Below are 57,671 nucleotides of genomic sequence, written 5' to 3'. Positions count from 1 at the left end.
ACCTATAAGTATAGCAACCTGAAGGTGGACAAGCCTCAATTCACCGCCGATGACGTGCTGACCTTCAGCGTAGACGTGACCAACACGGGAAGCATGGCGGGCAAGGAAAGCGTACTGCTCTACTCGAAAGACCTCGTGGCAAGCAGCACCCCCGACAACATCCGCCTGCGCAACTTCGAAAAGATTTCCCTCAATCCGGGCGAAACCAAGACCGTAACGATGACATTGAAAGGAAGCGACTTGGCTTTCGTCAACTATTACGGGCAATGGACCTTGGAGAAAGGCGATTTCAAAGTGAAGTGCGGAGACCAATGGATTGACCTGCAATGCACGCAAACCAAGGTGTGGGACACACCGAACCGGTAAATTTTCATTAACGCAGAGACGCAAAAGCGCAAAGTTTTTTATTTCAGAGAAGGCAAAGACACACGAAGTGCCAATAGAAAAAATAAAAACTCCGCGTTTTTGCGCCTCTGCGTTGATTTTTATCCTATCTTTGGCAAAACATTAAAAACAAACATTGCCATGATAACATTCCCTAACGCCAAGATAAACTTGGGACTCAACGTAGTAGAAAAACGTGCCGACGGATACCACAACATCGAAACCGTCTTTTATCCGATTAACCTGCAAGACGCGCTTGAAGTAAACCGGCTGGAGAACGGAACAGAACCTTACCGCCTGCACGTGAAAGGCACCCTCCTTGACGGAGCACCCGAAGACAACCTCGTAGTAAAAGCCTATCTCTTGCTTCGCGAGAAATACCAATTGCCCCCTATCGACATCCACCTGTACAAGCACATCCCTACCGGAGCCGGGCTGGGAGGAGGTTCAGCCGACGGGGCTTTCATGCTTAAGCTATTGAACGAGAAATTCCAAATCGGGCTGACCGTGCAGGAAATGGAAGAATACGCCGCACGCATCGGAGCCGATTGCGCTTTCTTCGTGCGCAACCAGCCCGTCTTCGCCACGGGCATCGGAAACATCTTCGAGCCAATCACCTGCTCGCTTTCCGATTACCGGCTGGTATTGGTGAAACCGCAAAACGCAATTTCGACCAACGAAGCCTATAGCCGCATCAAGCCGCACTATCCGGAAAAATCGGTAAAAGAAATCATCCGCCAGCCCGTAGAGACGTGGAAAGACGAACTGAAAAACGATTTCGAAGAATCGGTGTTCGCCCTTTATCCCGATATAGCCGCTATCAAGGACAAGATGTACGACTTGGGAGCCGTATATGCCTCAATGACGGGGTCAGGCTCAGCCGTCTACGGCATCTTCCGCGAACGGATAGAGAACATCGACGCTATCTTCAGCGGATATTTCTGCCGCCAACGGGAAATGATTTGATTACGATGCTTTATATTAAACGCAGAGACGCAAAGACGCAAAGAATATATTTTGAGAAAATACAAACTTTGCGCTTTTGCGTCTCTGCGTTCGATTCAAAAATAAATTCTATACTTATGTCCGACCCCAACATCCACCGTTTTGCTTCTTCTATCGAGGGCATTCCCTTGCCCCCGGCGTTCACTTTCCCTTTTCATTACACCCCTCACCCGTTGGTGCAGGAAGCGGCACACGAGGTGCAGGCACATCTCCGCACCCGCTCCAAATGGGAAGAAGAATTGCACAAAGGGAAGATGTTCGGCGTGCTCCTGATACGAGACACGGAAGGAAACGTGGGGTATCTGGCGGCTTTCTCGGGAAACCTTGCCGGAAGCAACCTGCACCGAGGGTTCGTGCCTCCGGTATATGACCTCTTGCGTCCCGACGGGTTCTTCAAGCAAGAAGAAAGCGAAATATCCGCCATTAACCGGCGCATCGAATCGCTGGAAAAAGACGAAGCCTACCTGCACCTGCAACACGCTTACCAAGCCGGCACACAAGCCCATCGGGAAGCATTGGCAAAGGCAAAGGAGGAAATGAAACAAGCCAAACGCTCGCGCGAAGAAAAGCGGAAGAAAGGAGTTTCGCCCGAAGAAGAAGCCGCGCTCATCAAAGAAAGCCAGTTCCAAAAAGCCGAATACAAACGCCTGGAGAAAAAGCTAAGGCAAGAAGAAGAGGAACGAAAGGCTTCCCTTTCCGCCTTCGAAACCCAGATACAAGCCCTGAAGCACGAACGGAAAACCCGCTCGGCGGCACTCCAGCAACGCTTGTTCCGCCAATTCCGGATGCTGAACGCACGAGGCGAAACGAAAGACCTGTGCCAAATCTTCCGCGACACCCCGCAGGGCATCCCTCCCGCTGGAGCGGGCGAATGCGCCTTGCCCAAGCTCCTGCAATACGCTTACCTGCACGGGCTTCATCCATTAGCAATGGGCGAGTTCTGGGTGGGAGAATCGCCGAAGGAAGAACTCCGGCGCGAAGGGCACTTCTATCCTTCATGCAAAAGCAAGTGCGAACCCATTTTGCGGCACATGTTAGCAGGACTGGAAGTGGAACCCAACCCGTTAGAGAAAGCCCATCGGGAAACCGGTGAGTTGGAAACCGTTTACGAAGACGAGTGGATCGTGGTGGTAAACAAGCCATGCGGAATGCTCTCCGCACCGGGCAAGCTCACATCCGATTCCGTTTACACCCGCCTGAAGGAAAAATATCCCGAAGCCGACGGTCCGCTCATCGTCCACCGCTTAGACATGGCTACATCGGGTTTGCTCTTAGCGGCAAAGACCAAGGAAACACATCAAGCGTTGCAGGCGATGTTCGCCACCCGCGAGATACGGAAACGCTACACCGCCCTGTTAGATGGCATGGTAGAGCAAGACGAAGGCATCATCGACCTGCCCCTTTGCCCGGACTACGCCAACCGTCCGCGCCAAATGGTGAACTTCGAACACGGAAAACCCGCCGTGACCCGTTACGAAGTGCTCGAACGGAAAGAGGGGAAGACCCGCGTCTCGTTCTATCCCCTCACCGGACGCACCCACCAGCTACGCGTCCATGCCGCCCACCCCGACGGGCTGGATTGTCCCATTGCGGGCGATGAACTTTATGGCAAGAAAGCCGGACGCCTCTACCTCCATGCCGCCCAGCTTACGTTCGTCCATCCCGTGACCGGCAAGCGGCTCACCCTCTGCAGAGAAGCTGAATTCTGACAAAGAAGACGTTTTTCTATCAATTCTTTCTTCTTCGCATGCCTCTACGCTAAAATATATTAAACCGATTAAACGGTAGCCTTCATCGCTTGTCTGAATAGTAAACGCGCGAAACAGCTCGTTCGTTTTCACCCGGTACCGGAAACGAAGGGAGCGGACTTAAAAGAATTAATAACTAAAAAACTCAAGGAACATGAAAACAATGTATGTATATCTCGCAATGGGTGCCCTGATGTGCACCACCACACTTTTCGCTCAAAAGCCTGAACAGAAAAGACAACAACCCACACCCGAACAACGCATCGAACGCCAAGCCGCACGAATGGACAAGGAACTGATGCTTGACGATGAAACCTCAGCCAAGTTCCTTCCGCTCTACAAGGAATACCTGCAAGCAATGGCAGAATGCCGTCCTGCTCCTGCCGAACGCCCGCGCAAAAGCGAGCTGAGCGATGAAGAACTGGACAAGCGGATGCAAACCCGTTTCGAATGCCAAAAGAAACGCATCGAGACGCAAGAAACCTATTACGCCAAGTTCAAGAAAATACTCACTATGCGCCAAGTAGAAAAGATTTTCGCCCCGCATCCCAAACGTTTCCACCACGCGCCGCACAAAGCTCATTGCGCTCCCGGCAACCGATGCTTCCAACATGCCCCTCTGCCCCCGCATTTGCTCGTGCGATGACAGAATCTGAAACCTTTGCTTTACGCCTACGAAGGTACGAAAAAGTTTTGAATTATGCAATACCATAAACAGATAGTTGCGCAGCACGGCGCAACTATTTTCTTTCACGCATCCAGTTAGGCAGAATAATTCATGCATATATATGCAGATTCTCCGTTACAGCATTACAATATTACAGATTACAGTTAGGTGAAATCGGTTTTCTTAGACACCTTCACTGATAGCATAGATATCGGCACTGAAAAAAGTTGTCGTTTGCACTTATCTATATTTTACACATATACAATAGATTGCGAACCAACAAGTAAATAAAACGCCTATTCGTTAACAGATTTTTACGCTCACCCGTTCCAAATCCATTGCCGTACGGAAAAGAAAACGTATCTTTGTGATGCGAAAAAAACGGGACAGAAATGCCCGGAATACAAAAGAAACGGTTATCTTTGCTTTACAATTAACTTTTAAAACAATAATGATTATGTATACCATACAAGCGAACCAGTCCGGCACACGGACTTTGGAAATATCGGAAGAGCACTTGCAGACCATCGAGAAATACGCGTTGTTCCAGCACCTGATAGACAGCAACGGAATCGTAGACGAATCGGTGCTCGACAAGCTGAGACTGAACGTACGCTCGCTTATCGCCTCGATGGAAGGGAACAGCAAAGACTTGCTCGACCTCTGCATCGACGTGATTTACCACAACAACATGAAGGCAATCGGGCTGTTCAACCTCATCCAGCTCTACATCAAGTGGGAGCGCGAGAAAGAAGGAAGCCTAAGCCCCAACGTGCTGAACGAACCGTTGAACTAATTTTAAATCTAACGCAGAGGCGCAAAAACGCAAAGATTCATTTAGAGAAAGTAAAAACATACAGAGCTTTGGCGGTTCGTCACGTATACCTCTGCATCTTTGCTTTTCTCTAAAAAATAAAAAAACTCTGCGCTTTCGCGTCTCTGCGTTTAATTATAAACCGACAAGCATAGTGAGAAACTATCAACTGACAGACTGGTTGCCCACGACCAAGAAAGAAATGGAACTGAGAGGCTGGAACCAGCCGGACGTTATTCTGTTCAGCGGCGATGCCTATATCGACCACCCCTCGTTCGGAGCTGCCGTAATCGGGCGCATCTTGGAAGCAGAAGGGCTGAAAGTAGCCATCGTCCCCCAGCCCAACTGGCGCGATGACCTGCGCGACTTCAAGAAATTAGGCACGCCCCGCCTGTTCTTCGGCGTGACGGCTGGAAGCATGGACAGCATGGTCAACAAATACACCGCCAACAAACGCTTGCGGAGCGAAGACGCCTATACGCCCGACGGACGGCACGACATGCGCCCGGAATATCCCAGCATCGTCTATACGCGCATCCTGAAAGAACTGTACCCCGATGTGCCCGTAGTGTTGGGAGGCATCGAAGCCTCGCTCCGCCGCCTGACGCATTACGATTATTGGCAAGACAAGGTGCGCCCGTCTATCCTGATAGACTCGAAAGCCGACCTGCTGATATATGGCATGGGCGAGAAACCCATCACGGAACTGTGCCGGCGCATGGAAGCGTCGCCCGAAGTGCCGACCGACATCCCGCAAACGGCATACCTCGTCCCCCGCAAGGATTTCCAGCCCGCGGAAACCGACCTGCGCCTCTTCTCGCACGAAGAATGCCTTGCTGACAAACGCAAGCAAGCGCAAAACTTCCGCCACATCGAAGAAGAATCGAACAAATACGAAGCCCGACGCATCTGGCAAGAGACGGACGGACAAACGGTGGTGGTCAACCCGCCTTACCCGCCCATGACGCAAGGCGAACTGGACCGCTCGTTCGACCTGCCCTACACGCGCCTGCCTCACCCGAAATACAAGGGAAAACGCATCCCGGCGTACGACATGATTAAGTTCTCGGTAAATATCCACCGCGGATGTTTCGGCGGATGCGCCTTCTGCACCATTTCAGCACACCAAGGCAAGTTCATCGTGAGCCGGAGCAAGGAAAGCATCCTGAAAGAAGTGAAAGCCATCACCGAGATGCCCGACTTCAAAGGCTATCTGAGCGACTTGGGAGGGCCTTCGGCAAACATGTATGCCATGCACGGCACAGACGAAAGCCTCTGCCGCAAATGCAAACGCCCCTCGTGCGTGCATCCGAAAATCTGCCCGAACCTGAACACCGACCACCGCCCTTTGCTGGACATCTACCGTAGCGTAGACGCCCTGCCGGGCATCAAGAAAAGCTTTATCGGAAGCGGCGTGCGCTACGACCTGCTTTTGCACGAAAGCAAAGACCCTGCCACGAACCGGAGCACCGCCGAATATACCCGCGAGCTTATCACGAAACACGTGAGCGGACGATTGAAAGTGGCTCCCGAACACACCAGCGCACGGGTATTAGAAGTGATGCGCAAGCCCTCGTTCGAACAGTTCTATGCCTTCAAGCGCATCTTCGACCGCCTGAACCGCGAACTGAACCTGCGCCAGCAACTCATCCCCTACTTCATCAGCAGCCATCCCGGATGCACCGAAGAGGACATGGCGGAATTAGCGGTCATCACCAAGCGGCTGGACTTCCACTTGGAACAGGTGCAAGACTTCACCCCCACCCCGATGACCGTAGCTACGGAAGCATGGTACACGGGCATACATCCCTACACGCTGAAACCCGTTTTCTCGGCAAAGACGCAAAAGGAGAAGCTTGCCCAGCGCATGTTCTTCTTCTGGTACAAGCCCGAAGAGCGTCAGAACATCATCCGCGAGCTAAGGCGCATCGGACGAAGCGACCTGATAGGGAAACTGTATTAATTAATCAAACGCAGAGACGCAAAAGCGCAGAGAATTATTTTTTCTATAAAGAAGGCAAAGGCCACAGAGGCTTATTTTTTCCGTGTTCTTTGCCCTCTCTAAATACAAGCTTTGCGTTTTTGCGCCTCTGCGTTTGATTATTGATTATCAATGGAACTGCTCGATAAGCGAAGTAATGTTCGCCGTAAACAAGCGGACCGATATCGCAAGCAGGATGATGCCGAAGAACTTGCGGATGATGTAAATGCCTCCTTTCCCCAACAAGTGTTCCACACGGTCGGTCATCTTCAATACCAGATACACCCACCCCATGTTGAGGAACAAAGCAATTAGAATGTTAATGGAAGCATACTCGGCACGCAGGGACAACAACGTGGTGAACGAACCGGCTCCAGCCAAGAGCGGGAAAACCAAAGGCACGAGAGTAGCCTCCTTAATCGGTCCCGTATTCTTAAAGATTTCGATATCCAATATCATTTCGAGCGACATCAGGAAAATCACGAACGCGCCCGCCACCGCAAACGAAGCGATATCCACCTGAAACAACTTCAGCATCATGTCGCCGGCGAAAAAGAACCCCACGAGCAACGCTGTAGCAATCAACGTCGCCTGCCAAGCATTCACCGCCCGCCCTTTCTGCTTCAAATCCAATATGATAGGCACAGCCCCGATAATATCAATCACCGCAAACAAAACGATAAACGCGCTGATTAATTCTTGAAAATTCAATCCTCCCATAGTCCGTCAATTTAATTTTTGTTCACAAATATAGTAGAAAGAAATGAAAAAGCGAAAGAAAGCGAGGGAAATCGAACGCAGAGACGCAAAAGTGCGGAGAATATATTTTAAAGAAGGCAAAGGATACGGAGAAATTAAAAGTTGAAAGTTTGTCATGAGGGCGTATCAAAATAAAAAAACACTTTCATTTTGTCATCCTGAACGCAATGAAGGATCTCGAATACATAAGCGGATATACACGAGATTCTTCACTTCGTTCCCTTAGACATTACTTTTTGATAAGCAATTCTCATTTTGACATAACCTCGTAACGAAATTTTTAATTTAAAGAACTTTGCGTTTCTGCGTCTCTGCGTTTATAAAACCACAAACTCCTGCCGCACGAAATATAAAAAAGGTGAAAGGCACATCACGTATCAGAATATTGTTTACCTTTGTCTGTTAAAATAATAACTTAATAAAGTTAAAGCAAGATGGAAGAAAACAGTATGTACGACAAACTTTTATTGCTTCCTTTGTTCCAAGGTCTCTGCAAAGAAGACTTTACCAACATATTGGAAAAAGTAAAATTGCATTTTCAGAAATACACATCGGGGCATTATATCGCAAAACAAGACGATCCTTGCAACGGTTTGACCTTTATTCTACAAGGGCAAATCATGTCTGAATCAACAGACAAAACGCACCATTATACACTTTATGAGACACTAGACGCTCCACACGTCATCGAACCCTATTCGTTATTCGGTATGCATCAGCAATATAACGCATCTTATTCTGCACTAGGAAACGTGCATACCATTACCATTGACAAATCGTATGTAGTATCGGAATTAAGCAAATACTCTATTTGCCAACTCAACTACGTAAACTTACTTTGCAACCGCAACCAAACATTCTACCGGCGTTTGTGGAACGCGCACATCGGAAATACACAAAACAAAATCATCAATTTCCTGCTTTTGAGATGCACTACAATCTCGGGATATAAAAAACTTCATGTCCGTATGGAAGACCTGGCAGAACTGCTCGATGACACACGCATCAACATCTCAAAGGTTTTGAATGACTGGAAACAACAAGGACTGGCATCCCTTAGCCGGAGGGAAATAGAAATCCCCGACATGAACGCCCTACTTGCATATAACCAACAGAACAATAACGATATATTATGATGAAGAATCCCTTTTTAACACCTTATACAACCCCGCACGGGACAGTTCCTTTCGACCAAATAACCTTGCCCGATTATGAGCCAGCCATCCGCGAAGGCATGCGCCGGGAAGACAAAGAAATAGAAGCCATTATCAACAACCCGGAAGAACCTACATTCGACAATACTATCGTGGCGTTGGAGCAATCGGGAGGCTTATTAGACCGGGTGACCACAGTGATGTTTAACCTGATGAGCACCGAAACCTGCGATGAACTGGACGCTCTTGCCGAAAAGCTCATGCCCGAACTCTCGGAACATAGCAACAACATCGGGCTGAACGAGAAACTTTTCCAACGCATCAAGCACGTTTATGACCGGCGCGAACAGCTAACTCTCTCGCCCGAAGAACACCGCCTGTTAGAAAAGACCTACGACGGATTCGTGCGGAACGGAGCCAACCTGGACGATGCCGGCAAAGCCACGTTCCGCAAACTGAGCATGGACCTGAGCACGCTGACCTTGCGCTTCTCGCAAAACCACCTGAAAGAAACGAACAATTATGAATTGAACCTCACACGAGAAGAAGACTTAGAGGGACTTCCGGAAAGTGTCCGTGAAGCCGCGGCACATACGGCGCAAGAAAAAGGAGAAACGGGATGGACCTTCACCCTCCAAGCCCCCAGCTTCGTACCTTTCATGAAATACAGTGCCCGCAGGGATTTACGGAAAGAACTGTATTTTGCCTATAACACCCAGTGCACCCACGATAACGAACAAAATAACCTCGATATCGTAAAGCAACTGGTGAACACACGCATGCAAATCGCCCAACTCTTGGGATATACCGACTATGCCGATTACGTATTGCGCAAACGCATGGCAGAGGATAGCGGACACGTCTATCGCCTCCTCGACCAATTATTAGAAGCCTATACCCCTACCGCCCATAAGGAAGTGGAAGAAATCGAAGCCTTGGCACAAGAGACCGAAGGACCGGACTTCAAGCTGATGCCGTGGGACTTCTCGTATTATGGCAACAAGCTCCGCCAGAAGAAGTATGCCCTCGATGAAGAAGAATTACGCCCCTACTTCGAGCTGAGCCGTGTCATCAAAGGCGTGTTCGGGCTTGCCACCCGCTTGTATGGCATCATCTTCAAGGAAAACCCGGACATTCCGGTCTATCATCCCAATGTCAAAGCCTACGAAGTGTATGACAAAGACGGAAGTTATCTGGCTGTACTTTATGCCGACTTCCACCCACGCGCCGGAAAGAAATCGGGCGCATGGATGACCAGCTACAAAGAGCAATGGACGGAAGCCGACGGTACTGATAGCCGCCCGCACGTATCGGTGACCATGAATTTTACAAAGCCTACCCCTGACAAACCGGCATTGCTGACTTTCTCGGAAGTGACCACATTCTTGCACGAATTCGGGCACGCCCTGCACGGCATGTTCGCCCATACACGCTTCAAAAGCATGAGCGGAACGAACGTTTATTGGGATTTTGTGGAACTTCCCTCGCAAATCATGGAAAACTTTGCCATAGAAAGAGAATTTCTTCATACCTTTGCAACGCATTATCAAACAGGAGAAAACCTTCCGGATGAATGGATCCAGCGGATTATCGACTCGTCTAACTTCAACGTGGCATACGCCTGCCTCCGCCAAGTAAGTTTCGGGCTGCTCGACATGGCATGGTACACCCGCCGCACTCCATTCGAAGGCGATGTACGTGCCTACGAACAAGAAGCATGGAAACGTGCCCAAATCTTGCCCACGGTGCCTGAGACCTGTATGAGCGTCCAGTTCGGACACATCATGTCGGGAGGATATGCCGCCGGATATTACAGCTACAAATGGGCAGAGGTATTGGATGCCGACGCATTTTCGGTATTCAAGGAGAAAGGAATCTTCAATACCGAAACGGCTCAATCTTTCCGGGACAATATCTTGTCGAAAGGCGGAACGGAACACCCCATGACGCTATACAAGCGTTTCCGGGGACAAGAGCCTACGATAGACGCATTATTAAAACGAAACGGAATTATCGAATAACATGAAAAAATACATCTCATACATCGGAATATGCCTGGCAATCCTGCTAAGCGGATGCAACGAAGATGATGTAATGGAAATCTTCGCCAGCGGGCAGACCTGGCATTGGAGCAGCTCGTATGACACAAGCAATTGGGAAGACGATAACAACTGGGAATCGACTCTTTCCATTGACGAGCGTGAACAAATCAACAAAGACCAAGAGAAATACATCATCCGGTTCTCTGAAGACGGAACAGTAGAAGGGCAAGGAAACGCAATAACCTTTACCGGTACATGGAGTGCAAACGGAGAAGACCGAAGCATCTCAATAAACATACGTGCCAACCGGACTCCCAGCGGGCTGGACGAGATTTTCTTCGATGAAATCAGCAACGCCAAGTTCTATCGGGGAGATTCCAGACTCATTAAACTTTTCAATATAGATAAAAACCATTACATCCAATTCTACCCTGTAGGATTCAGAAACTAATCATATATGGAAGCAAACGAGAACAAACAAGAAATATTAGACAAACGCTACATGCGCATGGCCGCCATTTGGGCTGAAAACTCCTATTGCAACCGGAGAAAAGTAGGTGCCTTGATAGTAAAAGACAAAATGATTATTTCCGATGGCTACAACGGTACTCCAGCCGGATTTGAAAACGTATGCGAAGACGAAAACGGACTGACCAAGCCCTACGTATTGCATGCCGAAGCCAATGCCATCACGAAAATAGCCCGCTCGAACAATAGCAGCGAAGGCGCCACACTCTATGTGACCGCATCGCCTTGCATCGAATGTGCCAAGCTTATCATCCAGGCAGGCATCAAGCGTGTGGTATATGCAGAGAAATACCGGCTGGAAGACGGGCTGGACCTCTTGAAACGTGCGAATATCGAAGTGGTTTACTTAAACCTTAATGAATAAAAGCGTATGACAAACAATAACAAAAACCGGCTCATGCCTTTCCTGCTTGCCTTGTGTGTAGTGGTGGGAATCCTGATTGGAACATTCTATGCCAATCATTTTTCGGGAAATAAATTAGGCATCATCAACACCTCATCGAACAAGTTGAATGCCCTCTTGCGCATCATCGATGACCAATATGTAGATACGGTCAATATGTATGACCTCGTGGAAGAAGCCATGCCTCAGATTTTGGGCGAACTGGACCCCCACTCGGCTTATATCCCCGCCAAAGATCTGGAAGCGGTCAACTCGGACCTGAAAGGAAGCTTTAGCGGTGTAGGCATCCAATTTACCATTCAAGACGATACTATCCACGTGAACAATGTCATCCCCGGAGGACCTTCGGAGAAAGTGGGCATGTTGGCTGGAGACCGCATCATCGAAGTGGACGATTCGGCTTTTGTAGGAAAGATAGTGACAAACGAAGAAGCCATGCGCCGCCTGAAAGGAGAAAAGGGAAGTACCGTCAAACTGGGTATCTATCGTCCGGGAGAGCAAGAAATCCTTCATTTCTCCGTTGTGCGAGGAGATATTCCGGTGAAAAGCATTGATGCGGCATACATGATTAACGAACGGTTCGGATATATCAAAGTAAACAAGTTCGGAGAAACCACTTATCCCGAATTGCTTGTTGCCCTTGCCAAACTGAACCAAGCCAATTATGAAGGATTGATTATCGACCTGCGCGGAAACACGGGAGGATATATGGCTGCAGCTATCCAAATGATTAACGAATTCCTTCCAGGGAATAGCCTGATTGTATATACCGAAGGACGCAAAGCACCCAGAGAAAATTACACTTCAAACGGAACAGGAAGCAGCCAAGGCATTCCATTGGTCGTATTGATGGATGAAGGTTCAGCCTCGGCAAGCGAAATCTTCGCCGGTGCCATTCAAGACAATGACCGGGGAACAATTATCGGACGCCGCTCGTTCGGAAAAGGATTGGTGCAGCAACCCATTGAGTTCAGCGATGGTTCGGCTATCCGCCTGACTATAGCCCGCTATTATACGCCTTCGGGACGATGCATCCAGAAACCGTACCAAAACGGGAACGATTCGGAATACCAAATGGACTTGATTACCCGCTATGAGCACGGTGAGTTCTTCTCGGCGGACAGCATCAAGCAAAACACGAAAGAAATCTACCACACCCGTTTGGGACGCACGGTATATGGAGGAGGAGGCATCATGCCCGACATCTTCGTGCCGCAAGATACCACCGGATTCACTTCCTACTTCCGTATGGCTGCATCACGCGGGCTTATCATCCGCTATACCTTAGATTATACGGACAAGAACCGGGCTAAACTTCAACAATACACCACCCCCGATAGCATGGCGGATTACCTCAAGACACAGAACCTGTTAGAGAAATTCGCTTCGTATGCCGAAAAGAAGGGATTGAAACGCCGGAACATCCTGATGTATAAATCGAAAAAATTATTCGATGAAAACCTGTACGGAAACATCATCTACAACATGTTAGGCATCGAAGCCTACATCGAATATAGCAATAAAACGGATAATACCGTACTAAAGGCACTCGAAGTGTTGGAGAAAGGGGAATCATTCCCGAAAGCTCCGGAAGAAGAATCTTTATAAATTAAATTGAACACAGAGGCGCAAAGACACAGAGAATCTATTAATTCAATTTATAAAACTCTGTGCCTTTGTGTCTCTGTGTTTATTATCCTATTCACATCATGCAAAACAAGGCACAAATCCGTTTCGAAATCACCCAAAAGAAAAAGCAATATCCACGGGAAGAACTAAACAGGCTCTCCCTACGCTTATTAAACCAACTGGAACAACATCCGCGATTCCAACATGCCCGTACCGTCCTGCTCTACTATTCCCTGCCCGATGAAGTGCAGACCCATGGATTTGTAGAGAAATGGAGCAAGGAAAAAGACATCATCCTGCCCGTTGTAAAAGGAGACGAACTCGAACTACGGAAATATACGGGGAAAGAAAACCTGACTAAAGGAAATTTCCATATCGAAGAACCTACGGGAGAACCGATAAACGAATGGGACACAATCGACCTCGCCTTTATCCCCGGCGTATCTTTCGACCGCCAAGGAAACCGGTTGGGACGCGGGAAAGGATATTACGACCGCCTTTTGCACAAAGCCTCCTTATATAAAATAGGTATATGCTTCCATTTTCAGCTTCGCGAAACGCCGCTTCCTGCCGATGCATTGGATATACCCATGGACGAAGTATGGACCGAAAACGGAAGAATGTATTGACCCGCTTACCTGAATACGATGTTCACAATCACCTGTGCCCCTACCCGGGTATTCAGATTCCGTACCAACAACGTCCGGCTCATCGAAAGCTCCTGACGCAAGACGGAAGAAGACAAATGCACATAAAGCACCTGATTCTTGATATATAAATTCTGCGTATATCGGACTATCACCGGACCTACAACGTCTTTCCACGCTTCAATCAACCGGTATTCGTTAAGAGGCGTTTCCAATCCTTCTTGCCTAAGCAAACGCCGGATAACATCGCCCACCTGCTCCGTATTGTTCCTTTTCATGCCTCAGCCTCCTTTTCCCGTTCGGAAACACATCCGTCCTCCACTTCGAATAACTTATAATCTTCGCCTACTCCGCTCAATATCTTATCCAAATGCTCCCGGTTGGTATCGGTGATGAAGATTTGCCCGAAATTATCTCCAGCCACTAACTTCACGATTTGCTCCACACGCGAAGCATCCAGCTTATCGAATATATCGTCCAACAAGACAATCGGCACCGTCCGGTTTCCCGTGCGCTTCAAAAAATCAAATTGAGCCAGTTTCAATGCAATCAAGTACGTCTTGTTCTGCCCTTGCGACCCTTCCCGTTTCATCGGAAAATCGCCCAATTCCATAATCAAATCATCCTTGTGTATGCCTTTAGTCGAATATCCTAAGATACGGTCCCGCTGGCGGCTCTCCTTCAATAATTGCAAAAGATTCCCCTGAGCCGCATGCGATTCATACATCAGGCTCACCTGCTCCCTGCCCTGCGAAATATAGGCATAATACGATTGAAACACCGGGATGAACTCATCCACAAAGTCTTTCCGCTTCCGGAATACAATTTCACCCGTCGAAGCCATCGCCTCTTCCCACAAAGCCATCAACTCTTCTTCCGGCTCCATTTCAGCCTTCAGCAAAGCGTTCCGTTGTTGCAAAGCCTTATTATACCGGATTAAAGCGTCCAAGTATTCCCGGTCGAATTGCGATATCACCACATCCATAAACCGCCTCCGTTCCTCGCTTCCTCCGGCTATCAGCCAAGAGTCGGCGGGCGAAACCATCACCAAAGGTATCAGCCCGATATGGTCCGACAAGCGCGAATACTCCTTCTTATTCCGCTTGAATTGCTTCTTCTGCCTGCGTTTCAATCCGCAATACACTTCCTCCGGCTCGCCGTTATCCGTTTCGTAAAAACCTTGTATCACGAAGAAATCACGCTCATGAAGAATGTTTTGCGAATCAATCGGATTCGTGGCACTCTTGCAAAAAGACAAGTAATACACCGCATCCATCAGATTGGTCTTCCCCATTCCGTTCTTCCCGATAATGCAATTCAACTTTCTCGAAAAAGCAAGTTCCACCTGCTCCAGATTCTTATAATTCAATATAGAAATGCGCTTTAACCACATACGTATTCTCCTTTTTAAGCCACAAAAATACGAATAAAAGAAAGATTGATAAAAAAACATGCCCGCAAATTTCGTTTATAAACAGAAATAAACTACTTTTGCTGACCGAAAATAAATCTCACGAAAATAATAAAAAAACAATAAGAAAAATGTCAAAACAAAAACAAACTCATGATCCGTTGAATGTAGACGAAGCATTGAACACTTCCGAAGCATTCCTGTTAAAGTACAAGAACCTGTTTATTGGTGTTGTAGTAGCTATTGTCGTTATCGTATGCGGCGTTGTAGGTTACAATCATTTCATCGGCGAACCGAACGAGTTGAAAGCATCCGAAGCCTTATTTAAAGGAGAACAATATTTCGGAAACAACGAATTCGAACTGGCTCTGAACGGTGATAGCCTGGGATATACGGGCTTCCTGAAAATTGCAGACGAGTTCAGCGGTACAGATGCAGGAAACCTTGCCAACGCTTATTGCGGACTTTGCTATGCGCAACTGGGCAAGTACGAAGAAGCAACAACCTATCTCGACAAGTTCAGTGCAGACGATTACATGGTAGCACCTGCTATCATCGGCACCATGGGCAACTGCTATGCACAAATGGGACAATTGGATAAAGCAGCCGCTACATTATTGAAAGCAGCAGACAAGGCAAACAGTACCACATTAAGCCCGATCTATCTGCTCCAAGCCGGACAAATCCTGGAAAAGCAAGGCAAAAACGCTGAAGCCGTAGACGCTTACAAGCAGATTAAGACCAAATATGCGAATTCTATTCAAGCTATGAGCATCGATAAATACATCGAACGCGCATCTATCAAATAAATGTTCTTTATAAATGTCATCCTGAACGAAGTGAAGGATCTCGAATACACAAGCGAATGCTTCCGAGATTCTTCACTTCGTTCAGAATGACAAAAGGCTCTCCCCATTCTTAATTCTTAACTATTAATTATTAACTATTCCCCATGTCAACAGCCTTTCACAATCTGTCCGATTACGATACCCATTCCGTACCCGATGCATCTGCCATGCGTTTCGGTATCGTGGTATCCGAATGGAACCAACACATTACCGATGCCCTCCTGAACGGAGCTTTGAATACATTAAAGAAACACGGAGCCAAAGACGAAAACATCTTGGTAAAGACCGTACCGGGAAGTTTCGAACTGACCTATGGTTCTGCCCAACTAATTAAAAGCGGGAAAGTAGATGCCGTTATCGCCCTTGGATGCGTGGTACGCGGAGACACCCCTCATTTCGATTACGTATGCATGGGAGCCACCCAAGGCATTACCTACCTGAACGCAACAAGCGACATTCCAGTCATTTACGGACTGATTACCACCAATAATATGCAACAAGCCGAAGAGCGTGCGGGCGGAAAATTGGGCAATAAAGGAGACGAATGTGCAATTGATGCAATAAAAATGATTGATTTCGCTTGCAAATTAAAAAAATAATCGTACCTTTGCAGCGCATTTGAGAAAGGGCAAATACCAGAGTGGCCAAATGGGGCAGACTGTAAATCTGCTGGCTTACGCCTTCGGTGGTTCGAATCCATCTTTGCCCACACAACTTGCGGAAGTAGCTCAGTCGATAGAGCATTAGCCTTCCAAGCTGAGGGTCGCGGGTTTGAGTCCCGTCTTCCGCTCTCATTCCTCAAGGGCAAGTACCAGAGTGGCCAAATGGGGCAGACTGTAAATCTGCTGGCTTATGCCTTCGGTGGTTCGAATCCATCCTTGCCCACATAACTTGCGGAAGTAGCTCAGTCGATAGAGCATTAGCCTTCCAAGCTGAGGGTCGCGGGTTTGAGTCCCGTCTTCCGCTCTAAAGAAAAGGATACGCCAAAAACGTATCCTTTTTTTGTCACCTAAGTACAACTTTTTACGAAGCAGGCTTCATCGGCTTACGAAGCCGTATGCATAAGCCAATGAAGCCTGCTTCAACGGGCGATGAAGCCGTATGCCTTTCCGTCAGATATCGAATGACAAAAAGGCAGGATTCAAAATCTCTTCATATAATAAGGCGGACGGTATAATCTAAAATATATTTTTCGTATCTTTGGGGAACTATTTTTCACAACAAAACTTACCAAGTATGATTACCGCAGAAAACATCCTTCTTATCGGCTCTATCCTGATTTTCATCAGCATCCTAATCAGCAAAACCGGATACAGGTTCGGCATCCCGACTTTATTGCTCTTCCTATTAGTGGGCATGTTTTTCGGAAGCGACGGGCTTGGCATCCAGTTCCATAGTGCAAAAGATGCACAATTCATCGGTATGATCGCCTTGAGCATCATCCTGTTTACAGGAGGAATGGATACACGATTCCGCGAAATCAAGCCGATTCTGACGCAAGGCATCCTGCTTTCTACCGTAGGCGTATTGCTAACTACCCTGCTGACCGGCTGGTTCATCTATTATCTCTCGTGCCACACGCAAGCAGACATCCACGTCACATTATTAGCCGGAATGCTACTGGCTGCTACTATGTCGTCTACCGATTCCGCTTCGGTATTCAGCCTGCTCCGCTCGCAACGCATGAACCTAAAAGAAAACCTGCGTCCCATGCTTGAGTTGGAAAGCGGGAGCAACGACCCTATGGCTTATATGCTCACCATTGTTTTGATACAAGTCATCGGAAGCGGGACAGACCTCAATATAGGCACTATCGCACGCGACTTATTAATCCAATTCTTTTTCGGCGGAATCATCGGTTATGTTTCCGGAAAATTCGGTGTATGGCTACTGAATAAAATCAACCTTCCCAATACCTCACTTTATCCGATATTGCTGCTGAGCATCGTATTCATCACTTTTACCACAACCGACTTGCTTAAAGGAAACGGCTATCTGGCGGTTTATATAGCAGGAGTTATTGTAGGAAATGCCAAACTCACTTCACGCAAAGACATACTTACATTTATGGACGGACTGACCTGGCTGGTACAGATTATCATGTTCATCGCATTGGGCTTATTGGTCAACCCACATGAAATGATAGACATTGCAGGAGTAGGCTTGCTCATCGGCATATTCATGATTATAGTGGCACGCCCTGCCAGTGTTTTCCTATGTCTGCTCCCTTTCCGCAACCTATCTTATCGGGCACGTATCTTCGTCTCATGGGTAGGGCTTCGAGGAGCCGTCCCTATCATTTTCGCCACTTATCCGGTCATTGCACAAATTCCTGGTTCAAACCAACTATTCAATATCGTGTTCTTTATCACACTATTGTCGCTTATCATCCAAGGTATGAGCATTTCCTGCATGGCACGCTGGCTGAAGCTGGATATGCCCCAACCCAAAGAAGGCAATGAGTTCGGCGTAGAACTTCCGGAAGAAATTGATACCCAACTGAATGACTTAACCCTTACGCAAGAAATGCTGGCGGAAGGCAACCGCCTGACTCATATCGACCTGCCCAAAGGCACCTTGGTGATGCTGGTAAAACGCGGAAATGAATTTATTATCCCTAACGGACAAACCGAACTTCAAGAAGGGGATAAACTCCTGCTCATTTCGGAAAACAAAGAAAAAGAACAATAAAACCGGCAGATTCATATTCCGATAAAAGCCTAAGATTATGCTTTCATCCCATGTGAATCTGTTGATTTTCTATGCATATTCCGAAGAATTTACTACCTTTGCACCTCGAAAACAAGAATAACGAAAACATTAAAACGCATAATACAAAATGGAATTAGCAAGTAAGTACAATCCCGCTGATGTGGAGGGAAAATGGTACCAGTATTGGCTGGACAACAAACTCTTCAGTTCGAAACCTGACGGACGTGAACCGTACACCATCGTCATTCCTCCCCCTAACGTGACGGGAGTGCTCCACATGGGACACATGCTTAACAATACCATACAAGACATCTTGGTGCGCCGTGCACGCATGACCGGCAAGAACGCCTGCTGGGTGCCTGGAACTGACCATGCTTCTATCGCTACCGAAGCCAAAGTGGTAAATAAATTGGCAGGGCAAGGAATCAAGAAGACAGACCTGACCCGCGACGAGTTCCTGAAACACGCATGGGACTGGACCGATGAACATGGAGGCATCATCCTGAAGCAACTCCGCAAACTGGGTGCTTCGTGCGACTGGGACCGCACTGCCTTCACCATGGACGAGAAGCGTAGCAAAAGTGTCATCAAGGTATTTGTAGACCTCTATAACAAAGGATTGATTTACCGTGGCGTACGCATGGTGAACTGGGACCCGAAAGCTCTCACGGCATTGAGTGATGAAGAAGTAATCTACAAAGAAGAACATAGCAAACTATATTATTTAAAATATAAGGTAGAAGGTGACGCAGAAGGACGCTATGCCGTAGTAGCCACCACCCGTCCCGAAACCATCATGGGCGATACGGCAATGTGTATCAATCCGAACGACCCGAAAAACCAATGGCTGAAGGGTAAGAAAGTGATTGTTCCGTTAGTAAACCGCGTGATTCCGGTCATCGAAGACGATTATGTAGACATCGAGTTCGGTACGGGATGCCTGAAAGTGACTCCGGCACACGATGTGAACGACTATATGTTAGGCGAGAAACACAACTTGCCAAGCATCGACATCTTCAACGATAACGGAACCATCAGCGAAGCCGCAGGGCTGTATGTAGGCATGGACCGCTTCGATGTGCGCGAACAAATCGAGAAAGACTTAGCAGATGCCGGCTTATTGGAGAAAGTGGAAGCCTATACCAATAAGGTAGGATGCTCGGAACGCACCAACGTGCCCATCGAGCCGAAACTTTCCATGCAGTGGTTCTTGAAGATGCAGCACTTTGCCGACATGGCATTGCCTCCGGTAATGAACGATGAATTGAAATTCTATCCGGCTAAATATAAGAATACCTACCGCAACTGGCTGGAAAACATCAAAGACTGGTGCATCAGCCGCCAATTGTGGTGGGGACACCGCATCCCGGCATATTACCTGCCCGAAGGCGGATATGTAGTGGCAGAGACACCGGAAGAAGCCCTCGAACTGGCTAAGCAAAAGAGCGGACGTGCCGACATGAAATTGGAAGAACTGCGTCAAGACGAAGATTGCCTCGATACTTGGTTCTCTTCTTGGTTGTGGCCTATCTCGCTCTTCGACGGCATCAACAATCCGGGCAACGAGGAAATCAAGTACTACTATCCGACATCAGACCTGGTAACTGGTCCGGACATCATCTTCTTCTGGGTGGCACGCATGATTATGGCAGGCTACGAATACATGGGCGATATGCCGTTCCGCAACGTGTACTTCACCGGTATCGTGCGCGATAAAATCGGACGCAAGATGTCGAAATCACTCGGCAACTCTCCCGACCCATTGGAACTCATTGACCAATACGGTGCCGACGGTGTGCGTATGGGTATGATGTTGTCTGCTCCTGCAGGAAATGACATTTTGTTTGATGACGCGCTTTGCGAACAAGGACGAAACTTCAACAACAAGATATGGAACGCCTTCCGTTTGGTGAAAGGCTGGCAAGTAGCAGACATCGAACAACCCGAATATGCCCGTTTGGCTACGAAATGGTTTGAAGCCGTATTGGCTAAGACTACCCTCGAAGTGGCAGACCTCTTCGGGAAATACCGTCTGAGTGAAGCATTAATGGCGGTCTACAAACTCTTCTGGGACGAGTTCTCAAGCTGGTACCTCGAAATGGTGAAACCTGCATACGGACAACCTATCGACCGCACCACTTACGGACAGACCCTGAAATTCTTCGAAGCCTTGCTGAAACAACTTCATCCGTTCATGCCGTTCATCACCGAAGAATTGTGGCAACACATCTACGACCGCCAACCGGGTGAAAGCATCATGACGCAACAATTGGATAAAGTGGAAAGTTTTGATGAAGCATTGATTCGTGACTTCGAAAAAGTGAAAGAGGTTATCGGAGGCATCCGTACCATCCGTCTGCAAAAGAACATCGCGCAGAAAGAAACTTTGGCATTGGAAGCGACAGGCGAGAATCCGGTAGCTGCATTCAACTCAATTTTAACGAAAATGGGCAACCTTTCCGCTATCAACACGGTATCTGTAAAAGCCGAAGGAGCAGCCGCCTTCATGGTAGGCACAACGGAATATGCCGTACCGTTAGGCAACCTGATTAACGTAGAAGAGGAGTTGAAGAAATTAGAAGCCGACTTGAAATATCAGAAAGGATTCTTGCAAAGCGTATTGAAGAAACTCGGCAACGAGAAATTCGTAAGCAAGGCTCCTGCCAATGTTATCGAAATGGAACGCAAGAAGCAAGCCGATGCCGAAACGAAGATTGCCGCTTTGAAAGAAAGCATCGCCGCACTGAAAAAGTAAAACATACTTATATCTGAAACGCAGATGAACGCAGATTCCAGCAGAACACATTTTATCCATGCTTCTGCCGCCCTGTGTTCGTCTGCGTTTCTCATAAAATACATCCTTAATCTTACACTCAGATGAAAATAGCAGCAAAGATTATCCTACTCCTTTTTTGCATAATGAATTTTTCTTCATGTAACATAGGCATCCCCTTACGTTATGAACCGTCAGACAACAATGATAGCTATACGATCCAATACTTGTTCCAGCATGATGGCGTAAAAGTATATCGCTTCTACGATAAAGGGAACTACGTATATTTCACGACACGAGGAGATGTAACCAGCATAAAAACCGATTCTACAAAAGAAAAGACAATCACCTTCCATCACGAAGACAGTATCATCCGTCCATTCCGCTAAATAGAAAAGATCTCAGTATCCAGGCTTCACATTTCATGTTTTGCCCAAATACTGAGACCTTTTTCCGAATATTCTTTACAAACGTTCTATCTGATAATCGTGTCCGGCAACCGTTTCTAAATCATATTCATAAATCTGATACAAAACCGGACGTTGAGGACGAATTTCCTTAGAAACCAAAGGCTCTTTTATTAATGCCTGCTGATAAAGCGGATTGGGATTTTTTCCTGATGCAGGTTTCAATCCTTTTCCTTTCAACGGGATATAAGAACGCAACCGCAAATTACCTCCTAAGCGCGAATGAATCTTTGCTTCAGAAAGTTGCATACCATCCCATTTCATATCTACTACAAAACCTCCACGGGCTACCAATCCACATACACTTCCTTTCGTCCATGCATCGGGCAATGCAGGCAATAAATGGACTGCTCCGTCATGACTTTGCATCAACATTTCGGCTACACCTGCTGTATAACCGAAGTTTCCGTCAATCTGAAAAGGCGGATGCGCATCGAACAAATTGGGATAAGTACGTCCTTCGGGATATTCTCTCGCTACTGCATCGGAAGGAAGAAGCTTCAACAAATTACCTATCATTTTATAAGCGTGATTGCCATCAAGCAAACGTGCCCACAAGTTGATTTTCCACCCGATAGACCATCCTGTAGCTTCATCTCCACGCTGAAGCATCGTGTTCTTGATAGCTTGGAAAAGCAATGGATGCGCGTATGGCGAAATCTGATTACTAGGGAAAAGACCATACGCATGTGAAATATGACGATGCTGGTCATAGGGATTGTCTACATCCTCCAACCACTCTTGTAATTGATTATACTTGCCGATTTGCATTGGAGGAAGCTTTTCTATCATTTGCCGCAATGAATCTTGATAAGCCGAAGATTCACCCAACACCTGAGCAGCTTGTAAAGCATTGTTCAACACATCGAATACGATTTGATTGTCCATCGTACAACCAGCTACAATCGTAGAACCAGCATTCTTACCCTGCGGACCATGTTCGGGCGACATCGAAGGTGCTTCTACCATCCAACCGTATTGCGGATGCGGAATAAGATATGACAAATAAAAATCAGCGGCACCTTTCAATGCAGGATAAACTTCCTTCAAGAAATTCGTGTCTCCCGTATAAAGATAATGCTGCCACAAATGTGTGGTCAACCATGCCCCACCATTGGGCCATGTACCAAAATATGCATTATCTACCGGTCCTGTACAACGCCAAATATCGGTATTATGATGTGCCACCCAGCCATTTGCTCCATACATCACACGAGCCGTTTCCCGACCGGTTTGTGACAAGTCTTTTATTAACCCGAAAAGCGGCTGATGCGTTTCTGTCAAATTCGTCACTTCAGCAGGCCAATAATTCATCTCTGTATTGATGTTTATCGTATATTTTCCATCCCATGGAGCAGCCAGATTATCGTTCCATATACCTTGCAAATTAGCGGCTTGACCTCCTGGTTGAGAAGACGAAATCAGTAAATAACGCCCGTATTGGAACATCAACGCGGCAAGCGACACGTCTTGTCCTTCATTGAAACGCCGTACACGCTCTGTGGTTTCCCATACATCGCCTTTTCCTTCGCCCAAATCCAAACGGACACGCCCGAATTGTTCTTGATAATAACCTTCATGCTCTGCCAAAGCCTGACTATACGAACTCTTTAAGGCAGCCTTCAACAATTCTTGCACTTTCCGGTGCGGATTGCCACTCATATCATTGTATGAACGGAAATTAGTGGCAGCAGCAATATAAAGTGTCACTTCATCAGCACCCTCCACACGTAATTTATCTCCTTCGGCTTTCACTTTTCCACCTTCTGCAACTACCTGCGTAGCTGTTTCCATACGGATAACTCCCTTCACTCCTTCATGGTCTTCACCGTTTCCAGTCAGTACCAATGTCTTGCCTTTGCATTTTACCTGATGCTGCTTCAACGGAGTCTGATAACCAAGCGTGAAACTCAACATTCCCGGACGGTCTGCCGTAAGACGAACCCTTATCACTTTATCCACAAGTGATGCGAATACTTCACGTTGATAAGTCACTCCGTCTACTTTATAACGGGTAGTAGCTACCGCACGCTCCAAATCCAAGTCCCGATAATAATCGGTAACCTTTTCGTGCTCCGGCTGCTCAATCATCAAACTACCGATAGTTTGATAAGGCATCCCGTTCCGTCCCGAATAAAATGTCTTGTCTATCAATTGCTGAGCTTCCATATTCCGGTTCTCGAAAATAAGTTTCCGTACTTCTGGAAGTGCTTGCAATGCTTCCGGATTATCGTTCCGATGAGGACCGCCGCCCCACATTGTCTCTTCATTCAATTGAAGCTGTTCCACTCCAGTACCGCCATAAACCATCACACCCATGGTTGAATTCCCCAGCGGCAAAGCCTCCACCCAAATTTGAGCAGGCTGCTTATACCAAAGCTTCAGGCTTTCCGCCCACGATGATAAGGCAAAAGCAGAGCAAAAAAATGCAGCCAATAAAAGTTTTTTCTTCATATTACAAATAAGATTAGTTTGTTTGAGAAGCAAAGATAAACTTTTCCGGCTATAAACAAAAACAAAAGAATACACATATTTTTAAGAAACACAGATTAATGCGAATTTTCGCAGATAATTAATTTTAGACCACAGAGGACACAGAGTGTTAATTATTTTTTTATGTACTCTGTGCCCTCTATAGTAAAGGAATGAATAAACTAGTTCAATCTATATTCCCCGCTTTAGCCTCAACAACGCTTCTATATAATAATAGTCAGCATAAATGATGGAAGCGTCTATTTCCGAACCGTTGGGATAATGTCCCGTAGAGTGCAGAAGGAAAGCGGGCTTCTGCTTACCACACTGATACTTATCCGAACTCAAGCTTTCCAACATACGAAGAGCCGCTTCCCGATACGTGCTTCCTTTTTCAGGAGACACATAGCCTGAAAGTTCCAGCAACGCCGAAGCCACTACACAAGCAGCCGATGCATCACGTGGAGCATAAGGGATGGCAGGGTCATCGAAATCCCAATAAGGAATGTAGTCATCAGGGAGACGCTTCAGATAAACGTCGGTCACTCTTTGTACGAAGTCGAGATACTTCGGGTCTTGCGTCTCCCGATAGACTACCGTATAGCCGTATATCGCCCAAGCCTGACCGCGTGCCCACATACTGCTGTCGGAATAACCTTGGTGCGTCATACCCTTGATGAAATGTCCCGTCACCGAGTCGTACACCGCTACGTGATACGAAGTGTAGTCGGGACGGAAATGATACTTCATCGTGGTATCCGCATGCGATACGGCTATATCATATAAATTCTTATCGCCTCCATTTTTCGATGCCCAAAAGAGCATCTCAAGGTTTATCATATTATCCATAATGGTATTGTGTCCTCCTAACATTTCCACGTTACGAGGCCATGAGAGGATAGTTCCAGCCTTAGGGTTGAACAATTCAGCCAGCGCATCGGCACTACGGAGAATAACTTCGCGGTACGCCTCGTTATGCGTTAACCGATATCCATTTCCGTAACTGCAAAACATCAGGAAACCCAAATCGTGATCATAGGCGGGCGTGATGTGTGAAATGCTTTCCAACGCATCGGTAAACCTTTCGGCTTCCGCCTTTATCACGGGATCTTTCGTATATTCGTAATCATACCATAGGATGCCGGGCCAAAACCCTGCACACCATTCTTCTTTCGTTGCCTTGCTACAATACCAATGCGATGTACTATCGGGAATGTTGCGAGGCATCATCGTATAGTCCGTCCCTTCATCCCCGCGGGAAAGTTCATCTAACGTGCGACGCACCTGCGTATCGCAATATGCCAAAACCTTGTCTACATCGAATTGCCCGGATGTTGTACCAGAGTTCGAATCCGTACAAGCCGCAAGCATAGCCAATCCGACTCCCATCAACCAATTTCTTGCTTTCATATTCGTATTTCTTAATAGTTTATGCATTTATATAATCAAACGCAGAGACGCAGAATCGCAAAATTTCTATTTTTAAAAAGAGCAAAGACCACAGAGAATAGCATCCGGCTTTACGTCCTACGCCTTCGCTAAATAAAATTATTTCTCTGCGCTTTTGCGTCTCTGCGTTTTTTTAATTACAAAGTCTCTCCCTGATAAGAAGCATACTCCTTCAAGTCTCTCTCCGAAGCGGGAACCAAGCGTACAGCAGCTCCCCCACTCGGCTTCAAGGCAAACATCAACGCTTGCTTGCCTGTGAGCAACAACTTACTACATTTCACTTGCGTGCGTGTACCAGTCTCTTCCCCGCCATCGGTGTACAAGTGAGCCACGTAAGTCTTTCCGTCTTCCAAGAAAGAAAGGTCTACTTTCTGTGTGGAAGCATCGTTATTAGTTATCAGCCCCACGAACCATTCTTCTCCGCTCCGGCGGGCTATCGTGACATTCTTGCCGGGAGTTCCGTCGATAACCTTGCTCTCATCGAATACAGTCTGCAACTCTTCAAACCATTCTATCTCAGGTTCGCCTCCGTAGAACGAAGGCTTGTCGTACCAAAAGATAGTCTGCAACGGGCTGTAGAATATCAGCGATGCCGCCAATTGATGGGCATGAGTGGTCTTCAGACGCTTATCGTAATAACAAATGGTATAGTCTGCCGCCCCATTAATCATACGAGTAAAAGGCAATATCGTGTTGTGTGTGGCATCAGAAAACTCTTCGTTGCCGTGGATGCCCTCCTGAGTCAGCAAATTGGGGTATGTACGACTGAATCCCGACGGACGGAACTCGTCATGAATGTTAATCATCAGCTTGTTCTCAGCAGCATAACGCACCATATCGTGCAACCACACCGACCAGCGGTGGGAAGCGTATTGCACAAACCCCGACTTCACGCCTACCACACCCCATTCGTGTAACAAGGGGAATAGCTCACGCATCTGTTTCTGCAAGGCGTGCTGATTAACATAAAGCCACACGCCTACCCCCTTTTTCTTCCCGTATGCAATGACTTTCGGAAGATTGAGTTTCGATACTACTTTAGTTGCATCGCCGTCAAACGAAGTGCAAGGCATATACCATTGCCAGTCGAACAACATATACGGTATCTTATGAGCCGCACAGAAGTCGATGGTCTCCATCGCCCCTTTTGTAGTTAAAGTGGTCTCACGCATAATCTTACCGGGCTTCACCCACGAAGCGTCGGCTATCTCGCACGGCGGATTCAGGTTTTGAATGATGTCATTGTGTTCCAATAATTCACCCGGCTTATCTGCCACCATAATCACTTTCCACGGTGAAGCAAAATAAGTCACGGCATCTACAGGGCTGTACATCACCGATTCCAACGTGTTCCGCTTCTTCGTAGATGCTATAAATTTAGTCAGACACCAATCATCCACATCAGCATCCGTCAAAGCCATCCATTTCCCATCCGGAAGTTCTAACGTCAAAGTACGCTCTACAGGATGTTTGAGCGCATTTACGTCCACATAATCAAAAGGAGCTTGTGCCCATTCTTCTGCCCAAGCCTTGGTACCTTCGGGAAGGGTATATTCCGTCAGGTCGCCCGTTACCTTGTGAAAGATAGCCTGCGGATGTTCGGGGAAGAAATAACGGAACGCCACGCCTTCATCGTAGGCACGCACTTCAATGTTCATTCGATACTTCGAACCGTCTTTCTTCGACAAGTACAACGTACCTGCATTGTAACAGTCACGCACGGTGCTCCGCTCTCCATACAACGGATTCCACACCTCATCATGCTTCCCGTAAGATACCGAATCAACTTCCAAATTATCCATCCAACAATCTGGCTGTTCCAGCTTACAGAATCCCAACGCTTTTTCCCATACACGATTGTCCAGTTCCAGTCCCACACGCGACTGTTTTATCACCTTCTTACCTTTATATGTCACTTCATAACATAAGGTATTCACTCCCGAAGCCGTCCGGGCTGTGTAACATTCCAAACGGTGTGTCCCATCGGGCGACACCACTTCTAATTTCTCAGGCACGGCAGCACATAGTGAAACGCCTGCCACGCACATCATTATTCCAGCTACAAGATGTTTCATAAATTTCGTCTTTTTACTAAGGAATACGAACAAACAGATAAATGCACTCAATCGAAATACGATTATTTTTCATCCGAATAAGTTTTCAATTCCACGTTCCAATACACCACGTAACGCTGGCGATGTACGTCGTAGAGCGGCGAAATTGTCACACCGTCCGCCGTGCAGAATCGCAAAGTACTGTCCGAAATACGCTTCACACTGTTTTCCGGATGTTTTTCATCCCATTTCAACGAAACGGGAAGCCCTTCCGGAATGTGATAATTATAAGTATAATAATCGTTGTATTTCAAAGGGTCTGAATCAGGGGCAGGAGCCTGCATCCCTTCCGTCCCCAGTTCGCCCGCCAGTACAATAGGCCCGTAGAGTAACGCCGCGCGGCTCGAGTCATCAGGCGTAGTCTCCAAAGAGAAATGCATCGGATAAGTAACTTCCACACAATCGCCCTCTCTCCATTCCTTATCAAGCGTAATATATGAGCCAGGTTTCTGACCGACCCTTATCCGCTTGCCGTTCACCTTCACTTCGACCTTTCCGCTCCACAACGGGTAACGCAAAAACAACTTGGCACGGGTCGGACTATCCACGGAAACAATCAATGACGTGGTTTCGCTTTCTGGGAAACAGGTTTCCTGACGCAGGGTAATGCCTTTCTCTCTCCAATGTAACACAGAAGGGATGAACAGATTAACAAACACACCTTCTTCGTTATGATAATAGATACCTTCAGCATATTTGGCATGGCTCTCAAAACCGCTCCCCACACAGCACCAGAACGAGCGGTCGGGCGTGCTATACACCTTGTGTGAACCCGAGAGCAAAGGCAGGAAGTAAGCAACCATTCCCGTCGCTGGGTCTTGCTGCCCAAGAATATGGTTGTACAACGCCCGCTCGTAATAGTCAGCCACACGGGACGAAGCGTCCCAGCAGAACAAGTGACGGCTTAGCTTCAGCATATTATACGTACAGCAGGTCTCGCCCGTATAGCCCGACAGATGTTTTGAGAATTGCGCAGGGTCAAAATAATGCTCCTTATCGCTGCTGCATCCGGGCGCGAAAGTATGACGGTCTATCATCGTATTCCAAAAGAACTTGCTGAGCGAACGGCTCTCCTCGCTTCCGTCCAACTCGTAATTACGTGCCTCTGCCAGCACTTTTGGAATGAACGTATTGGTGTGCTTAGTGCCCAGTTCATCGCGCCCCTCTTTTAAAGGGTCGATGACCTCATCGTGGTAAAAGAAGCGGGCAAGCCAACGGTAACGCTCGTCTCCCGTCAAGGCATAGAGATTGTAAAACGACTCATTGATGCCCCCGAACTCGTTGCGTATCATCTTGCGACGGGTCTCCTCGGAAAGCGGTTTCAGCTTGGCATATGCCCAGTCGCCCATCCGCTTCACCACGTCCAACGCTTGCCGGTTGTCTGCATATAGGTATTGGTCTATCAGACCCGAAAAGATTTTATGCAGTGTGTACCACGGTGCCCATACACTCGTGCCTCGGATATTCCGGTTTATCAGTTCTTCGGGATAAGCGCTCAAGTATCCGTTTCCATTTGTCTGCTGCACTTCTGCCAGCCCGCTCACCAAGCTGTCGCCTTTCAGACGGAACACCTCGCCCCCTGTAGCGGCATACATCAATGAATAGGCGGAAAGCAAATGTCCCGTGATGTGCCCACGCAACTCGCAGTCGAGCGACTCCCAACCTCCTAATTTCTTCACCGTCATATAACCTCCTTCACGCCCCGCATAGACTCCTGCCGTCGTGCGGAAGCTATGGAGCAACTGATTAACCTCTATCGAGACCATCCAAGCCGAATCGCGCTCCATATTCTCCCTGAAACGGCTGGGCAACAAACGCACATCGCTCAAATCGAAGCACTCCGCCGCCATCGGCACACTATTCTCTACCTTAAATTTTCCTTCGAACTTCCCCGGATAAACCGACTGGGCACACACGCCGCCCCATCCTGCGAGGCAAGCCAACATCATTCCTGCAATCTTCTTCATACGTTACTTCATTGTTTTCCTTTATCTACGGAAAAGCCGCCGCTTTTACTCAACCGCACATAAAAAAAAGGATGCCGGTCAACCCGACATCCCTTTCTCGTCCCGCTTTATAAATTCGATAGCCATTTCTTACCCGATTTCGTATTCAGCCAAATTGCAATCGCCGTACCTATTACAGCTAAATATGTTGCGGAGCCACATGACACCTATCAATGTCTTTATTCGTTTCATATCTTCCAATCTTTTTACCTGTTTATACGTTCAAGAAAACATTTTTACCCAACGAAGATAAAGAAAAGTTGCAGCCGGAAACGAATAAATGCTTATCTTTGCCTTACAATCAACTGTAAACTGTATGGATATGGAACAAGCGAAAGTAGTAAAAGGGATTCCCTACGGCGTAGCGAATTTCGAAGACGTGAGAAACAAGAACCGATATTATGTGGACAAGACCATGTATCTACCGCTTTTGGAGGAAACGAGCGACTACCTGTTCCTTATCCGCCCGCGACGATTCGGCAAAAGCGTGTTCGTAAGCATGATGCAGGCGTACTACGACATCGCCAAAGCAGACCGGTTCGACACCCTGTTTGACGGGCTGTGGATTAAAGAACACCCCACCCCACTGAAAAACGCCTTCCAAGTGATTTACTTCGACTTCTCTTTAGTAGGGGCAGGAGGAATAGAAAACTTAAAACAGACATTCAATGATTACTGCTGTAAAGTATTGGACCGCTTTATCGAACGATACCACGCTTTTTACGATGATAGTTTCTTCTACGAAGTCAAGAACGCGACAAATGCCGCTTATAAACTAAACTCCATCAACACGAAAGCACGTGAAATGGGCTACCCCTTGTATCTCATCATCGATGAATATGACAACTTCACCAACGTCATACTCAGCGAAGGAGGAAAGGAAGTCTTCCAAAACCTGACTCATGCCAGCGGATTCTACAGAGACTACTTCAAGATTTTCAAAGCCATGTTCAGCCGCGTATTCCTCATCGGCGTATCGCCAGTCACATTAGATGACCTCTCAAGCGGATACAACATCGACTGGAACATCTCGCAGGCACCAGAGTTCAACCATATTCTCGGATTCTCGGAAAGCGACGTAAGGACCATGTTCCACTACTACCAAGACAACGGGAAGCTGCATCCCGATGCAGACATCGAAGCCATGATGGCAGAAATGAAGCCGTGGTACAACAACTATTGCTTCGCCCAAGAATGTCTGGACGATGACCGCCTGTACAACTGCGACATGGTGTTTTATTACCTGCGCCACCAAGTGTTATACAACCGGCCTCCAAGAGAAATGGTGGACAAGAACATCCGTACCGACTACAAGAAGCTGAAGATGCTCGCCGACATCGACCGAGGGAACAAGCGGGAGAACCGCATGAGCGTCATCGAAGAGATTGCAGCCACTGGAACAATACTGATGACACTGAAGTCTTCATTCCCTGCCGAATACGTGACAGAGGACGAAAATTTCCGCAGCCTACTCTATTACTACGGGTTGCTCACCATGAAAAAGAACATTGGAAGAAGAATCGAAATGACCATACCGAACAACTGTATAAAAGAACAGTACTGGAGCTTCATGAGAGACTACTTCAACCGGAGTGTACCAATGAACATAACTGAGCTGCAAGACAAAATGGACCTGATGTCTTTTGACGGGGAATGGGAACCCCTGATTACGCACATCGCCACGGCATACCGTGAAAACTATTCCGTGCGCGACAGCATCTTGGGCGAACACAACTTGCAGGGGTTCTTCAAGGCATACCTCGCACTGAACAGCCTTTACTTAGTTGAGCCTGAAATAGAATTGAACTACGGGTTCAGCGACTTCCTCATGCTGCCCGACAAGGCACGCTATCCCGAAATTGCCCGCAGCTACATCATGGAACTGAAATACGTGAAGCCCTCTGCAGCCCAAACTGAAGTGGAGGCGAAAAGCAAGGAAGCCGAAGAACAACTGCACAAGTATGCCAATGACAAAATCGTAAAAAGACTGTGTGAAGGCACGACACTGCACCTGCTGAAAGTGGTGTTCCAAGGAGCGGACATGAAGGTGTGCGAGGAAATAGCACACAGAAATACAGAAACTGATTTTCTTGCATAAGTAACTAAGTAGGTGTACAAAATCAATCGCTATAACACCCCTGGTTTTATGAAGATACCTTCGTAGGGCGATGAAGATACCTTCGACGGCAGATGAAGGTACCTTCATTAAAAACGGGTATTTGCCTACGGCTATCTTTCGAATACCACACCTTCTACGTGAGGCCCCACATAAATCCGAGCCATATCACCCGTGTGATACCACTTGGGCTTTCCCTGCATATCATCGGATATCACCGTCCCGTTAATCTTCAAATTCTTAAAGCGGATGTTCTTGATTTTCCGTTCCTCGTTGTAACCTTCTATAATGGAAATCTCTGCATGGTCACCTGTGTACGTAATGTCTTTAAACAGGACATCTTCAATGCCACGTCCGGGAGCCGTACAATACTTCTCATTATAGAATATCCGAAGGTTCACTAATTGGCCTTGTCTGAAATTCTCTATGCGGATGTTTTCAAAACGCACGTTACGTATCAGGTTATTGTCGCCCGCATTGATAGCCATACATCCTTGATAATTCAACTGGCACTCTTTATGGTCAAGAATGTCGATATCCTCATAAGTCAGATTTTCGAGCACCTCGGGATTCTTCGTATCGCCATGAATGCCGATAAAAATGGGATGTGCCACATCTGCCCAAAGAACGGAATGACGCATCGCAATATCTGAACTGGCTCCCGTGAACCCCAACCGGGTTCCATAGACCGTAGTACAATCATCCGAATTCCGGCAAAATACATTATCGAACAATACATGACGGCTGGCAAAAATATTCATTCCGTCTCCCCAACCGTAATAACTGATGGACTTCACATTGCGGATGGTAACATGTTCCGACCCTCCGGTCGCACATTGTGTAGCAAACAATCCTTCCACATAAATATTCTTTGAATTGCTTATCCGTATGCCCATCTTCACCGTATGGTCTACTATGCCCCGTCCCAACAACCGTACGTTCTCAACGCTATCCATCAGGAGTTGCCCCATCATCACGGCTCCTCCAGCTACATATACCGTCTTACCTGAAGGAATGCGGAACACTTCGCCCGAATCGGGACGATGTATGCCGGGACCGTACCAAATCACATCTTTATCTTTCTTATCCGGCACATCAGTTTCGATAGGATTGGCAAACAAGTGCAGGTTATTAAAAATATCTCCGTTTACCTCTACCGAAAAATTGCCCGGCTTATCCAACGTAAAAGTCAACGTATTCCCTTCTACCACCGTCTCTATCCCTCTTGACGCAGGACGTACACACGCTTTTCGGATTTCCCCCTTATTGTAAGTGACGCTCACTTCTACTTTTCCTTCAAAACCAAATGTAGCCATGGAAGAAGGCAGAGGCACGTGCCGGACTCCTTCCACCTTGTCCACTTTAATCAAATAAGAAGGCAGATTCTTCCACGTTCCCCCTGAACGGCGTACTTTCACCGTAAAATTATCGTTCAACAAGACCCCTTCTGGAGCTTTCCATACTTCGAGCTTTCCTTCGTCAGCTCTACTCATTGTGATGTTCAAACACAACAACACAAACACCAGCCATACTGTTTTCTGTTTCATATTTCTCTTTATTTTTATTATAATCCAATCAACTTTCCTTTATTAATACGAACAAAAAAGTAAATTTACTCATTCAAAATGACAAAAACAACCATTTTTCTACATTGAATAAAAAAAGCCCGTGAACCGTCTGCAATGCGGTTCACAGGCTAAAATGTATAACTTTAAAATAAACAGAAGTTATTGCCCGTCACGAGCACTAATGTTAACCAACATAATGTTATAATGGTCTTTATTCCTATCTGTCCCTTCCGGACGGTAATCGGTCTTCATGCCGATGCCGCTAAAATTAACGTATTGTGCACCATTCAATGCTTCTACTTTAACGGCATCCTCTTCACGGTCAACGATAAATACACTCATTGTTAAGTTATATTTCGCAATCGTGTCAGGGTCTTCGTATTGGGTCAAGATATAGTAAGTACCGTCGTTACTTACTACAGCCTTAGCGTTCTGTACATCGATAAAGTCGCGCGAATCAACGTTTGGGCTTCCTATTTCGTCTTCGCAAGAAACAAACATCAATGCTCCTGCCAAGATACCAAAGATATAGTTCAATGTTTTCATCATTTCAAATTCATTGATTGTTATTTTGTTTTTCTATCTATTCTCAAATCACCATCCCGGATTCTGTTTCAATTGCGGATTCAGACGCATTTGAGCCAAGGGGATAGGTGCCAAGTATTCACGTTTCTCGAACAACAAATCCGAAGCCAAGGTGGCAATGGAACGTCCGTAATCCGGATCATCCGGTCCGCTTCCTTCATAAACGCCGTGCAGTAACGGATATCTTTCCGGATAATAGCAAGGCTCTCCGAAATAATTCAAGTCGTTTGCCGTATATTTCGTATAAGCGGTATTCAATACGTGACGTCCTAATTTCTGACCGGTCAGGTTGATATGTGCAATGCCCCAACGCTTCAAGTCATCCAGACGGAAACCTTCACCGAAGAGTTCGCAAGCGCGTTCGCGGCGGATTTCATCCAGCATGTTCATTTTCTTGCAAATCGTACGTCCGGTAGCGTGGTCGAAATAACCTGCGTCCCACACATTCGCTATCAGGTTATTGGTAAGCGGAGCCACACCCGCACGGGCACGGGTCTTGTTGATAGAGAAATCCAAGTCAGCGTCCGAAATGTTTCCATTGCCTAATTCGCAGGTTGCTTCAGCGTAAATCAAGTACACTTCCGCCAAACGGATCAGCGGATAATCTGCCGATTCGGTGTTCTGCGGGCGGTTCGCTCCTTCCGGCAGATACTTGCGGCTGCCGTATGTGGCATGCGTACTGCTGTTGCGGAGGGTAGGACGGGTAATCAAGAATGGGCTGTTATAAGCAGGGTCATTCTCGTTTTTAACATCGTTACTTGCCGGATATACTGGATCAGGATAAGGTTTGCCCAATTCTGTACACTGACGGTTATCTTCCGGACGACCGCTCCAAGTCACACGGTCAGGCAAAAAGGCACAGCCTACAAAACGATAGTCGCGGTTGCGGAATTCGCTTTCAAACTCTCCATAACCAAGGAACTCCGGATTGTTCTGCGCATCCGCCATACTGCCCGTATAGCTGATACGTATCGGAAGTCCGTTGCGGCACAAGAAGGATTCACCGAACGAAGCACTGATGTTAGTAGCTTGCCACGTAATGACTGTATGGGTCAAGTTGATACCACCACGGTTCAGGTCATAGTCGTACTTCTTGAAGAAAATGAACTCTTTGTTCGTGTTTTTGCCGGCACCGCGGAAGTTGCAAATGTTACCACCCTTATCGTCAATATTGAACAAATAGTAGTAGCTCAACGAGTCGCATTCATTCCACAAAGCGTAAGTGCCGTTCATCTCCACATCCTCAATAACCTCTTTCGAAAGCTGTTTAGCACGGGTCAGCATATCGCTCACGGATTGGTAAGTGTCAGGCTTAGTCGTACCTGCCCCCGAACCTGTACCGTCACCGTCCAAATCATAATCAATAGAGGGTACGTATTTTTCCCAAGTAGCTTCATACAGAAGCACTCTTGCCAAGAAGGCTTTAGCGGCTTGCTGGCTGACTTTTCCTTTTTCAGCATCTGGAATGTCTTGCTCTATCGGGAGCAAAGGAATGGCTTGTTCCAAATCGTTGATGATGAAATTAGCCACTTCATACCGGCTGTTACGTGGGGCATACAATGCTTCATCACTCATATTGGGGGCATGGTCAATGATGGGCACACCGCCGAAAGTCTTCAGCAGAGTGAAATATTGCCATGCACGGAAGAAATAAGCGGTACCTATGGAAGCGGCAATGGCATCCTTGTCGCCGTATTCTTCTGCCTTCTCCAGCAAAACGTTCGAAGTACGGATATGTCCATATATCTTGTCCCACCGCCAGTCTGATTCGGGAGCAGACCCTCCGCCGTTTGCGCCTAAGCCGGAGATGTCCAGGTTCTTGTCCATATTAGAATAGGCTGTACCGTTCAGGTCTTTCCATCCATCGGTGTTATACAGCGCATTGGCAGCCTGTTCGAATTGTTCAGGAGTCTTGAACGTAATGGCTTCCGTGCCTTGCGCCAAAGGTTCCTTGTCGAGGAAGTCGCTGCATGCTCCTAATGATAACGAAGCCGCTACAACCGAAGCCAGACAAAACTTATTGAATCTTGTTTTCATATATATTGTTCCTTTTTATAGTTGTTGTTAATTAGAAAGTAACGTCTACACCGAATGTCAGCAGACGGCTGAAGGGGAAACCGTTGTTCGAAGCTTCGCCGCGTTCGGGGTCGAAACCGTCGTTTACGCTGGTCCATTCCCACAAGTCATCACCCGAGAAATACACTCTCAACCGATTAATACCCGCTTTCGTTGTCCATTTCTGCGGCAAGGTATATCCCACAATCAGCGATTTCAGACGGATGTAGCGGTTCTTCTGCACACTGGCATCTACATTGTTGTAGTTGAATTTATTGAAGTTCTGGTCACGCGACAAAATCGGGTATTCGGCATCCGTATGGTCGGGTGACCAAGTCTTGCCCAAGAAATTGCGGTTCTGGCGCACGTAGTTGGTAACGAACGGCGCATACGTGTTACCGGTTCTCAGCAACATCTGCTTGCCCACGCCTTGGAAGAATACCGAAAGGTCGAAGCCTTTCCATTCCAATGTACCTTTCAATCCGAAAGTCAGACGGGGAGCGGCATCACCGATGTAATACAAGTCGTATTGTGTAATGGCTCCGTCACCGTCACGGTCTACGTAACGGCGTGCACCCGGACGAAGGGTATTGGTTCCTGTCTCCGAAGGAGCCGGCAGGATATTATTAGGTTTCGGACCTGTATGATCTGCATTCCAATAGAACATTTCGTAGTAAGCGTCCACTTCTTCCTGTGTCTGGAACAGACCGTCGGTCTGATAGACATAGATAGAGTTCAGCGGCTTGCCTATCAAACGGTTGTTGCTATTGTTATAACCAGCCACCGGGATATTGGTATTGCCTGCCATTTCCATCAATTCAGTCGATGCGTCAGACAACGAACCGCTGATGCTATACTTCCAACCGTTCACTTGGTCGGACCATCCTGCCGTGATTTCCCAACCTTTCGTGCGCAATTTACCGTTGTTGCTCAGTGGGGCACTGGCACCCAATACAGCGGGGAAAGTAACCGGGATGAACATGTTATCGTTCGTTTTGATGAAGTAATCGAAAGAACCTCTCAACCGGTTATTTAAGAAAGCCCAATCCACACCAATGTTATGGCTGAAGATAGTTTCCCACGTGCGGTCATCCGAGCGGATGCCATCAAGCCACATCGAAGTGTACTGAGTCGCATCGCCTCTTCCGAAAAAAGCGTTGCCGGTCTTAATCAAGGCGAAACGTTCGTATTCACCGATACCGGTTACACTACCTGTCTTACCGTAATTGTAACGCACTTTCAAATCACTCAACCAGTTCAGGTCTTTCAGGAAATTTTCACGTGAAATTCTCCAGAAGCCCGATACCGAGTAGAAGTTTTTCCAGCGTTGTTGTGCAGCAAGACGGGAAGAACCGTCTCGGCGTCCTAAGAACTCTATCGAATATTTGTCATCGTACACATAGTTCAAACGGGCTAAATAAGAAACGAAACTCCATGAGGTCTGTCCTCCTTCGGCTGTATTATTATTTCCATTTACCCACACATTCAAATCGTTCAGTCCGGAGCCCGGATAAACTTCGCCTTGATTGCGGGCTGCTATCACCTTTTTCCATGTCTCTTGTTCGGCGGTCATACCGAGCATGGCAGAAACCGTATGCACATCGGCAAACGTGCGGTTATAGTCAATCTGTGCCCCCACGTTGAAGTTCTCCCAGCGTTGGATTTCCTCTTTCAACGAGCCCGGCGACTGGAACGTACCCATCACCTGCGTACCCGACCAATCGTAGAAACTGACAGGGGTTTTCACTTCCTGCTTCTCTCTTCTTGCCATCTTATAGTTTCCGTTCACCGAAAACTTCAGTCCTTCAGTTACCCATTTCGACAAATCAAGGATAGCCCGTGCATTCCCACGGAAATTACTAAATGTATTGTTTATCCGTCCACCCTCAAGAATCTTGCCAATCGGATTCCGGTTACCAGAGAATACATCCAACGGGTCGCCGTTTACGTTATAGACCGGCCAGAACCAAGCGTCCATATAACCTTCACCCACACCGCTCGACGGGGTAGAAATGTCTTGCTTGTCATACGACATACCCGTCTCGAATTTCAAGAAATCGGTAGCCTGATAATCCATATTCAAGCGTGCGCCGTATTTCTTTTGTCCGTCATCGGCTATCTTCAACTGCGATTGTTCGTTCGAGTAACTCAACGACGCATAATATCCGAACTTGTCATCAGCTCCGGAAATTGTGAGGGCATGTTTGTTGGATGTCGCTTGTCCGTACATTTCGTCTTCCAAATAGACGTAAGGGTCCCAGCGTTCAACAAATGTTCCGTTATCAAGTGTCAGCACTTCACCGTCACGCATGGCATTGAACAGATTAGCACCCCGGTAGAATGTCGGGACACCGCCCGGCGACAGATGTCCGTCGATTGCCGTACCTCCGTTGTCGGCATTGTTGAAAATCCACCAGTTGATGTTCTGGTAAATCTCGCGCGGGTCTTTGTAGTTAGGGTTGCAAGCCGTATCCCAGTACTGCGCCTCGAAGAACATATCCAGCCATTCGAAGTTGTTGGTGTACGGAGTCTCGATACCCGTAATCGTACGGCTCACCGAACCGTTATAGGTAATTTGCGCCTTGCCTTTCTTTCCGCGTTTTGTAGTGACCAATACGACACCGTTTGCCGAACGGGCACCGTAAATAGCAGCCGAAGCATCCTTCAATACAGAGATATTCTCGATGTCGTTCGGGTTCATTGCGTTCAGGTCATCCAATGAGCCTGCCATTCCATCGATAAGAACCAAAGGCGAACCGTCTCCATTGATAGAAATATCGCCACGTATCTTCATCGCCGCTCCTTCACTACCCGGACGGGAAGAAGAACGGGTAATGGTCAGTCCCGGCACTTCACCTTGCAGGGCCGTTGTGGCATTGGTGATACCACGGTTGGCGAACACTTCTTCACCACGCACTTGGCTGATGGCACTGGTAAGTGACGCCTTTTTCTGCACACCATAACCTACTACGACCACTTCATCGAGCAACTCATCGTCTTCACGCAACGTAACGGTAAATGAAGTCTTTCCTCCGATGTTCACTTCCACTGGACTATACCCGATAAACGAAACCACCAAAGTGCCCGAAGCATTGTCTAACGTAAAGTTTCCGTCCATATCCGTAATGGTACCGTTTGTAGTGCCTTTCACCGTAACACTGGCACCTATAACCGGTTCTCCGGTATTATCAATCACCTTACCGGTGATTCTTTTTCCGTTTTGCTGGACGCGCTGCACAGCATCGGAACCTGCTTCTTTTGCAGCATAAGCCGAAGGCAAGGAAACCGTCAGGCATAATACTGCCGCAAGTATTACTTTTTTCTTCATATTGTATATGTTTTGGTATTAGACTTTTTTATTCTACTGTATATACGTTGATTTCAGCCAGCATGGCTTGATCGCCCGTTCCTTTATATTGCTCACCGAAATATACCTTGATGTAACGTACACTCGGAGTTCCGGTCATACGGTAAGCCTGCGGGGTTTCGCTATTGGCATCGAAAGCATAAGCACCACGGTCATCCCATGCCCAAGTATCAGGAGCAGTCGGATTGGTTGCGTTTTCTTCTGAACAAAGATAGAACTGTTGTCCGGTCTGGCATTTTGCCCCGTCCTTGCCTTGACGGCGGAGTAATTCGATGCTGCTGACTTTTACATTTTTACCCATATCCAAAATGAACCAATGCGGATATTTGGTGCCCTGACTCTTCCATGTCGCGTGCCAGAATGTATTCACATCACCGTCTATCATGGCGATTACACGTCCTGCGGGCGACTTGCCTCCGCCTTCACCTTTCGTTTCCTGCGAACTATAGCCGATTGTTTCCGAGTCGGAATTATCATCGTAACCGGGAAATGCCCATGCCGTCCTGTCTACCTTCACTACCGGAATAGGGGTCACCGTCATTTCACGCGCTTCAGACATATTGCCCGCAACGTCTTTCCCTCTTACGCTGATAGTGCATGCTTCTCCCGCAATAAATTCATTGCCATACGAAAGCTGTACCCATTGGCTTCCGGTTGAATTAGCTGCCACTTCGAAGCTTTTGCTTCCAGCCTTCGAAGCGTCACCCGCCGCCTGATAGTCTATCTGGATAAATGCAGAAACGCTGAACTCGTTGCTGTAATTCACTAAGATTCCGCCTTCATCGGGTTCTACCGTCACGCTTTCCGCTACAGCGGTAAAGGCAGGCGCGCCCGGTGAGGCTTCCAGTTCGACCGCACCTACGTTATTCCCTTTTACGGCACATGCGTAGAGCGAAAACTTAACAGGGTCGGTAGAAACGAATCCACTAACAGTAGCGTTACACCGTCCGTTGGCATCCGCCCGCTCTTTCGAAATAATCTGATACTGCATCTCACCTTTTGCATCCAGATATTCAATCTTAGTGTACATAAAACTGGAACTTTGAGGAATATTCCATGTCAAATACACTTCGCCCGGTCCGGCTGAAGTCTGTACATTCGTCACTTGGGCTGGAGCTGAATTGTCAATCTCGACCCGTTCGTCTGCTTCATCTAAACAGGAAGTTGCCCCAATAGACAAAGCTCCTAAAACAACCATGGCAAAACATCCTTTCACCAAAGCCGATTTCCATGAACTTTTTCTCATCATATTACACATATTCATATAATTAAATTTAAAGTATAGTGTTGTCACATCTATCTAATTGCCAGTTATCAGATACACTGACGGATAAACTCTCGCACTTCCTTCCGGCTGATGAACAAATGGTTCTCTACCGTACGGCGGGAAAGGTTCAATTCTTCTGCAATGTCTTCTGATGACTTACCCTGAAAACGGTTCATCTCATAAACCTTACGTCTCTGTTCCGGAAGCGCGGACACCCTTCGGATTTCCATCCGGCGAAGGTCGTCCGCCACAATCCGGCTCTCAGGCTCTACGGTCGATACCGGGAGCATATCATATAAATACCTATCGATTTCCTGCCTTTTATAATAACGACGCAGGTAGTCGTTCAACAGATTCCGCACTATCGTAAAAAGGAAATACTTTAAGGTGTCGCGGCGGATCATCATTCGATACTCTAACAATCGTAAAAAAGCGTCTTGAACCAGGTCTTCCGCATCACCTTCATCATTGATGCGTCGGTAGATATAGAAGAATATAGAGGAGCGGTGCTCTTCATAATATTCTGCTATTAGCCTGTCAGATTTTTCAGTACGGTTTTCCATGCCATTAGTGTTTTGGTTTAATGATTACACCGCAAAAGTAAGGCAGAGATAAGAAAAGCAAAAATTTTTTAAGGGTCAAGCTATCTCAACGGATAGGGTTAGACAAGATAAATCGTAACGTTCCTATTACCAACGAATTACAAAGCCGTTACATCGAGTCTCAAATAATTGGATGATACGCTAAGGGCAGCTTTATCCGCATCTTTACTAAACAAAGACGATTCCTACCGCATACAGATGACATAGAAATACCGTTCATCTACCCAATAAATATAATAGTATTTGCAAATGCAATATAACTGCTACGCCGGTACGATTAGTAATCGTTCAGCTGTACGATTAGTAATCGTCACGCGATACGATTACTAATCGTATTTTACATGCAGTTATCTTCGGAAAAAATGCTTATCGGCTGAGCTGCTTGATGTATTCATTTGGAGTAATGCCCGCCACCTTCTTAAAGGAACGGAAGAAAGAGGCACGCGAACTGAAGCCGCACACTTCCGCCAATGCCTCTAAGGTATATTTGGCATATTGTTCATCAACGACCAGCCGTTTGAACTCTTCCACCCGGTATTCGTTGATGTAATCGTAATAGCTCTTTTTCAAGTATTGGTTAAAGAAATAAGAAAGCGCATGCGAAGTCACTCCCGTCAACGTTGCCAAGTCGGCTATCTTCAAGTCGGGATTGCGGTAAGGTTTTGCTTTCCGCATGGCGTCTTCCAACATTTTTTGTATCCGGCGGCACTCTTCCGTACTGACCTTAGAGGCTTTATACTTTTCTTTTTCCTCTTTCGTTTCTTCCTCCTCGTCGGCTAATAAAGGCATCTCAGCCCCCAACGAACCGTCCATGATACTTTGAAGCACTTCCCGATTATCCGCATCCGGCACGACATGTTCCAGCACCGGCTGGACGGCTATAGGCAAAGAACGCAATTTCCTTTTCCGCCATAGATGAAAACTGGTTCCGCCTCCCACTATCAATATGCCCAAACACACTACCGTATAGAGCCACGCTCCTATCGGCGAACCAATCTGAAGCGCAAGCACGGTTTCGGTATCGGGCAAACCGATGCTCCGCACCCGGAACGTATAATCACCCGAAGGCAAATTGTAGAAAGAAACAAACGACTTGCCAATCAACGGATTCCAGTCGTCTTCCGCCCCTTCTAATTTGTATTCATAAAACATATTGGAAGGGTCGGTATAATTCAATGCCGAAAATTGGATGGTTAAACTCGTTTGCGCCTCATCCAAACGCACTTCATCCGGTCGTCCCGTATTCCATACTTCCGAAGCGACCGGTTTCCCATTTACCCATACATCTGATATCGCCAACTTGTAAGGCGGCTTCTGCAACGCCTTGATTTGACGGATATCCAAGTAAACCAAGCCTTTTGAATTACCGAACCAAAGCACCCCTTGCTCATCTTTTACAGGGAAACAATTGATGAAGATAGGGCTGAGAATACCGTCCGTCAGGTTATAAGGCATCACGACATCCTTTTTGTCATACCGGTAAATACCGTTGTTCGTAGTGAGCCACAACCACCCTTCGTTATCTTCTATGATAGACATCAACGCCTTGTCCTGAAGCAACGCATGGCTATAGCGGTTAAACCGGCTCATGGAAAGGTCGGATACGAACAACGTTCCCTTTTCGGGCAAAAAATACAAATTATGCCGGGAATCTTCGTACACCACCCTTACTTTTTCTTTATGAATAAACCCTTCGGGGAAGACGTCCGACTTAATGCTTTCGGAAGAAGCGTCCCAAATGCAAAGACCTTTTTCCGTACATATCCAGCCTTTGCGGGAAGAGTCGAAGAAGATTTCGTAGATGTTGCCTTCGGGCAGTTTCGAGTTGGCACTGGTGTAATGAGCCTCCTGTTTCCCGCCACGGTACCGGAAAAGCCCTGCCGACGTGCCTATCCACAAGTTTCCCTCTGCATCGGCACGAATGCAAAAGATATGTCCTGAAAGAAACGGATTGCGGGTATTCGGGTCAAAATCACTCAACTCCAGCGTTTCCGGATTGAAGGCATACATACCTCCCCCATAGGTCCCGATGTAATATTTCCCCTCGAAATAACAACTAGAAATAATCATATTGGCACGAAGGCGGTGAAAACTTTGGAATATCTTCTTGCCTTGATTGATAAAATACAATCCGTCACGCGAGCCAATCAACTTCTCCTCACCGTGGAAAGCAATGGTACGGACGGGCATATCTTGCGTATCAAATACCGGAGGGTATTTATAAGTAGTAAATAACCCGCTTTTGTATAAGGTATAGTCTACCCCCAACTGATAAAAACCAATCCACATCAGCCCGTCACGGTCTACCAGCAACGAATAAACCGAATTGGAACGGATGCTCGACCCGTTTCCGGTCTCGTGACGGAAAGACTTTATCACTTTGCCTTGACTTACCGAAACGATATGCACACCGTTGCCATCGGTGCCCACATAGAGCAGGTCTTTACCGTCGGTGGAAAGCGAAGAAATGACCGAACAACCCACATCTACATAGTTACGGAACTCAGCCGTCCGCATATCGAACGCCACAATGCCTTCGTTCATCGTTCCCGCATACAAAGTATCGCCCACACTCGTCACCGAATAAAGCGGACTGCGGTAAGGATAGGTTTCCACCTTTTTATTTGCAAGCTCCACTCTAACCACACCCTTGGAAGTAGTCATCCACAAGCGTCCATTGGCGTCTTGATTTAATCCCCGCACTTCATTCCATTGCGAAAACACATTCTTATCGGGCAAAAGATGCTCCAACTTACCCGCCTGATAGATGAACAGGCCTTTCCGTGTACCGATGTACAACGTCTCTTTCCCGTCCGAGAGCAAGCAATATACCGGCGTATCTATCTGAGTCGGGTCTATTGCCACTAACTGGTCGGAAGCCTTATCCAAGCGCAACAAGCCTACATCGGCACCAACCCATAGTTCGTTTCCTTGCGTTTCGGCAATGGCATACACCCGCTTCAGGTTTTCACTCTTTCCCTTTATCAGGTAATGCTTCAGCCGGACACCGTCGAACCGTTCGAGCGAAACATTCGTCCCGAACCACACAAAGCCTTGCCGGTCTTTGTAGCAAGCGTTCACCACCAAATCGGACAACCCGTCGGAAACCGACAAGCTACGGAAATTATGCAAAGAAGGCATACCCGCCGCTTGCAAGACCGCCAGCAACAGGATGCCCACCATTACGATTATTGTCTTTATTTGTTCTCTCATTTGTCTTATTCAGATACACCGAAAAATTTAAGGCGAACAAAAATAGTAATATCTTTTTTACCTTGAAAACATTAGAGGCGTTTTTATTTGTGCAATACTCAAATGGGAAACATTCCCGTCTACCGATACCACACACGGACAAGAAGCGGTGTAATGCCAGCCGTCCGCATCCTTAACCAACAAAACATCGGCGGGTTCTTCCGACTGAATGCGGATGTTTCCCGTTTCCAGCAAAGTGCCTCCACCCATGAATGCCATTATTACCTCGCCCGCTTTCTCCCGGCTTAGCGCATACGTGGCTTTGGCAGATAAACCTTCCGCTGAACATTGCGCGTCCGATTGGTCGGACGAAAGGATAAGGTCGATAGCCCCATCCGTTTGTTCCACTCGGATGCCTGCATGGCTTCCTTCCTTATCGGCGGAAACCTGCGGGAAGGATACGGACCTGATGCGGGAAGGAGCACTTTTTGCCGTATGAGGCTCGAAAACCGACACGAACGGACGGTTCCATGCCTCTCCGCTCTGACGGGCTATGAAAGTCAGCGTAGGCTGGTCGGCTATCACGTAAGGCATCTGCTTGATGCGGCTCAAGCCTTCGGTCATCGGACTAAGGGCAGAAAACACCTTACGGTCCGGCTCTCCCTTCATCCACATCGACATCGTGATATGGTCGCTATCAGGCATTTGGATCGTGAAATCCGCCTTGATGTCCTTGGCGGTTTCCGCACCGCGCTGGTTATAGATATAGGAGTAGGCATACAAATGCGCTCCGGCAAACGCCAGTTCCTGCGTAGGTTGCAAATCGAGCTTACTTCCGTCCGAAACGTCCAATGCCATCGTCTGACCCAAATTGTGATAGAAATAATCGTGCATCTTGTCGCCTCCTTCTATCTTCCGGCTACGGAACACATCGATGTAATAGCCCGTAGAATCACCGGTATTGACGATACTTACCAAACGAGTTTGGTCGGCATAGGTCTCGGGCTCGCGGAAATAGACATTGCTATAACTCACCGGCTGGTAATCCACCTTTGCCCCTGAAGCGGGATAAAGGTTCAGCAAGCGGAAAGCATGGTTGCTCTTCATCACGGGATACGACGAGATGCCGTCCACGCATACCGTGTTGTGTGAAGGGAACTGGCTATAATACTCCAAGTAATCCAATCCTTGATAAAGCGTCTTCCCGATTCCGGCATCGGGACCCAATACATAGCCTTTGCCATACAATTCCAGGCTGATGCCGTTGGCGTGGGCATGATTGCCCTCACTCCCGTTCACCGATGCCATCAGGCTATGTTCCGGATGCATCCCGTTGCGTTGCACCAGCCAGCTGACATTGGGCGCATAAAACGTAGGAGTCACATAATCATCTATCTTCCCTGCTTTCACAGACTTGTCTAACTCTAAAGGCTTGTCGGCAAAAAAGGAAGTAACGGCTACGGGCATCTTCTGCGTGCCTTCCCGCATTTGCCCTGCCAACGGGTCAAACAAGCGGAGCATTGCCGTGAATTTCTCCTCCTCGGCTTTCTTGCCATACAATTGTGCATTATAAATCAGATATCGGAACACATCAGTGCGCAACGCTCCGGGATGCGTGTCGCCCCATCCGCAAAGCATCCGGTTGGGGAACAGGTATTGAGGCAAGGCTTCCACGGCTTTCGGGATAACCGGTATCTGCTTGGTCAAATCCATCTTCAAATTACGGTCGAACAGATTGGCGAACGATACATAATCGCCCACTACGTTCATGCTATATCCCGGACATTCCGCCCAAATCCCCGTATCGGAATCGAAGCCGTAATCCGCCAATTGCTTCAATGACCACTGGCGGAGGGAAGATTGGTTCACCACATAGTCGATGTAATACTCCCTCCCCTTCCGGTCGGGATAAGCGGCATCGTCTTCCAATATCATTGCTACGTTCATGATGAAACGTGCCTGAATCAAGTTCCAATTATTATGAGGCACACCGTTGGCGATAATGTTCTCTATCCATTTCTTGAATGCCGCGGCATAAACCGGCATCTTTTCGGGACGGGATTGCTTCACGTAATCATAAAGGAAATCATACAAGGGGACTAATTCATTCAAGATGTCTTCGTGAATGACCTCGAACGAAGTCATGCCGACCAATGTCTGCTGGTGCCCGTTGTTCAAGTCCACCGGCACGTTCCGGTAATAAATCCCCGTCATATACGTATCGAACACCGATGCCGCCATGCGGGCGTATTTCTCCTCGCCGGTCAGCCACCACAAGAAAGCGGCATCGCGTGCATAGCCCATTATCTCCCGGTTGATGCTCTCTATCATCCGCCCTGTCTTACCGATGCTCACCCATTCGTAGGGATTGCCTTCCAAAGCCGAATTTGCCAGATACATCCCCTTCGGGTCTTCCTGATAGGGCTGCAATTCCTCTAACTTCGGGCGGCGGTAATTAGTGGCATGGCTCCGTGCGCCGGTAAACACCACCGTAGGAGCCGGAGCGGCTTCACCTCCCGCGTGGTCGTACACCTCTCCTTTTATATATACCTCCGTAGCACGGGTGTTCCAATACATCTGCAAGCGCGAGGACAGCCAGTCTTCGCCCCGGTCGGCATAGCGGTCGGTACGTTGTTTCAATTTATCGAACACATCTTGTGCCCACGCTTCTTCCTTTATCAATCTTAATGTCTCTTGCTTGCCATCGGCATTCGTCAAGTATCGGGGATGCCCTTGCGGCAAGCCTTCTGTCTGTCCCATTGCGGATAAGCAAATGCCCGTCCACAAAAGAATCATATACCAAAATCTCATTTTCATAACAACATTCGTTTTTATTTTTACACTAAGATACGGATAAGAGACGGCATTTACTCAATAGAAAGATGTTTTTTTATCCTGCGAAGCAAGAAATAAATGCACATTGAAGAAAACGATTCAGAACAACTATTTTTTCGGGTCAAATCGGTTGCACAATCCTTCCAAAAGACTATCTTTGCCTTATCATAAGAATTTATCTAACCCGAAATAAAAACAAAACGTATGAAAAAAACAATCTTTGCCGCAACAACATGCGCCGCCATTTGCTTATGCGGATGCGGAAATCCCGAATCGGTAACAATAACCGTAACCAACCTTCTTGACTTTAACCGTGCAGGTGAAATGGTAGAAATACCTATTACCCAAATCTACCAGCGGCTCCATCTGCCCGATACAGCCCAGCTTGTCATTTACAATGAACAGGCACAAGAAATCCCCTATCAATTGACTTACGATGACCAACTTATTTTCCCGGCTTCGGTAAGCGCAAATGCATCCTGCAATTATACGATACAGCAAGGAACACCTTCGCAAGTGACTACAACCGTATTTGGACGCCAATATCCGGAAAGACTGGACGACATCGCTTGGGAAAACGACCGGGCGGCTTACCGCGCTTATGGTCCTGCTCTGCAAAAGACCGGAGAAAAAGCATACGGGTATGATGTTTTCACCAAAAGCACCGAAAACTTAGTCGTAGAAGACCGCTATGCATTGGAACTGGATTCTGCGTCTTGGGCACAAATCCACGCTCTGCAGAAAGCAGGCAAGAAAAAAGAAGCAAACGAACTGATAAACAAGATTTCCTATCACGTAGATCACGGCAACGGTATGGATTGCTATGCCGTAGGACCTACATTGGGAGGAGGAACATCTGCCCTGATGCCGGATTCCAGCATCGTTTATCCGTATTGCTACAAAGAATATGAAATACTGGATAACGGCCCTTTGCGTTTCACCATGAAACTTACCTTTAACCCGTTAATCATCAAAAACGATTCGAATGTCATCGAAACCCGCATCATCCAGTTGGATAAAGGCTCGCAACTGAACAAGACAATCGTAACTTACGCCAACTTATCCCAACCCACTCCCGTAACGGGCGGACTGGTCATCCATGCGGCTAACCCGGAAGGCTATTCCCATAGCGCAGAAGAAGGCTACACGGCGTATGCAGACCCTACCACCGATGCCAAAGCGGATAACGGCATTGTTTACGTAGGAGCCGTATTCCCCGACTCAGACCTCGAAACCAAAGTGCAGCTTTTCGATAAGCCCATAGGAGACGCTTTAGGACACGTATTGGGAGTCTGTACGTATCAACCCAATGACACCTTTGTTTATTATTGGGGGTCGGGCTGGAGCAAATACGGCTTCCCCAGTGATAAAGACTGGACCGATTACCTGAAATCATTCAGCCAACAAGTGCGCAATCCGTTAGAAGTCAGCATTGCAGAATAAGAGATTACCGCCGATACACCGCCTCAACCCCGACTCTTCGGGCATCGGCGCCCATCGGCGGATTCTGCTTATAGACACCGACTTGCACTTCGGTCAAAGCCGGAAAATCGTGAAGGAGCCTTCGGGCGATACGGTAAGCGACATGTTCCAATAGCTTGGAAGGAATCTCCATTTCTGCCTTTACGCGCTCGAACACTTCCGCGTAATTGAGCGTGCCTTCCAATTCGTCCGTCTCCGCGGCACAAGAGAAATCAGCAGCAAGGCGCAAATCTACGGTAAATTCCGCGCCGACCTTCGTTTCTTGAGGCAAAACGCCGTGGCGGGCATAAAATCTTAATCCGTCCAAGCGGACATACATCTGAGTAGGTTTCATTTTCTGGGTGTTTTCATTTATCGAACGAAGAGACGCAAAAGCCAATTGTGTGAAATGCAAACATTCATATTAAATTATTCCTCTGCGCTTTTGCGTCTCTGCGTTTTTATTATCTCTTATCCGCAACGCGAAGAGCCGCACGTCTTGCATATCAGGCAACCTTCCTGATAAACCAACGTCTCATTGCCGCAATTCGGACATTTCACGCCTTTGGCTTCGGTACCGTCCAATACATATTTCTTCAACGCGCGCGACACACCATTCTTCCACGTATTGATATTCTCACTATCCAGCTGGAGCGAATTGACCAACTTGATTACCTGCTCAATCGGCATCCGGTAACGCAACACGCCCGATATCAGCTTCGCATAATTCCAATATTCTTTATTGAAACGCTCGGACAAGCCTTCTACCGTCATCTTATAGCCACGTTTGTTCTCAAACTGGAAATCGTAACGCTTCACACCGTTCTCGTCATAGTTCTTGATGATGCGCCCACGAGTGACCGACTTCGGAAGCACGATGCCTTCATCGTCATCCTGCAAACCGGTAAAGATTTCATACGGATACCCATCAAGCAAACCGACAAATGCCACCCACTTGTCTTTGTTGTTCTGGAAACGCACCACGTCGGCTTCCAACACGCGGGGACGTACTTCGGTTACTTGAGGCGGCTTGCAATGGCATTCCTCTTCTTCTTTCTTATCGTCTTTCTTCTTGGCGGAGAGCAGCACGCCGGCACGCGAACCGTCGCGGTACACCGTACATCCCTTGCAGCCCGAACGCCATGCCTCTACATACAGGCGGTTCACCAAATCCTCATCCACGTTGTTCGGCAGGTTAATGGTCACGCTAATCGAATGGTCTACCCACTTCTGGATGCGTCCTTGCATCTTCACCTTCATCAGCCAGTCTACATCGTTCGAAGTTGCTTTATAATAAGGAGATTTCGCCACTAATTCGTCAATCTCTTCTTGCGTATAATGCTTATCGGGGTCGTAACCGTTCATTTTCATCCACGTCAGGAACTTATGGTGGAACACCAAGTATTCTTCGAAAGCGTCGCCCGTCTCGTCCACGAAGTCGATACGCACATTCTCGTCATTCGGGTTCACCTTGCGGCGGCGTTTATAGACCGGCATAAATACCGGCTCGATGCCCGACGTGGTCTGTGTCATCAGGCTGGTCGTACCCGTAGGAGCAATAGTCAGACACGCGATGTTGCGGCGTCCGTATTTCTTCATCTCCTCGTAAAGTTCCGGGTCGGCTTCACGGATGCGGCTCACGAACGGATTGTTCTTTTCGCGTTCCGTATCATATATCTCGAATGCGCCGCGTTCTTTCGCCATATTGACCGAAGAACGGTAGGCTTCCAACGCAATGGTTTTCTGTACCTGTTCAGCAAACTCGGTGGCTTCTTCTGTCCCGTAACGCAATCCCATGGCAGCTAACATGTCACCCTCGGCGGTGATGCCCACACCGGTGCGGCGTCCCATGCCCGACTTGCGGTAAATCTTTTCCCACAAGTGGCGTTCCGTCCCTTTCACTTCCTCGCTTTCGGGGTCGGAATCAATCTTCTCCATGATTTTTTCAATCTTCTCCAGTTCGAGGTCGATGATGTCGTCCATAATCCGCTGGGCAAGCCCGACATGCTTCTTGAACAAGTCGAAGTCGAAATACGCTTCGGGCGTAAACGGATTGACCACGTATGAATACAGGTTGATGGCAAGCAAGCGGCACGAATCGTACGGACACAAAGGAATCTCGCCACACGGGTTGGTAGATACGGTGCGGAAACCCAAATCGGCATAACAATCGGGCACCGACTCGTGGATAATCGTATCCCAGAACAGCACGCCCGGCTCTGCCGACTTCCACGCGTTGTGTACAATCTTCTTCCACAAAGCCGAAGCGTCGATTTCCTTCTTCACTTTCGGGTCTGCCGAGTCAATCGGGAACTGCTGCATATACGGACGGTTCTCTACGGCTGCCCGCATAAACTCATCGTCTATCTTCACCGACACATTGGCTCCGGTCACCTTCCCCTCGGTCATCTTGGCGTCGATGAACGCTTCCGAGTCGGGATGTTTGATAGACACCGTCATCATCAACGCCCCGCGGCGTCCGTCTTGAGCCACCTCACGGGTAGAGTTGGAGTAACGCTCCATAAACGGAACCAAACCCGTAGAAGTCAACGCCGAGTTCTTTACCGGCGAACCTTTCGGACGGATGTGGGAAAGGTCGTGCCCTACCCCGCCCCGGCGTTTCATCAGCTGCACCTGCTCTTCGTCGATACGGATAATGGCACCATACGAATCGGCTTCCCCATCCAGCCCGATAACGAAACAATTCGACAAAGAAGCAATCTGATAGTCATTCCCGATGCCCGTCATCGGACTCCCCTGCGGAATGATGTACTTGAAATGGTCGAACAGGCCGAACAACTCCTGTGCGCTCAATCCGTTCGGATACTTGGCTTCGATGCGAGCCACTTCGTTTGCAATGCGCCAGTGCATGTCCTCCGGAGACTTTTCATAGATATGCCCGAAAGAATCTTTCACCGCATACTTGTTCACCCATACGCGGGCAGCAAGCTCGTCTCCTTTAAAATAATCCAACGAGGCATCATACGCTTCGTCGTAACTGTACGTTTGTTTTTCCACGATTAATGAGTATTTTTTGATTAAAATCTTTAGCCGTTCATAAAGCGATACAAAGCTAAAGATGTTTTTTCAATCTACAAAACAAAAAAGAAAGTTTTCCAAAACAAAATCACAACACACTGGTATACAAAACCTTATTAATATCCAAACATTCCGAAAGTTTTCTTTTTTGAAAACCCTGCTTTTAACATAGCTTATATTATGGCACACAGAAGACACAGAGGAAACACAGATTTACACAGATGATTTTATTCGCCGGATTTGCAATCATGAGTGGTTGAAAAGATTTTGTCGGATACGCTTTATCATAAACAGAGCCTTGAAGAGGCTCAATGATACGTAACCGCTGGTAAGCGAGCGAACCTACGGTTACATATTGTTGGACGGTTTTCACCGCCTTTATCAAATCTTCCGACCACTCATGATTGCAAATCCGCAGCTCGTTTACGCTAGATTGCAAGCCAGGGTGACAAGGAACGAGGTTATCTCCCGAAGGGGTGTTAGCCAAACTTACACCCCTCCATCCGATGGGATAATTTGAAATTATATCATCTCCGGAGATGAGGTAGTTTGAAACTACCTTATCTATTGTAACTAACTGGATTACAAAGCAAAACGGAAAAGCGATAAGAGTCAGGAATTGGTCGGATAGTGTCATAGCATTAGTTTTTGGTTTACCTTACAAAAGTACGAAAAAGTTTTGAATTATGCAATACCCTGACGCATCGGTTTGCGCGGCGCAATTATTTTCGAAGGCATACGCAAATATCCGAGTCAGTTCATGTATTTATATGCACTTTTTATAGAAATCTTACGCCTTACAGATTACAGTTTATGAAAAATGCAAAATTGACGGATGAAAAAATATTACATATAATATATTATATATATAAATATATATATAATAATTTTTAGTAAGTTCTCCATTGCCAAATGATGAAAATCGAATTTACTAAACTGTAATCTGTAAGGCGTAAGATTTCCGTGTGTCTTTTCCTAATGAAGCAGACCTGCACTAAAATTTTGTCTTACGCCTTACAGATTACAGTTAGCAAAACAGGAAAACAGAAACAAATACCTTAACAATACATTGATTCTATTTGTAAACAACATATATTCAGCAGGTTAGCATGAAAACATGTAAATATCACCCAATCCGTTAACAGATTTTTACATCCACCCGTTTCAAATCCATTGCCATGCGGAGCGGAATGCGTAAATTTGCGTTATGAAAATTTTCATTTACCAACCATTGTCATGCTGAACGGAGTGAAGCATCTCGAATGCATACACGTGGATGTAAACGAGATCCTTCACTTTGCTCAGGATGACAAACGAGAGAGAACTATTAATTATTAACTATTAACTAAACTAAGACTATGATTGACTATTCTGTTTATTTGACTGGGAACCCGATGGACGAAATGGCACCGGAGAAGGTGCAGATGCCGTTCAACCCGCATTCGGTACATTTGGGATTGCGCGCCGTGCAAACGTAACGACCGTGAAGGATGAGCCAATGGTGGGCTTTCGGTATCAGCTGTTCGGGAATATTCTTCACCAGCTCACGCTCGGTGGCGAGCGGGGTAGTACAGGAAGGGGGCACGAGCCCGATGCGGTGGCTTACGCGGAACACGTGAGTGTCGACCGCCATTGTGGCTTTATGGAACACCACGCTTTGGACTACGTTTGCTGTCTTCCGTCCTACACCGGGGAGCTTCACCAGTTCTTCCAACGTATCGGGCACCTGCCCTCCGTAATCGCGCACTAGCATCTGCGCCGCGCCTACAAGGTGGCGTGCCTTGTTGTTGGGATAGCTCACGCTGCGAATGTATTCGTAAATCACTTCGGGCGTGGCGGAAGCCATCGCTTCGGGCGTGGGATAATCACGGAACAAGGGCGGGGTAATCAGATTGACGCGCTTGTCGGTGCATTGCGCACTGAGGATAACCGCTACGAGCAGTTGGAACGGGTCGTCGTAATGGAGTTCGGTCTCTGCCACGGGCATCGCCTGCTCAAAATAGGCAATTACCTGCTGATATAATTCTTTCTTTCTCATACGCTTTCTTTTATTAAAACATTAACTCATTCAGTACCACTTCTTCCGCCGGATATATATGCATACACCTACCGCCGTCATCAACATCAGCCCCCAGGCGTAGAGGTAACCGTACTCCCACTCCAATTCGGGCATCACACGGAAGTTCATTCCCCAAATCCCTGACAAAAAGGTAAGCGGAATAAAGATGGTGGACACTACGGTGAGTTGCTTCATGATGCCGTTCATCCGGCGGTCGTTCCCCGAAAGAATCATGTCGACCAATGCCTCCAAGAGGTCCCGGCATCCTTCCAAAGTCTGAAGGACGAACTGCAAGTGGTCGTTCACATCGCTGAAGAAAGGATGGTTTGCCTTGTGGAGCAGGCGGCTGTTCCCCGAATGGAAAAGCTTTGTTATCTGTTCTTTTAAGGGAAGGACACATTTCTTTATCAGGCGGTAATTGCGGCGGTATGCGTGAAGGTCGCCTATCGTAGGGTCTTCCATTTCAGGCGAGAGCAGCCTCTCTTCTAAATCCTCCAACCGGTCTTCCATTTCGGAAATGATGGACATGAAGTTGGTCATTACGCTATTCAAGATAACGCTTAACAAGAAATCGGACGAACGGGAGCGGATGTTCAGCACATTGTCTTTTATTGCCGTATAAATTTCATCGAAGAAGTCGGTGTCGTTTTCGGTGAAGGTAAGCAAATAGTTTTCGCCTTGCACCACGCAAAGCTGCTGGGGCTGGTATTCGTTGCTTTCTCCGGAGGGGGAAAGCAACTTCAGGATAACGACATTGTAAGCATCGTGTTCTTCTATCTTAGTGAGGTGAAGCGAATTGAGGATGTCCTGCTCGGTGAGGAAACCGATATTGAAATGCTGGCACACCTTCCGTACCTCCTCTGTATCCTTCAGCCCGTGCACCTGAATCCAGTGCATCGCTCCCGACTTGAAATGGGGCAGTATGTCGTCTATCGTGTCACCGTCGTGGCTTTCCACCGCCGTAGGTGTATAAGTGCACAGATGCAGATGTGTAGGAGTCTTGCTCCCCCCGATGTAATTCAGTTCTTCCGTCAAAAGATTGTTCTTTGCCATAGTTAAGCAATAAAAAAGTGACGTACAAAGATAAAGTTTTCTTGGCGAATCGGCAAATAATACGTAATTTTGCACCCAAAACCCGTGTATTCTAGGACAACCACGTAAAAAACAGGAGCAAAATGAAACAAGAAAACCTCGTATCGGTGCCCTTTATGGTTTTGGGCATCGTGTTTTGTGTCTGCCTCGTAGCAGCAAACCTCTTAGAAACCAAAGTCATTCAGGCAGGTCCCGTAGCGGTCACCGCAGGGCTGATTGTCTTCCCTATCTCTTACATCATCAACGATTGCATCGCCGAAGTGTGGGGCTTCCGCAAGGCGCGCCTTATTATATGGCTGGGCTTCGCGATGAACTTCATGACCGTAGCCATGGGCCAGCTTGCCGTGGCACTCCCCGCCGCTCCGTTTTGGGAAGGCGAAGAAGGGTTCAACTTCGTGTTCGGCATGGCTCCCCGCATCGCCATAGCCAGCCTGTTAGCTTTTTTGGCTGGTTCGTTCATCAATGCTTACGTGATGAGCCGCATGAAGATAGCATCGGGAGGCAAGCATTTTTCGATGCGTGCTATCTTCTCTACCGTGCTGGGCGAAAGTGCCGACTCGCTCATCTTCTTCCCGTTAGCATTCGGCGGGCTGATGCCTGTGAATGAATTAGGCAAGATGATGCTGGTGCAGGTTGTGCTCAAAACGGCATACGAAATCATCGTGTTGCCCGTCACCGTGCGTGTGGTGCGCTACATCAAGCGGATAGACCATACCGACGTATTCGATGAAGGCATCTCCTATAATATTCTCCGGATTAAGGAAATCTGAATTTATATAATTGAACGCAGAGACGCAAAAGCGCAGAGTTCTTATATTTATTTAACTCCTTAAAAAGATATTCTCCGCGATTTTGCGTCTCTGCGTTGAAATAAAAATCAACGAACATGAATCCAAACAAAGCATTAGTCGTATTCAGTGGGGGGCAAGACTCTACCACCTGCCTGTTTTGGGCAAAGAAACATTTCGAGGAAGTGTATGCACTCAGTTTCCTCTACGGGCAAAAACACGTGAAGGAAGTGGAAATCGCACGCGAAATCGCACGAAAGGCGGAAGTGCATTTCGATGTGATGGACGTGCCTCTTATCGGGCAACTGGGCAAAAACTCGCTCACCGACACTTCCATTCCGATGGACGAAACGAAACCCGAAGACACCTTCCCGAACACGTTCGTACCCGGGCGCAACCTGTTCTTCTTGAGCATCGCCGCCGTATATGCCCGCGAACGAGGCATCCGGCATCTCGTGACGGGCGTATCGCAGACCGACTTCAGCGGCTATCCCGATTGCAGGGATTCGTTCATCAAATCGCTCAACGTCACGCTCAACCTCGCCATGGACGAGCAATTCGTTATCCATACCCCCTTGATGTGGATAGACAAAGCGCAGACATGGGCATTGGCGGACGAACTGGGCGTGCTCGACTTAGTGCGCCACGAAACCCTGACATGCTACAACGGAATCCCCGGAGACGGATGCGGACATTGCCCCGCCTGCAAATTGCGCCGCGAAGGATTAGAGAAATACTTGAACCAATTAAAAATGAATAGTTAAAAATTAAAAGTTATCCGTGCGGCATTCTAACTTTTAATTTTCAATTCTCAATTTTAATATGAATATCCGCAAAAAGTCAATGTAGGGGCGTATTGCATACGCCCGAATGCACTAATTATACAAGTGGATGTTTTCGGGGCGTATACAATACGCCCCTACAGGTAATTTAATGAAATACGAACATTCATATTTTTAATTTAAAAATCTGTGTAATCTGTGGTGAAAAAATCACATACATTAGCAAATTGAACATGGAAAGAAAAGACGAACTGACTATCTTGGGCAAGACCACCGCCTACCGGCAGGACTATGCCCCCGAAGTATTAGAAGCATTCACCAACAAGCATCCCGAAAACGATTATTGGGTGCGCTTTAATTGTCCTGAATTCACCAGCCTTTGCCCTATTACGGGCCAGCCTGATTTTGCGGAAATCCGCATCAGCTACCTGCCCGATGTGAAAATGGTGGAAAGCAAAAGCTTAAAGCTGTATCTCTTCAGCTTCCGCAATCACGGGGATTTCCACGAAGATTGCGTAAACATCATCATGAAAGACCTTATCCGCCTAATGGATCCGAAATACATCGAAGTGACGGGTATCTTTACTCCGCGCGGGGGCATTTCCATCTATCCGTATTGCAACTACGGACGTCCGGGAACCAAGTATGAGGAATTGGCGGAGTATCGGATGAGGAATCACGATATTTAGTTAATAGTTAATAATTAAAAGTTAATAACGAAGAATACATCTCCCACTATTCATTACTCTGTGTGGTGATAAATGTACTAAAATCTGTTAAGTCCGATGGTGCAGCTTTTCTAATGGAATGAAAGCCACTAAATTTGCAAGAAAAGCCATATGCTGCTAAG

Annotated in this window: 42 protein-coding genes and 4 tRNA genes (1 of these 46 running past the window's edge); 26 read left to right on the top strand and 20 right to left on the bottom strand. The window is 47.3% G+C overall.

Translation table 11 applies throughout. The annotated features are described in order from the left end of the window. The 6 genes from B5F91_RS01360 to B5F91_RS01335 form a co-directional block, all read left to right on the top strand. Positions 1 to 366, top strand: the 3' portion of a protein-coding gene (locus tag B5F91_RS01360; protein WP_087427316.1) for a glycoside hydrolase family 3 N-terminal domain-containing protein. Its footprint begins 1,983 nt before the window's first position; the window shows 366 of its 2,349 coding nt (coding positions 1,984-2,349); the start codon falls outside the window, past its left edge; its stop codon occupies positions 364 to 366. Between the two features lie 159 nt (positions 367 to 525). Beyond that, positions 526 to 1,350 (top strand): 4-(cytidine 5'-diphospho)-2-C-methyl-D-erythritol kinase, encoded by an 825-nt coding sequence (ispE, locus tag B5F91_RS01355; protein WP_087427315.1) that lies wholly within the window; start codon positions 526 to 528, stop codon positions 1,348 to 1,350. 116 nt (positions 1,351 to 1,466) lie between these two features. Further along, on the top strand, positions 1,467 to 3,098 hold the full coding sequence (locus tag B5F91_RS01350; RefSeq protein ID WP_087427314.1) for an RluA family pseudouridine synthase: 1,632 nt from the start codon (positions 1,467 to 1,469) through the stop codon (positions 3,096 to 3,098). 193 nt (positions 3,099 to 3,291) lie between these two features. Next, complete coding sequence (locus tag B5F91_RS01345; protein ID WP_144025038.1) at positions 3,292 to 3,783, top strand: DUF4890 domain-containing protein; 492 nt, start codon at positions 3,292 to 3,294, stop codon at positions 3,781 to 3,783. A gap of 478 nt (positions 3,784 to 4,261) precedes the next feature. Further along, on the top strand, positions 4,262 to 4,600 hold the full coding sequence (locus tag B5F91_RS01340; RefSeq protein WP_087427430.1) for a hypothetical protein: 339 nt from the start codon (positions 4,262 to 4,264) through the stop codon (positions 4,598 to 4,600). Between the two features lie 172 nt (positions 4,601 to 4,772). Next, complete coding sequence (locus tag B5F91_RS01335) at positions 4,773 to 6,581, top strand: YgiQ family radical SAM protein (protein WP_087427312.1); 1,809 nt, start codon at positions 4,773 to 4,775, stop codon at positions 6,579 to 6,581. A 147-nt stretch (positions 6,582 to 6,728) separates the two neighbouring features. On the opposite strand, the gene B5F91_RS01330 is transcribed toward B5F91_RS01335, so the two are convergent. Then, positions 6,729 to 7,319, bottom strand: a complete 591-nt coding sequence (locus tag B5F91_RS01330; protein WP_087427311.1) for a MarC family protein — start codon at positions 7,317 to 7,319, stop codon at positions 6,729 to 6,731. Positions 7,320 to 7,792: 473 nt separating this feature from the next. Between B5F91_RS01330 and B5F91_RS01325 the strand changes: the two genes are divergently transcribed. From B5F91_RS01325 to B5F91_RS01300, 6 genes are all read left to right on the top strand, one after another. After that, the gene (locus B5F91_RS01325; RefSeq protein ID WP_087427310.1) at positions 7,793 to 8,494 is read left to right on the top strand and encodes a Crp/Fnr family transcriptional regulator; all 702 of its coding nucleotides are present in this window, start codon (positions 7,793 to 7,795) and stop codon (positions 8,492 to 8,494) included. Continuing rightward, positions 8,494 to 10,533, top strand: coding sequence for a M3 family metallopeptidase (locus tag B5F91_RS01320; RefSeq protein WP_087427429.1), 2,040 nt, complete (start codon positions 8,494 to 8,496; stop codon positions 10,531 to 10,533). The genes B5F91_RS01325 and B5F91_RS01320 overlap by 1 nt, the downstream gene beginning before the upstream one ends. Position 10,534: 1 nt before the next feature. Beyond that, on the top strand, positions 10,535 to 11,005 hold the full coding sequence (locus B5F91_RS01315; RefSeq protein WP_087427309.1) for a DUF4847 family protein: 471 nt from the start codon (positions 10,535 to 10,537) through the stop codon (positions 11,003 to 11,005). A gap of 6 nt (positions 11,006 to 11,011) precedes the next feature. Further along, a complete protein-coding gene (locus B5F91_RS01310) occupies positions 11,012 to 11,446 on the top strand; it encodes a dCMP deaminase family protein (protein WP_087427308.1) in 435 nt (144 codons plus the stop codon). A 6-nt stretch (positions 11,447 to 11,452) separates the two neighbouring features. After that, positions 11,453 to 13,093: a S41 family peptidase gene (locus tag B5F91_RS01305; RefSeq protein ID WP_087427307.1), complete on the top strand. Its 1,641-nt coding sequence runs from the start codon at positions 11,453 to 11,455 to the stop codon at positions 13,091 to 13,093. Between the two features lie 101 nt (positions 13,094 to 13,194). Next, entirely contained in the window at positions 13,195 to 13,743 is a 549-nt protein-coding gene (locus B5F91_RS01300; protein WP_087427306.1) for a 5-formyltetrahydrofolate cyclo-ligase, read from the top strand. 5 nt (positions 13,744 to 13,748) lie between these two features. Here the strand turns inward: B5F91_RS01300 and B5F91_RS01295 are convergent, their stop codons facing one another. Both B5F91_RS01295 and recF read right to left on the bottom strand, forming a co-directional pair. Further along, positions 13,749 to 14,039, bottom strand: coding sequence for a DUF721 domain-containing protein (locus B5F91_RS01295; RefSeq protein WP_087427305.1), 291 nt, complete (start codon positions 14,037 to 14,039; stop codon positions 13,749 to 13,751). Continuing rightward, on the bottom strand, positions 14,036 to 15,154 hold the full coding sequence (gene recF / locus B5F91_RS01290) for a DNA replication and repair protein RecF (protein WP_087427304.1): 1,119 nt from the start codon (positions 15,152 to 15,154) through the stop codon (positions 14,036 to 14,038). Before recF ends, B5F91_RS01295 begins: the two co-directional genes overlap by 4 nt. Positions 15,155 to 15,303: 149 nt before the next feature. On the opposite strand from recF, the gene B5F91_RS01285 reads away from it, so the two are divergent. The 9 genes from B5F91_RS01285 (at position 15,304) to B5F91_RS01245 (ending at position 21,894) form a co-directional block, all read left to right on the top strand. Next, the gene (locus B5F91_RS01285) at positions 15,304 to 15,981 is read left to right on the top strand and encodes a tetratricopeptide repeat protein (protein WP_087427428.1); all 678 of its coding nucleotides are present in this window, start codon (positions 15,304 to 15,306) and stop codon (positions 15,979 to 15,981) included. A gap of 143 nt (positions 15,982 to 16,124) precedes the next feature. Beyond that, the gene (gene ribH, locus B5F91_RS01280; RefSeq protein WP_087427303.1) at positions 16,125 to 16,619 is read left to right on the top strand and encodes a 6,7-dimethyl-8-ribityllumazine synthase; all 495 of its coding nucleotides are present in this window, start codon (positions 16,125 to 16,127) and stop codon (positions 16,617 to 16,619) included. Positions 16,620 to 16,646: 27 nt separating this feature from the next. Further along, positions 16,647 to 16,729 (top strand) — tRNA-Tyr (locus B5F91_RS01275). Positions 16,730 to 16,737: 8 nt separating this feature from the next. Further along, a tRNA-Gly gene (locus B5F91_RS01270) sits at positions 16,738 to 16,810 on the top strand. 12 nt (positions 16,811 to 16,822) lie between these two features. Then, positions 16,823 to 16,905: transfer RNA gene (locus B5F91_RS01265), tRNA-Tyr, on the top strand. An 8-nt stretch (positions 16,906 to 16,913) separates the two neighbouring features. Next, positions 16,914 to 16,986, top strand: a tRNA-Gly gene (locus B5F91_RS01260). A 270-nt stretch (positions 16,987 to 17,256) separates the two neighbouring features. After that, positions 17,257 to 18,711, top strand: coding sequence for a potassium/proton antiporter (locus B5F91_RS01255; protein ID WP_087427302.1), 1,455 nt, complete (start codon positions 17,257 to 17,259; stop codon positions 18,709 to 18,711). Between the two features lie 148 nt (positions 18,712 to 18,859). After that, complete coding sequence (locus tag B5F91_RS01250; RefSeq protein WP_087427301.1) at positions 18,860 to 21,487, top strand: valine--tRNA ligase; 2,628 nt, start codon at positions 18,860 to 18,862, stop codon at positions 21,485 to 21,487. Positions 21,488 to 21,609: 122 nt separating this feature from the next. Continuing rightward, positions 21,610 to 21,894, top strand: coding sequence for a DUF4884 domain-containing protein (locus B5F91_RS01245; RefSeq protein WP_087427300.1), 285 nt, complete (start codon positions 21,610 to 21,612; stop codon positions 21,892 to 21,894). A gap of 75 nt (positions 21,895 to 21,969) precedes the next feature. Here B5F91_RS01245 and B5F91_RS01240 read toward each other — a convergent pair whose 3' ends face one another. The 4 genes from B5F91_RS01240 to B5F91_RS01225 all read right to left on the bottom strand — a co-directional run bounded on the left by B5F91_RS01240 (position 21,970) and on the right by B5F91_RS01225 (position 29,974). Beyond that, positions 21,970 to 24,426 carry a glycoside hydrolase family 95 protein gene (locus B5F91_RS01240; protein ID WP_087427299.1) on the bottom strand — a complete coding sequence of 819 codons (2,457 nt, stop codon included), beginning with the start codon at positions 24,424 to 24,426 and terminating at the stop codon, positions 21,970 to 21,972. Positions 24,427 to 24,636: 210 nt separating this feature from the next. Further along, complete coding sequence (locus B5F91_RS01235; protein WP_087427427.1) at positions 24,637 to 25,854, bottom strand: glycoside hydrolase family 88 protein; 1,218 nt, start codon at positions 25,852 to 25,854, stop codon at positions 24,637 to 24,639. Between the two features lie 176 nt (positions 25,855 to 26,030). Beyond that, the gene (locus B5F91_RS01230; RefSeq protein WP_087427298.1) at positions 26,031 to 27,968 is read right to left on the bottom strand and encodes a glycoside hydrolase family 97 protein; all 1,938 of its coding nucleotides are present in this window, start codon (positions 27,966 to 27,968) and stop codon (positions 26,031 to 26,033) included. A 62-nt stretch (positions 27,969 to 28,030) separates the two neighbouring features. Beyond that, the gene (locus B5F91_RS01225) at positions 28,031 to 29,974 is read right to left on the bottom strand and encodes a glycoside hydrolase family 127 protein (protein WP_087427297.1); all 1,944 of its coding nucleotides are present in this window, start codon (positions 29,972 to 29,974) and stop codon (positions 28,031 to 28,033) included. 361 nt (positions 29,975 to 30,335) lie between these two features. On the opposite strand from B5F91_RS01225, the gene B5F91_RS01220 reads away from it, so the two are divergent. Further along, positions 30,336 to 32,111 carry an ATP-binding protein gene (locus B5F91_RS01220; RefSeq protein ID WP_087427426.1) on the top strand — a complete coding sequence of 592 codons (1,776 nt, stop codon included), beginning with the start codon at positions 30,336 to 30,338 and terminating at the stop codon, positions 32,109 to 32,111. Positions 32,112 to 32,242: 131 nt separating this feature from the next. Here the strand turns inward: B5F91_RS01220 and B5F91_RS01215 are convergent, their stop codons facing one another. The 8 genes from B5F91_RS01215 to B5F91_RS01180 form a co-directional block, all read right to left on the bottom strand. Next, entirely contained in the window at positions 32,243 to 33,676 is a 1,434-nt protein-coding gene (locus B5F91_RS01215; RefSeq protein ID WP_087427296.1) for a glycosyl hydrolase family 28 protein, read from the bottom strand. A gap of 180 nt (positions 33,677 to 33,856) precedes the next feature. After that, positions 33,857 to 34,246: a hypothetical protein gene (locus tag B5F91_RS01210; RefSeq protein ID WP_087427295.1), complete on the bottom strand. Its 390-nt coding sequence runs from the start codon at positions 34,244 to 34,246 to the stop codon at positions 33,857 to 33,859. 45 nt (positions 34,247 to 34,291) lie between these two features. Next, positions 34,292 to 36,319 carry a RagB/SusD family nutrient uptake outer membrane protein gene (locus B5F91_RS01205; protein ID WP_087427294.1) on the bottom strand — a complete coding sequence of 676 codons (2,028 nt, stop codon included), beginning with the start codon at positions 36,317 to 36,319 and terminating at the stop codon, positions 34,292 to 34,294. 31 nt (positions 36,320 to 36,350) lie between these two features. After that, complete coding sequence (locus tag B5F91_RS01200) at positions 36,351 to 39,665, bottom strand: TonB-dependent receptor (RefSeq protein ID WP_087427293.1); 3,315 nt, start codon at positions 39,663 to 39,665, stop codon at positions 36,351 to 36,353. 28 nt (positions 39,666 to 39,693) lie between these two features. Further along, positions 39,694 to 40,953 carry a DUF4959 domain-containing protein gene (locus B5F91_RS01195; RefSeq protein WP_239416126.1) on the bottom strand — a complete coding sequence of 420 codons (1,260 nt, stop codon included), beginning with the start codon at positions 40,951 to 40,953 and terminating at the stop codon, positions 39,694 to 39,696. A 65-nt stretch (positions 40,954 to 41,018) separates the two neighbouring features. Beyond that, entirely contained in the window at positions 41,019 to 41,534 is a 516-nt protein-coding gene (locus B5F91_RS01190; RefSeq protein ID WP_087427292.1) for a sigma-70 family RNA polymerase sigma factor, read from the bottom strand. Positions 41,535 to 41,939: 405 nt separating this feature from the next. After that, positions 41,940 to 44,786: a two-component regulator propeller domain-containing protein gene (locus B5F91_RS01185; protein ID WP_204244649.1), complete on the bottom strand. Its 2,847-nt coding sequence runs from the start codon at positions 44,784 to 44,786 to the stop codon at positions 41,940 to 41,942. A gap of 57 nt (positions 44,787 to 44,843) precedes the next feature. After that, a complete protein-coding gene (locus tag B5F91_RS01180) occupies positions 44,844 to 47,561 on the bottom strand; it encodes a heparinase II/III family protein (protein ID WP_239416168.1) in 2,718 nt (905 codons plus the stop codon). A 243-nt stretch (positions 47,562 to 47,804) separates the two neighbouring features. On the opposite strand from B5F91_RS01180, the gene B5F91_RS01175 reads away from it, so the two are divergent. Continuing rightward, positions 47,805 to 49,043 (top strand): DUF4861 domain-containing protein, encoded by a 1,239-nt coding sequence (locus B5F91_RS01175; RefSeq protein WP_087427291.1) that lies wholly within the window; start codon positions 47,805 to 47,807, stop codon positions 49,041 to 49,043. A 4-nt stretch (positions 49,044 to 49,047) separates the two neighbouring features. Here the strand turns inward: B5F91_RS01175 and folB are convergent, their stop codons facing one another. The 5 genes from folB to corA all read right to left on the bottom strand — a co-directional run bounded on the left by folB (position 49,048) and on the right by corA (position 55,212). Further along, positions 49,048 to 49,416, bottom strand: a complete 369-nt coding sequence (folB, locus tag B5F91_RS01170) for a dihydroneopterin aldolase (RefSeq protein WP_087427290.1) — start codon at positions 49,414 to 49,416, stop codon at positions 49,048 to 49,050. A 116-nt stretch (positions 49,417 to 49,532) separates the two neighbouring features. After that, on the bottom strand, positions 49,533 to 52,079 hold the full coding sequence (locus B5F91_RS01165) for an adenosylcobalamin-dependent ribonucleoside-diphosphate reductase (protein WP_087427289.1): 2,547 nt from the start codon (positions 52,077 to 52,079) through the stop codon (positions 49,533 to 49,535). 199 nt (positions 52,080 to 52,278) lie between these two features. After that, a complete protein-coding gene (locus B5F91_RS01160) occupies positions 52,279 to 52,737 on the bottom strand; it encodes a hypothetical protein (protein ID WP_087427288.1) in 459 nt (152 codons plus the stop codon). A gap of 738 nt (positions 52,738 to 53,475) precedes the next feature. Continuing rightward, the gene (gene nth, locus B5F91_RS01155) at positions 53,476 to 54,138 is read right to left on the bottom strand and encodes an endonuclease III (RefSeq protein ID WP_087427287.1); all 663 of its coding nucleotides are present in this window, start codon (positions 54,136 to 54,138) and stop codon (positions 53,476 to 53,478) included. 30 nt (positions 54,139 to 54,168) lie between these two features. Then, positions 54,169 to 55,212: a magnesium/cobalt transporter CorA gene (corA, locus tag B5F91_RS01150; protein WP_087427286.1), complete on the bottom strand. Its 1,044-nt coding sequence runs from the start codon at positions 55,210 to 55,212 to the stop codon at positions 54,169 to 54,171. A 122-nt stretch (positions 55,213 to 55,334) separates the two neighbouring features. Between corA and B5F91_RS01145 the strand changes: the two genes are divergently transcribed. From B5F91_RS01145 to queF, 3 genes are all read left to right on the top strand, one after another. Beyond that, positions 55,335 to 56,021: a queuosine precursor transporter gene (locus tag B5F91_RS01145; RefSeq protein WP_087427285.1), complete on the top strand. Its 687-nt coding sequence runs from the start codon at positions 55,335 to 55,337 to the stop codon at positions 56,019 to 56,021. Positions 56,022 to 56,137: 116 nt separating this feature from the next. Continuing rightward, the gene (queC, locus tag B5F91_RS01140) at positions 56,138 to 56,803 is read left to right on the top strand and encodes a 7-cyano-7-deazaguanine synthase QueC (protein WP_087427284.1); all 666 of its coding nucleotides are present in this window, start codon (positions 56,138 to 56,140) and stop codon (positions 56,801 to 56,803) included. 251 nt (positions 56,804 to 57,054) lie between these two features. Further along, complete coding sequence (gene queF, locus B5F91_RS01135) at positions 57,055 to 57,510, top strand: preQ(1) synthase (RefSeq protein ID WP_087427283.1); 456 nt, start codon at positions 57,055 to 57,057, stop codon at positions 57,508 to 57,510. Positions 57,511 to 57,671: the final 161 nt, after the last annotated feature.

This window comes from Bacteroides sp. An322 (assembly GCF_002161765.1).
GTDB classification, from domain to species: Bacteria; Bacteroidota; Bacteroidia; order Bacteroidales; family Bacteroidaceae; genus Phocaeicola; species Phocaeicola merdavium.
Note: the sequence above shows the minus strand (reverse complement) of the source record. Positions and strands in the feature narration are given on the sequence as shown.

Coding starts and splice junctions, on each gene's coding strand:
- ispE (WP_087427315.1), top strand. CDS start 526: ATGATAACATTCCCTAACGCCAAGATAAACTTGGGACTCAACGTAGTA.
- B5F91_RS01350 (WP_087427314.1), top strand. CDS start 1,467: ATGTCCGACCCCAACATCCACCGTTTTGCTTCTTCTATCGAGGGCATT.
- B5F91_RS01345 (WP_144025038.1), top strand. CDS start 3,292: ATGAAAACAATGTATGTATATCTCGCAATGGGTGCCCTGATGTGCACC.
- B5F91_RS01340 (WP_087427430.1), top strand. CDS start 4,262: ATGTATACCATACAAGCGAACCAGTCCGGCACACGGACTTTGGAAATA.
- B5F91_RS01330 (WP_087427311.1), bottom strand. CDS start 7,319: ATGGGAGGATTGAATTTTCAAGAATTAATCAGCGCGTTTATCGTTTTG.
- B5F91_RS01325 (WP_087427310.1), top strand. CDS start 7,793: ATGGAAGAAAACAGTATGTACGACAAACTTTTATTGCTTCCTTTGTTC.
- B5F91_RS01320 (WP_087427429.1), top strand. CDS start 8,494: ATGAAGAATCCCTTTTTAACACCTTATACAACCCCGCACGGGACAGTT.
- B5F91_RS01315 (WP_087427309.1), top strand. CDS start 10,535: ATGAAAAAATACATCTCATACATCGGAATATGCCTGGCAATCCTGCTA.
- B5F91_RS01310 (WP_087427308.1), top strand. CDS start 11,012: ATGGAAGCAAACGAGAACAAACAAGAAATATTAGACAAACGCTACATG.
- B5F91_RS01305 (WP_087427307.1), top strand. CDS start 11,453: ATGACAAACAATAACAAAAACCGGCTCATGCCTTTCCTGCTTGCCTTG.
- B5F91_RS01300 (WP_087427306.1), top strand. CDS start 13,195: ATGCAAAACAAGGCACAAATCCGTTTCGAAATCACCCAAAAGAAAAAG.
- B5F91_RS01295 (WP_087427305.1), bottom strand. CDS start 14,039: ATGAAAAGGAACAATACGGAGCAGGTGGGCGATGTTATCCGGCGTTTG.
- recF (WP_087427304.1), bottom strand. CDS start 15,154: ATGTGGTTAAAGCGCATTTCTATATTGAATTATAAGAATCTGGAGCAG.
- B5F91_RS01285 (WP_087427428.1), top strand. CDS start 15,304: ATGTCAAAACAAAAACAAACTCATGATCCGTTGAATGTAGACGAAGCA.
- ribH (WP_087427303.1), top strand. CDS start 16,125: ATGTCAACAGCCTTTCACAATCTGTCCGATTACGATACCCATTCCGTA.
- B5F91_RS01255 (WP_087427302.1), top strand. CDS start 17,257: ATGATTACCGCAGAAAACATCCTTCTTATCGGCTCTATCCTGATTTTC.
- B5F91_RS01250 (WP_087427301.1), top strand. CDS start 18,860: ATGGAATTAGCAAGTAAGTACAATCCCGCTGATGTGGAGGGAAAATGG.
- B5F91_RS01245 (WP_087427300.1), top strand. CDS start 21,610: ATGAAAATAGCAGCAAAGATTATCCTACTCCTTTTTTGCATAATGAAT.
- B5F91_RS01240 (WP_087427299.1), bottom strand. CDS start 24,426: ATGAAGAAAAAACTTTTATTGGCTGCATTTTTTTGCTCTGCTTTTGCC.
- B5F91_RS01235 (WP_087427427.1), bottom strand. CDS start 25,854: ATGAAAGCAAGAAATTGGTTGATGGGAGTCGGATTGGCTATGCTTGCG.
- B5F91_RS01230 (WP_087427298.1), bottom strand. CDS start 27,968: ATGAAACATCTTGTAGCTGGAATAATGATGTGCGTGGCAGGCGTTTCA.
- B5F91_RS01225 (WP_087427297.1), bottom strand. CDS start 29,974: ATGAAGAAGATTGCAGGAATGATGTTGGCTTGCCTCGCAGGATGGGGC.
- B5F91_RS01220 (WP_087427426.1), top strand. CDS start 30,336: ATGGAACAAGCGAAAGTAGTAAAAGGGATTCCCTACGGCGTAGCGAAT.
- B5F91_RS01215 (WP_087427296.1), bottom strand. CDS start 33,676: ATGAAACAGAAAACAGTATGGCTGGTGTTTGTGTTGTTGTGTTTGAAC.
- B5F91_RS01210 (WP_087427295.1), bottom strand. CDS start 34,246: ATGATGAAAACATTGAACTATATCTTTGGTATCTTGGCAGGAGCATTG.
- B5F91_RS01205 (WP_087427294.1), bottom strand. CDS start 36,319: ATGAAAACAAGATTCAATAAGTTTTGTCTGGCTTCGGTTGTAGCGGCT.
- B5F91_RS01200 (WP_087427293.1), bottom strand. CDS start 39,665: ATGAAGAAAAAAGTAATACTTGCGGCAGTATTATGCCTGACGGTTTCC.
- B5F91_RS01195 (WP_239416126.1), bottom strand. CDS start 40,953: ATGATGAGAAAAAGTTCATGGAAATCGGCTTTGGTGAAAGGATGTTTT.
- B5F91_RS01190 (WP_087427292.1), bottom strand. CDS start 41,534: ATGGAAAACCGTACTGAAAAATCTGACAGGCTAATAGCAGAATATTAT.
- B5F91_RS01185 (WP_204244649.1), bottom strand. CDS start 44,786: ATGAGAGAACAAATAAAGACAATAATCGTAATGGTGGGCATCCTGTTG.
- B5F91_RS01180 (WP_239416168.1), bottom strand. CDS start 47,561: ATGATTCTTTTGTGGACGGGCATTTGCTTATCCGCAATGGGACAGACA.
- B5F91_RS01175 (WP_087427291.1), top strand. CDS start 47,805: ATGAAAAAAACAATCTTTGCCGCAACAACATGCGCCGCCATTTGCTTA.
- folB (WP_087427290.1), bottom strand. CDS start 49,416: ATGAAACCTACTCAGATGTATGTCCGCTTGGACGGATTAAGATTTTAT.
- B5F91_RS01160 (WP_087427288.1), bottom strand. CDS start 52,737: ATGACACTATCCGACCAATTCCTGACTCTTATCGCTTTTCCGTTTTGC.
- nth (WP_087427287.1), bottom strand. CDS start 54,138: ATGAGAAAGAAAGAATTATATCAGCAGGTAATTGCCTATTTTGAGCAG.
- corA (WP_087427286.1), bottom strand. CDS start 55,212: ATGGCAAAGAACAATCTTTTGACGGAAGAACTGAATTACATCGGGGGG.
- B5F91_RS01145 (WP_087427285.1), top strand. CDS start 55,335: ATGAAACAAGAAAACCTCGTATCGGTGCCCTTTATGGTTTTGGGCATC.
- queC (WP_087427284.1), top strand. CDS start 56,138: ATGAATCCAAACAAAGCATTAGTCGTATTCAGTGGGGGGCAAGACTCT.
- queF (WP_087427283.1), top strand. CDS start 57,055: ATGGAAAGAAAAGACGAACTGACTATCTTGGGCAAGACCACCGCCTAC.